58 protein-coding genes, 4 tRNA genes and 1 pseudogene (1 of these 63 running past the window's edge) are annotated in these 57671 nt (G+C 41.8%); 53 read left to right on the top strand and 10 right to left on the bottom strand.

Translation table 11 applies throughout. The features are described 5' to 3' along the window. The 12 genes from BM294_RS12440 to BM294_RS12385 form a co-directional block, all read left to right on the top strand. Positions 1–1002: the 3' portion of a M20/M25/M40 family metallo-hydrolase gene (locus BM294_RS12440; protein ID WP_034444456.1), read on the top strand. 141 nt of this gene lie to the left of the window's left edge; 1002 of the gene's 1143 nt are visible here — the last part of the coding sequence; its start codon lies off the left edge, out of view; it ends in the stop codon at positions 1000–1002. A 56-nt stretch (positions 1003–1058) separates the two neighbouring features. Then, entirely contained in the window at positions 1059–1613 is a 555-nt protein-coding gene (locus tag BM294_RS12435; protein ID WP_330389879.1) for a M13-type metalloendopeptidase, read from the top strand. A 33-nt stretch (positions 1614–1646) separates the two neighbouring features. Further along, positions 1647–2456 carry a PrsW family glutamic-type intramembrane protease gene (locus BM294_RS12430; protein WP_091208841.1) on the top strand — a complete coding sequence of 270 codons (810 nt, stop codon included), beginning with the start codon at positions 1647–1649 and terminating at the stop codon, positions 2454–2456. Positions 2457–2597: 141 nt separating this feature from the next. Continuing rightward, complete coding sequence (locus BM294_RS12420) at positions 2598–3281, top strand: CPBP family intramembrane glutamic endopeptidase (RefSeq protein WP_139225887.1); 684 nt, start codon at positions 2598–2600, stop codon at positions 3279–3281. A gap of 12 nt (positions 3282–3293) precedes the next feature. Beyond that, positions 3294–4103, top strand: coding sequence for a CPBP family intramembrane glutamic endopeptidase (locus BM294_RS12415; protein WP_091208832.1), 810 nt, complete (start codon positions 3294–3296; stop codon positions 4101–4103). A 60-nt stretch (positions 4104–4163) separates the two neighbouring features. Further along, positions 4164–4307 (top strand): hypothetical protein, encoded by a 144-nt coding sequence (locus tag BM294_RS16000; protein ID WP_175494674.1) that lies wholly within the window; start codon positions 4164–4166, stop codon positions 4305–4307. Continuing rightward, on the top strand, positions 4286–4639 hold the full coding sequence (locus tag BM294_RS12410; protein ID WP_091208830.1) for a cupin domain-containing protein: 354 nt from the start codon (positions 4286–4288) through the stop codon (positions 4637–4639). Before BM294_RS16000 ends, BM294_RS12410 begins: the two co-directional genes overlap by 22 nt. Positions 4640–5039: 400 nt before the next feature. Continuing rightward, positions 5040–5384, top strand: a complete 345-nt coding sequence (locus BM294_RS12405; RefSeq protein WP_091208827.1) for a phenylpyruvate tautomerase MIF-related protein — start codon at positions 5040–5042, stop codon at positions 5382–5384. 239 nt (positions 5385–5623) lie between these two features. Then, positions 5624–5905 (top strand): hypothetical protein, encoded by a 282-nt coding sequence (locus tag BM294_RS12400; RefSeq protein WP_091208824.1) that lies wholly within the window; start codon positions 5624–5626, stop codon positions 5903–5905. A gap of 166 nt (positions 5906–6071) precedes the next feature. Beyond that, complete coding sequence (locus BM294_RS12395) at positions 6072–7019, top strand: phosphatase PAP2 family protein (RefSeq protein ID WP_091208822.1); 948 nt, start codon at positions 6072–6074, stop codon at positions 7017–7019. Between the two features lie 41 nt (positions 7020–7060). Then, positions 7061–7381, top strand: a complete 321-nt coding sequence (locus tag BM294_RS12390; protein WP_242944529.1) for a carboxylesterase family protein — start codon at positions 7061–7063, stop codon at positions 7379–7381. Between the two features lie 226 nt (positions 7382–7607). Further along, a complete protein-coding gene (locus tag BM294_RS12385; protein WP_091208817.1) occupies positions 7608–8381 on the top strand; it encodes a response regulator in 774 nt (257 codons plus the stop codon). A gap of 137 nt (positions 8382–8518) precedes the next feature. On the opposite strand, the gene BM294_RS15995 is transcribed toward BM294_RS12385, so the two are convergent. Then, entirely contained in the window at positions 8519–9202 is a 684-nt protein-coding gene (locus BM294_RS15995; RefSeq protein WP_175494673.1) for a sensor histidine kinase, read from the bottom strand. A 34-nt stretch (positions 9203–9236) separates the two neighbouring features. Here BM294_RS15995 and BM294_RS15990 point away from each other — a divergent pair, with 34 nt between their 5' ends. From BM294_RS15990 to BM294_RS12330, 11 genes and pseudogenes are all read left to right on the top strand, one after another. Next, entirely contained in the window at positions 9237–9374 is a 138-nt protein-coding gene (locus BM294_RS15990; protein ID WP_175494672.1) for a hypothetical protein, read from the top strand. 789 nt (positions 9375–10163) lie between these two features. Then, positions 10164–11147, top strand: coding sequence for a DUF3089 domain-containing protein (locus BM294_RS12375; protein WP_091208810.1), 984 nt, complete (start codon positions 10164–10166; stop codon positions 11145–11147). A 2-nt stretch (positions 11148–11149) separates the two neighbouring features. After that, complete coding sequence (locus tag BM294_RS12370; protein ID WP_091208807.1) at positions 11150–12835, top strand: amidohydrolase; 1686 nt, start codon at positions 11150–11152, stop codon at positions 12833–12835. 136 nt (positions 12836–12971) lie between these two features. Continuing rightward, positions 12972–13553, top strand: coding sequence for a hypothetical protein (locus BM294_RS12365; RefSeq protein WP_139225886.1), 582 nt, complete (start codon positions 12972–12974; stop codon positions 13551–13553). Between the two features lie 54 nt (positions 13554–13607). After that, complete coding sequence (locus BM294_RS12360; protein ID WP_091208800.1) at positions 13608–15248, top strand: carboxylesterase/lipase family protein; 1641 nt, start codon at positions 13608–13610, stop codon at positions 15246–15248. 109 nt (positions 15249–15357) lie between these two features. Then, positions 15358–17013 (top strand): amidohydrolase, encoded by a 1656-nt coding sequence (locus tag BM294_RS12355; RefSeq protein ID WP_091208797.1) that lies wholly within the window; start codon positions 15358–15360, stop codon positions 17011–17013. Positions 17014–17148: 135 nt separating this feature from the next. After that, positions 17149–17607, top strand: a complete 459-nt coding sequence (locus BM294_RS12350; protein WP_091208794.1) for a hypothetical protein — start codon at positions 17149–17151, stop codon at positions 17605–17607. Next, positions 17591–18706: a carboxylesterase family protein gene (locus BM294_RS12345; RefSeq protein ID WP_091208791.1), complete on the top strand. Its 1116-nt coding sequence runs from the start codon at positions 17591–17593 to the stop codon at positions 18704–18706. Before BM294_RS12350 ends, BM294_RS12345 begins: the two co-directional genes overlap by 17 nt. Positions 18707–18826: 120 nt before the next feature. After that, the gene (locus BM294_RS12340) at positions 18827–19744 is read left to right on the top strand and encodes a phosphatase PAP2 family protein (protein ID WP_091208788.1); all 918 of its coding nucleotides are present in this window, start codon (positions 18827–18829) and stop codon (positions 19742–19744) included. Between the two features lie 262 nt (positions 19745–20006). Further along, on the top strand, positions 20007–20252 hold the full coding sequence (locus tag BM294_RS16475; RefSeq protein WP_207648059.1) for a carboxylesterase family protein: 246 nt from the start codon (positions 20007–20009) through the stop codon (positions 20250–20252). A 6-nt stretch (positions 20253–20258) separates the two neighbouring features. Further along, positions 20259–20519: pseudogene (locus tag BM294_RS12330) on the top strand (MATE family efflux transporter); the annotation flags it as partial. 198 nt (positions 20520–20717) lie between these two features. Here the strand turns inward: BM294_RS12330 and BM294_RS12325 are convergent. The 4 genes from BM294_RS12325 to BM294_RS12310 all read right to left on the bottom strand — a co-directional run bounded on the left by BM294_RS12325 (position 20718) and on the right by BM294_RS12310 (position 24173). After that, positions 20718–21461, bottom strand: coding sequence for a hypothetical protein (locus tag BM294_RS12325; protein ID WP_091208782.1), 744 nt, complete (start codon positions 21459–21461; stop codon positions 20718–20720). 93 nt (positions 21462–21554) lie between these two features. Next, positions 21555–21899 (bottom strand): hypothetical protein, encoded by a 345-nt coding sequence (locus BM294_RS12320; protein ID WP_091208780.1) that lies wholly within the window; start codon positions 21897–21899, stop codon positions 21555–21557. A 228-nt stretch (positions 21900–22127) separates the two neighbouring features. After that, entirely contained in the window at positions 22128–22472 is a 345-nt protein-coding gene (locus BM294_RS12315; protein WP_091208777.1) for a hypothetical protein, read from the bottom strand. A gap of 165 nt (positions 22473–22637) precedes the next feature. Next, a complete protein-coding gene (locus BM294_RS12310; RefSeq protein WP_091208775.1) occupies positions 22638–24173 on the bottom strand; it encodes a mannitol dehydrogenase family protein in 1536 nt (511 codons plus the stop codon). Between the two features lie 433 nt (positions 24174–24606). Here BM294_RS12310 and BM294_RS12305 point away from each other — a divergent pair, with 433 nt between their 5' ends. The 3 genes from BM294_RS12305 to BM294_RS12295 all read left to right on the top strand — a co-directional run bounded on the left by BM294_RS12305 (position 24607) and on the right by BM294_RS12295 (position 27438). Beyond that, positions 24607–26049 (top strand): sensor domain-containing diguanylate cyclase, encoded by a 1443-nt coding sequence (locus BM294_RS12305; protein ID WP_175494671.1) that lies wholly within the window; start codon positions 24607–24609, stop codon positions 26047–26049. Positions 26050–26179: 130 nt separating this feature from the next. Then, a complete protein-coding gene (locus BM294_RS12300; RefSeq protein WP_091208769.1) occupies positions 26180–26707 on the top strand; it encodes a DUF6465 family protein in 528 nt (175 codons plus the stop codon). Between the two features lie 5 nt (positions 26708–26712). Continuing rightward, a complete protein-coding gene (locus BM294_RS12295) occupies positions 26713–27438 on the top strand; it encodes an alpha/beta fold hydrolase (RefSeq protein WP_091208767.1) in 726 nt (241 codons plus the stop codon). Positions 27439–27566: 128 nt separating this feature from the next. Here the strand turns inward: BM294_RS12295 and BM294_RS12290 are convergent, their stop codons facing one another. Beyond that, on the bottom strand, positions 27567–28340 hold the full coding sequence (locus BM294_RS12290; RefSeq protein ID WP_091208764.1) for an HD domain-containing protein: 774 nt from the start codon (positions 28338–28340) through the stop codon (positions 27567–27569). Positions 28341–28645: 305 nt separating this feature from the next. Here BM294_RS12290 and BM294_RS12285 point away from each other — a divergent pair, with 305 nt between their 5' ends. The 16 genes from BM294_RS12285 (at position 28646) to BM294_RS12220 (ending at position 39397) form a co-directional block, all read left to right on the top strand. Beyond that, on the top strand, positions 28646–29230 hold the full coding sequence (locus BM294_RS12285; RefSeq protein WP_091208761.1) for a uracil-DNA glycosylase family protein: 585 nt from the start codon (positions 28646–28648) through the stop codon (positions 29228–29230). Between the two features lie 13 nt (positions 29231–29243). After that, entirely contained in the window at positions 29244–29366 is a 123-nt protein-coding gene (locus BM294_RS16470; protein WP_255407200.1) for a hypothetical protein, read from the top strand. A 64-nt stretch (positions 29367–29430) separates the two neighbouring features. Further along, positions 29431–29742, top strand: a complete 312-nt coding sequence (locus BM294_RS12280; RefSeq protein ID WP_139225885.1) for a hypothetical protein — start codon at positions 29431–29433, stop codon at positions 29740–29742. Positions 29743–29878: 136 nt separating this feature from the next. Then, a complete protein-coding gene (locus BM294_RS12275; protein ID WP_330389876.1) occupies positions 29879–30331 on the top strand; it encodes a metal ABC transporter substrate-binding protein in 453 nt (150 codons plus the stop codon). Next, complete coding sequence (locus tag BM294_RS12270) at positions 30321–30977, top strand: metal ABC transporter permease (RefSeq protein WP_242944528.1); 657 nt, start codon at positions 30321–30323, stop codon at positions 30975–30977. Before BM294_RS12275 ends, BM294_RS12270 begins: the two co-directional genes overlap by 11 nt. After that, positions 30974–31609: a hypothetical protein gene (locus BM294_RS12265; RefSeq protein ID WP_091208752.1), complete on the top strand. Its 636-nt coding sequence runs from the start codon at positions 30974–30976 to the stop codon at positions 31607–31609. The genes BM294_RS12270 and BM294_RS12265 overlap by 4 nt, the downstream gene beginning before the upstream one ends. A gap of 261 nt (positions 31610–31870) precedes the next feature. Then, complete coding sequence (locus tag BM294_RS12260) at positions 31871–32299, top strand: MarR family winged helix-turn-helix transcriptional regulator (RefSeq protein ID WP_091208748.1); 429 nt, start codon at positions 31871–31873, stop codon at positions 32297–32299. A gap of 9 nt (positions 32300–32308) precedes the next feature. Continuing rightward, positions 32309–32467: a hypothetical protein gene (locus BM294_RS15985; RefSeq protein WP_175494670.1), complete on the top strand. Its 159-nt coding sequence runs from the start codon at positions 32309–32311 to the stop codon at positions 32465–32467. Further along, entirely contained in the window at positions 32436–33779 is a 1344-nt protein-coding gene (locus BM294_RS12255; protein ID WP_091208745.1) for an MATE family efflux transporter, read from the top strand. Before BM294_RS15985 ends, BM294_RS12255 begins: the two co-directional genes overlap by 32 nt. Before the next feature lie 373 nt (positions 33780–34152). After that, entirely contained in the window at positions 34153–34893 is a 741-nt protein-coding gene (locus BM294_RS12250; protein ID WP_091208743.1) for a DeoR/GlpR family DNA-binding transcription regulator, read from the top strand. Positions 34894–34896: 3 nt separating this feature from the next. Then, the gene (gene pfkB / locus BM294_RS12245; protein ID WP_091208740.1) at positions 34897–35820 is read left to right on the top strand and encodes a 1-phosphofructokinase; all 924 of its coding nucleotides are present in this window, start codon (positions 34897–34899) and stop codon (positions 35818–35820) included. Positions 35821–35836: 16 nt separating this feature from the next. Further along, positions 35837–37873 (top strand): PTS fructose transporter subunit IIABC, encoded by a 2037-nt coding sequence (locus BM294_RS12240; protein ID WP_091208737.1) that lies wholly within the window; start codon positions 35837–35839, stop codon positions 37871–37873. 393 nt (positions 37874–38266) lie between these two features. After that, positions 38267–38920, top strand: a complete 654-nt coding sequence (locus tag BM294_RS12235) for a hypothetical protein (protein ID WP_091208734.1) — start codon at positions 38267–38269, stop codon at positions 38918–38920. Between the two features lie 153 nt (positions 38921–39073). Beyond that, positions 39074–39144: transfer RNA gene (locus BM294_RS12230), tRNA-Gly, on the top strand. 5 nt (positions 39145–39149) lie between these two features. Beyond that, a tRNA-Phe gene (locus BM294_RS12225) sits at positions 39150–39222 on the top strand. Positions 39223–39325: 103 nt separating this feature from the next. Then, positions 39326–39397, top strand: a tRNA-Gly gene (locus BM294_RS12220). Between the two features lie 255 nt (positions 39398–39652). Here the strand turns inward: BM294_RS12220 and BM294_RS12215 are convergent. Continuing rightward, positions 39653–39931, bottom strand: a complete 279-nt coding sequence (locus BM294_RS12215) for a DUF1292 domain-containing protein (protein WP_175494669.1) — start codon at positions 39929–39931, stop codon at positions 39653–39655. A gap of 383 nt (positions 39932–40314) precedes the next feature. On the opposite strand from BM294_RS12215, the gene BM294_RS12210 reads away from it, so the two are divergent. Beyond that, positions 40315–42189, top strand: coding sequence for an FAD-dependent oxidoreductase (locus tag BM294_RS12210; RefSeq protein ID WP_091208729.1), 1875 nt, complete (start codon positions 40315–40317; stop codon positions 42187–42189). Between the two features lie 331 nt (positions 42190–42520). Here BM294_RS12210 and BM294_RS12205 read toward each other — a convergent pair whose 3' ends face one another. Further along, positions 42521–43408, bottom strand: a complete 888-nt coding sequence (locus tag BM294_RS12205; RefSeq protein ID WP_091208727.1) for a LysR family transcriptional regulator — start codon at positions 43406–43408, stop codon at positions 42521–42523. A 160-nt stretch (positions 43409–43568) separates the two neighbouring features. Between BM294_RS12205 and BM294_RS12200 the strand changes: the two genes are divergently transcribed. The 6 genes from BM294_RS12200 (at position 43569) to BM294_RS12175 (ending at position 50616) form a co-directional block, all read left to right on the top strand. Continuing rightward, complete coding sequence (locus BM294_RS12200) at positions 43569–44816, top strand: SLC13 family permease (RefSeq protein WP_091208723.1); 1248 nt, start codon at positions 43569–43571, stop codon at positions 44814–44816. Between the two features lie 187 nt (positions 44817–45003). Continuing rightward, positions 45004–46197 carry a CaiB/BaiF CoA transferase family protein gene (locus tag BM294_RS12195; RefSeq protein ID WP_091208721.1) on the top strand — a complete coding sequence of 398 codons (1194 nt, stop codon included), beginning with the start codon at positions 45004–45006 and terminating at the stop codon, positions 46195–46197. Between the two features lie 160 nt (positions 46198–46357). Beyond that, complete coding sequence (locus BM294_RS12190; RefSeq protein ID WP_091208718.1) at positions 46358–47269, top strand: hydroxymethylglutaryl-CoA lyase; 912 nt, start codon at positions 46358–46360, stop codon at positions 47267–47269. A 291-nt stretch (positions 47270–47560) separates the two neighbouring features. After that, positions 47561–48730: an alanine racemase gene (gene alr, locus BM294_RS12185; protein ID WP_091208716.1), complete on the top strand. Its 1170-nt coding sequence runs from the start codon at positions 47561–47563 to the stop codon at positions 48728–48730. Between the two features lie 159 nt (positions 48731–48889). After that, the gene (locus BM294_RS12180) at positions 48890–50347 is read left to right on the top strand and encodes a nicotinate phosphoribosyltransferase (RefSeq protein ID WP_091208713.1); all 1458 of its coding nucleotides are present in this window, start codon (positions 48890–48892) and stop codon (positions 50345–50347) included. A gap of 197 nt (positions 50348–50544) precedes the next feature. Continuing rightward, positions 50545–50616, top strand: a tRNA-Gly gene (locus tag BM294_RS12175). Positions 50617–50776: 160 nt separating this feature from the next. Here BM294_RS12175 and BM294_RS12170 read toward each other — a convergent pair. Beyond that, complete coding sequence (locus tag BM294_RS12170) at positions 50777–51115, bottom strand: winged helix-turn-helix transcriptional regulator (RefSeq protein ID WP_091208710.1); 339 nt, start codon at positions 51113–51115, stop codon at positions 50777–50779. A gap of 471 nt (positions 51116–51586) precedes the next feature. Here BM294_RS12170 and BM294_RS12165 point away from each other — a divergent pair, with 471 nt between their 5' ends. The 3 genes from BM294_RS12165 (at position 51587) to BM294_RS12155 (ending at position 55410) form a co-directional block, all read left to right on the top strand. Further along, a complete protein-coding gene (locus BM294_RS12165) occupies positions 51587–53461 on the top strand; it encodes an FAD-dependent oxidoreductase (protein ID WP_091208707.1) in 1875 nt (624 codons plus the stop codon). 164 nt (positions 53462–53625) lie between these two features. Continuing rightward, entirely contained in the window at positions 53626–54825 is a 1200-nt protein-coding gene (locus tag BM294_RS12160) for a pyridoxal phosphate-dependent aminotransferase (RefSeq protein WP_091208704.1), read from the top strand. Between the two features lie 387 nt (positions 54826–55212). Continuing rightward, complete coding sequence (locus tag BM294_RS12155) at positions 55213–55410, top strand: hypothetical protein (RefSeq protein ID WP_091208702.1); 198 nt, start codon at positions 55213–55215, stop codon at positions 55408–55410. A gap of 256 nt (positions 55411–55666) precedes the next feature. Here BM294_RS12155 and BM294_RS12150 read toward each other — a convergent pair whose 3' ends face one another. Beyond that, complete coding sequence (locus tag BM294_RS12150; RefSeq protein ID WP_091208699.1) at positions 55667–56530, bottom strand: YitT family protein; 864 nt, start codon at positions 56528–56530, stop codon at positions 55667–55669. A gap of 428 nt (positions 56531–56958) precedes the next feature. On the opposite strand from BM294_RS12150, the gene BM294_RS12145 reads away from it, so the two are divergent. Continuing rightward, on the top strand, positions 56959–57333 hold the full coding sequence (locus BM294_RS12145; protein ID WP_091208696.1) for a C-GCAxxG-C-C family protein: 375 nt from the start codon (positions 56959–56961) through the stop codon (positions 57331–57333). Positions 57334–57671 lie beyond the last annotated feature (338 nt).

Genomic DNA, 57671 nt, shown 5'->3' with positions numbered 1-57671 from the left:
ACAGCCGGTAAGATTGGAGGTAACTGCGGAAATCTATATGGATTTGCGGAGGGGCGGGGAAAGTATGCAGATTCTGAGCCTATTCTGTTCTGTGCACATATGGACACCGTAGCTCCGGGTAATAATAAAAAGATCATACTAAATGATGATGGAACCATCACAAGCGACCATACTACTGTCCTGGGGGCAGATGACAGGGTTGGTATAGCAGGTATTATCGAGGCATACACTGAAGTCTTGGAGGAAGAGCTGGATCATCCGCCAATAGAGTTTCTGTTTACAGTGGCAGAAGAGGTTTACGGTCTTGGAAGTGCAGCTCTTGATTATTCAAAGATTCGTTCCAGGATAGCTTTTGCTCCTGACTGCAGCGGAGAATACGGAGTCTATTCATCCTGCGAACCGACCCTCATTTCATTCGAAGTACATATAAAGGGCAAGGCCTCTCACGCAGGTTATGAGCCCGAAAAGGGAATAAATGCGATCGCAGTAGCTGCAGCTGCAATCAGCAGAATAAAGCAGGGATGGGCGGATGATCACACAACGCTGAATATCGGTACTATTGAAGGTGGAAGTGTGACCAACGCTGTTCCGGAAAACTGCCTCATAAAAGGTGAGATAAGAAGCGGTGTCCATGAAGATGCATATCAGACAATGGAATATGTGGAAAGCGTTTTTTCTGAAGAGGCGAAGAGTGCAGGTGCAGAGCTTTGTATAGATAAAAAAGAAAGAATCACCGTATACAGGAAAGATCCCGAAGCCCGGGCGGGAAGTGCTTTGGATAGGTATAAAAGAGCTTTAGGGAAGCAGGGCAGGGAAACATTGGCGAAGAAGTCCTATGGCGGAAGTGATATAAATTCTCTGATAAAACACGGGATGGACGGTCTTAATATATACGGTCCTATGTATAACATACATACAACTGAGGAATATACAACTGTTCAGGAAATAGTCAGCTTCGCAGAACTGCTTAAGATTCTTATGGTTCTGGATTGGACAGAATGATTGGGATATAGTTATCTTTCTTCCTGCTCTTTCTTCTTAATAGCTTGTCTAATTAAATATACATTGCAAAGTACGGATCTGAAGAAGACAAAAAGAGAATGGAAGATTTGTGTCAGCAGGTTATCGATACTTATAGAGAGCTGCTTAATGAGAATAGCTGGGCTTCGGATGAAGTTAAGAAAAAAGCCATTGAAAAACTGGATAAGATAGCCATTCATGCCGCTTACCCGGATAAATTCAGAGACACTTCCGATATTGATATTTCTGATTGTTCACTTATTGAAGCTACCAGGCGCATCTGGATGGCTGAGACAAAGCATGATATGAGTTGTTTAGGCCAAAACCTTGATAAGGACATGTGGGCAGAAGGCTTTAATATTTTAACTTGCAATGCCGGGTATGATCCGTCTGCCAACACTATTAACATGATCATAGGAATGATGGGAGAAACTTTCTATTCAAGTGATATGGACGTGGAAGAGATGTACGCCTCAATTGGAGCATTCTGGGTGGGACATGAAGTGTCACATGCTTTTGATCTGGTGATCCATCAGCCGGAGCATTATTTTGGCAGAAAAGCTCTGACTGAGTATATCCATGATTTGTATTAAGTTATAGCAACCAACAAAGAAAGGGGGAAAATTATGATTTCAATTATCAGTTTTGTTCTGTGTTTAATCATTATTGGTATTCTTTACAGGAATATGATTGCCTGGGAAGGAGACTATCGGATTTCAAGAGGACAGGCTTTGCTGCCGGTGTTTCTTGGGCTTTTATCTGTGCCGATTTCATTTATTTTCGCTTTAATAATTGGGTTGTGCTTCAGGTCGGTAACCGGGTTTGCTCCTTCAGAGGGACCGGCATTACTTGCCAGTTTCAACCATGCGCTTTTCTCAGCGGCTATGAGTGAAGAGCTCGCAAAACTACTCATTACACTTATTGTATTATGCATTTTTAGAAAAAAAATGAGAAATATATATGAATATATGCTGATAGCAGGTGCTGTCGGATTCGGATTTACTCTTATAGAAGATTTTGTATATAGTCTCGGGGTTTCGGGTCTTGTGATGAGACTGCCGAATATAACATTGCATGTGATGCTTGGGCTTGCCATGGGAAGGCATCTTGGACTTGCCAGATATAACAAAGTAACAGGCAGTGGGTCTGTAATAAAAGAATATCTTCTTGCATATTTTATCCCTGTATTCTGTCATGCTGTTTTTGACTTTTTTGCTGCAAACAAGCTAATACATGCCGGGGATGATGTAGAGGTTGTGACAGCAGAAATACAGAGATCTGTACATATTGGGGTTGGTATGGTGTTAATTGCGGTAATTCCGGTATTTATATTTCAGATATACTTATTCAAACGCCTTAAGAAAAACGCATCAAATCTTGTTGCTCTTTCCTTTACAGATGCTGGAAGTACGGAACAGGAGAACACTAATGCTTAAAAAGTATATTGAATTTATGAAAAGATCACCGCTGATAACTGCTGCACTCTGTATAGTATACGTGGTTGTGTGTTTTAAGACGGTACATACAGAGACAAATTTCCATTTCTTTATAGTAAGGACCATGCTCTGCGGAGCGGTGTGCTTTTTCCTGACCAGATATCCGGAGATAAGGCACTGGCCTCCTGCTATGTTTCTACAGGATATGTCATCAAGAACGCCATTGGATTTTTATTGATGTCCCTTATCATGGGCTCTGTAGTGCTGATTTCGAATATAGAAGAAAAGGTACCCCTGAAGGAAAATCCGATATTGGGATTTATCATCATATTTCTTATGAATATTTCTGTGGGACTTTTTGAGGAACTGGCCTTTAGGGCAGTTATTAACGATGCAATCGTCTATAAGTTTAGGCAAAAGAAATATGTTTTTGTACTGAGTGCAGTGGTCTCATCACTGGTATTCGGAGCTGTACATGTTTTGGGATTTGATCCTACGTCCCCTATTGAATGGGGGCAGGCAATAGCCAAAACGCTGGAATCAGGCATTTTTGGGCTGGCTCTTCTTATACTGTATTGGAAGACAAGAAATATATGGGCCTGCGGCCTGGCTCACGGACTGTTTGATTTTTTTGCAGGTTATACAGAAGGCCTGTTTGTTCCGGTTGGAGATTCGGGTTCATCGTATATTAATACCGGTGAAGATGGCGCGAGGACTCTTATCGCATACTTCGTAATTGCTGCTATAAATGCGATCCTTACATTTATTGTGTGGAAGAAAGTCGGCAAGACTATTGATTTTGAAAAGATCAGACGAGAATGGTAAGGAGAATTGGTTATGGAAAACAAAAAAGTAAGGAAACATTCATTATGTGAAAAAAATGCTGTAATCGCAATGATACTGACAGTTCCTCTGGGTTTATTAACTCAATTGAGCGGTCCGACAAAGGGAGCAGTAAGCGCACTTATAGTTTCCGCACTGTCTTTAGTTCTTTTGATCATTTATAATATGTGGTTCTCGCCTGAATTTGATGGAGTGTTTAAGGCTCATGTTCCGGTAAAAGAGAGATTTATGGTATCCTCTGCGATGGCAATCCTTATTATCGGATGCATAATCATAAATGCTATATTTAGTGGACTTGCTTTCAAACCATCAGTTTCTTTCGTGTGTCTGGCACTAATGGCTGGCATTAGTGAGGAGACCATTTTCAGGGCTATGCTTATTCCTATAGGAATGAGATATCTGAAGGTGAAGAATAGGGCAGTGGCAGCAGTAATTATCTCATCTGTCATCTTCGGACCGCTCCATTTGACAAATATATTCGTAGGAGCAGATCCTGTCATGACTCTGATACAGGCATTCATGGCAACCTGTGGCGGTTTTGTTCTCGCCGGAATATATCTAAGGACAGGCTCAATAATTCCTGGAATGATCGCTCATGCTATATATGATTTTATCAATTTTGTAACAGATTCAACCATCAATGAAGAGGGGATTGTGGTTTCTAGTGGCGGGAATACTGGTATTTCGTACTATGTTCTTATAATAGCGGTTTCGGTGGCACTTTTTGTGGCAGGATGCTACCTGATCAGAAAGACTAAACAGGAAACAATAGAGAATATATGGCAGACCAAGTGGAGCAACTGAATTCAATCGGAGAAGGAAAAATGAGGGAAGGTATATAAAGCATCGGAGGAGATAAGACGAATGGATAACAAGAAAGTTATGGCTGTTCCAAGGATTTGTGCGTATCTTGTGATAGTAGTTTGTATTTTAGGGATTATAGTGGGCTCTATAAAACAAATAGCAAACAAATGGAGGAAAACAATATGTCAAATTTTAAAAAGGTAAATGTAACAGAGGACCCAAGAACAGAACTTCATGACGTGCTTGGATTAACAGGAGCAGAGATAAGTATTAACCATCTTCCTGCGGGAGCAAGTGTTCCTTTTGTACACTCACATAAGAAGAATGAAGAGATCTATATTATCCTTTCCGGAAACGGCAAGGCTTCGATAGATGGAGAAGATGTTGAAATCGCTAAAGGTGATGTAGTTAAGATTTCACCTGAAGGAAAGAGACAGTTTTTTGCAGCTGATGATTCAGAGCTGAGCTATGCTTGTATCCAGGTTAAGGCTGGTTCAATTGAAGGATACACAGCAGATGATGCAGTGGTATACTAAATCAAAAAAACAGAAAAAAATCAAGTTTCAGTTTCCTTTCAGCATCCGGTGATAATATATGACCATCAGATGAGGAACATCTGATACCCTATAAAAGTTTTTTTCATACTACTCTAAAGCCGGCAGCCCCCCCAAATCTGCCGGCAATCCTCTGAAAACCGATGATCAGATAATATGCACTCTATCATCTTTAAATAATAAATCAGCCGGCCGGATCAAAAAGTGATCTAGCCGGTTTTCTTTCGTTATTAATCAATTTACTTATGTCGAGAGTTAGCTAATGTTATGTTCCCCGAAAAGCATTATAATAGAACAATGAAGATAATTGTTACGTACATCCTCAAGGATATCTGCGGAGACTGTAGTTGGTATTATATTTACAGAGAAAAGGAGAAGGACCATGCCATTCATTTCAACAAAAACAAACGTTACGGTAACAAAGGAAAAAGAGAAACAGCTCAAGGAACGCCTTGGACAGGCTATTTCAATCATTCCTGGGAAGAGCGAGAACTGGCTTATGCTGGCAATCGAGGGAGATATTCCTATGTACTTTAGAGGTGATGATTCCAAGCCTACAGCATTCATCGAGGTTAAGATCTATGGCAATGCTTCTTCTGATGTTTACGGTAAGATGACGAAAGAACTGACAGGAATATATGGGGACATCCTTGGTGTGACTCCTGACCACATGTATATCCGTTACTTCGGATCAGATGATTGGGGATGGAATGGGAACAATTTCTGATAAAGTGCTCATTTGCAGCTCATTAAAAGAGGCTGTTTCATGACAACGAAAGGATTGTAGTTATGAATAAAATATCTAGTCACTGAAAAATACCCACAAACCATTGCCTTTTTGAAATGCTAATATGCGCCTAGCGTTTTCCGATATGTTAAAATAGGAGAGAAATCTTGAAGAAGATATTGTTTATGGCAGAAAGTCAAAACATTGAATAGAACTTTTCATGGGGGACGAGGGATTGGATGCATTATTTCATGGTTTCCTTTATTTCTGCCCTGGGTTATGGCTTTGGTGAAACCATAGCCAGGCTTTCAGGCTGGTCGATGTTTATGTGTACGGTGGCGAGCACGGTTCTTGGAATCGTGCTGGAGGAGTTCATCAGCAATATCGTTTTTAGCAAGGCTGTACAGAAAAGCAAGGAAAGAAGGATTGTGACATTTGCCGGCATTTTTCTTTTTTTTTCTAGGGGCTCAGTGGGTTTCTATCCGTTGGATGGGCTTGTCCATGATGGAGTATGTGCATGAGGAGTTTATATACGTCATTATTATTCCTGTTTTTGGCTTCATTTATATTCAATGGAAAAAGGGTCAAAGAACTGGAACTGTTCCCGGGGTCTTTGAGAGCGGGATATAAGCTTTTTATCAATGAAATACTGGTACGGTTGAATAAAGTAAATATAGAGGGGAATATATGGATATCAGTTATCTTTTGTTGTTACAGGATTTCAGAAACGGGGTAGGTTCTGTATTTGAAACCTTTTTTCTGAAGATGAGCTATTTGGGGGAGATGAATGTTGTACTGACGATCATGGCGGCTATATACTGGTGCGTCAGCAAAGAGTACGGTACCTATCTTCTTATGGGATGGAGCGGCAGCCGTGTGGCCAACGGTTTACTGAAGGTGGCGGCCTGTGTTTATCGTCCATGGATCAGGGATCCGCGTGTCGTGCCAAACAATACAGCTTTGTCTGAGGCTACAGGGTATTCCTTTCCAAGCGGACACAGCATGAACGGAGCGGCACTGTACGGCGGCGGAGCTATAAGAAAGGAGTTTAACTCTATACTGCGGGCAGCATTCTTTATCATGATCGTACTTATCGCATTCAGCCGGAACTATCTAGGAGTACATACTCCTCAGGATGTTATTGTAGGGGTATTGGCAGGGATGCTTGTGATGTTGGGGACTCTTAAACTGATGAAATGGTTGGAGACGCACCCCGAAAAGGATATACAGGTTATGTGCTTCGGGATTCTGATAGCCGTAATAGTGGCTGTATTTGCCGCTGTCAAAGAATATCCTGTTGATTATGATGCTGCCGGAAATCTCCTTGTAGATGGTGCAAAAATGGCCGGTGATACTTTTAAGGGCGCCGGCTGGTGCATGGGGTTCCTTGTTGGCTGGGTTCTGGAGAGGAGAATTATCGGCTTTTCCACGGACGTCACTATGATCACAAGGGTTACAAGGCTTATGCCCGGGCTTCTTTTGCATTATGCCATCAGTCTTATCCTCGTACCCATAATTAAACACGGCATTCCGGGGGCGGCAGGAATACTTATTTCCTGCTTTCTGCAGACGTTTTATGTTTCATTCGTTTTTCCGTTTTGCATGAAATATCTGGAAAAGAAGACTGCGCAGTAAAGACGAGAACCGGAATCTATGTCGGAGAAAAGCAAAAGAAAGTGATTCAATATCTGGGGATCCCATATGTGAAACTGCCGGTAGGTGAACTCAGATGGAAGGCTCCCGAACCGCTTCCTTCATCGGAGAATGTATTTGAGGCTGTAAATTTTGGAGCTTCGGCCATACAGGTCGAGCACAGTGGCGTAATCTTAAAACATCACAGGCAGGATGAGCTGGTCCGGCTTGATACGAGAGTCCTGAAGGAGGCGGCGCAAAAGCTTTGGAAGGACTTTTGCGGGCCGGTCTGCGACGGAACAGTGTTTCCCGCTGATCTATACCATGCCTATCGGGAAGGATGTACTTCAGACATTTTTACTTAAATTTATAAACGGAGAGTCCATGCAGCTGTATACTAACGAGATTGCAGGTGTTGATGCGCTTAAATGGAAGGTATTTCCCAGGGATCTTACTGTATCGGACGGAAAGATCATGTGTGATTAATCATACACCAACACCATTGTCGGATTAGAATGTATCTGGAAAAAGACGAATCCAGATATGCAATTTTAAAAATCAGATGCATTAAGTGGGATAGGAAATGCAAAAATGAAGGTACTTGCGGTAGAGGATGAGGTCATCCTGTTAAAACATTTGACTAATCGCATACATGATGCTCTGCCTGAAGCTGAAATTCTGGCTTTTGATAATACTGACGATGTGCTTGATATCTTACCTGAGACAGAAGCTGATATCGCATTTCTTGACATTGCTATCGGTGAAATGAACGGTGTTGACCTGGCTAAACGCATCAAAGCTGTTCATCCCTGCTGTGACATTGTTTTCTGCACGGGTTACAGTGACTATGCCACTCAGGCCTTTGAACTGGGAGCCAGTGATTATCTCATGAAGCCTATTACCAAAGAGAAGATTGAACACGCTCTGTCTCTGCTCCGTCAGACCAACCTTAGCAAGATCACTGAGCAGGGGCTGTATATCCGCTGCTTTGGTGAATTTGAGGTGTTCTATGATGGTGAACCCATCATTTCATTTACAAAACGTTCTAAAGAACTTCTGGCTTATCTTATTGATAAGGCAGGGGCAGTTTGTTCCTCCTCAGATATATGCGACAGCATTTTCCGCGGCAGTGCCGACTCTTATATCAGGGTTGTAAAAAAAGACCTTATCAAGGTTCTTTCAGATATCGGAGAAGAAGATATTCTTATCAAAGGATGGGGAAACCTTGGAATAAACAAATCAAAGGTCAGATGCGATTATTTTGATTATCTTGACGGAAAACCTATGGTTCTAAATCGATATAAAGGTGCATATATGCAACAGTACCCTTGGGCCGAAGCGACACGCTTACGACTTGAAACTTAGAAAACATATGTCAGAATAAAACAAGCCCGAGCCAGCGAACAATCATTGCAGGCTCGGGCTAATAATATTTCTGACTGAATGCGTTATAGGGACGGAGTTAAAGATCCATGAAACAGTAACTCTGTCTCCTGGTCCCATCAATTCTTCGGAATCTTAATCGTCACCTCGGTTCCTTTTCCTGGAACACTTTCTATATCCAGGCTGCCTCCTACCATGTCATGGAGGCGGGACTGGGTATTATTAATGCCCAGGTGAAGCTTTGTGTCGTCGATGGTTTTTTGTACATCAAACCCGGCTCCATCATCTGAAACTGTGATACAGTAAAATGTCTCTGTTTCATAAGAGCGTATCCTTACAGTTCCCCCAGACTTGGTCTTACAGATACCATGCTTAATTGCGTTTTCAACCATGGGCTGTACCGAAAGTGCAGGAACAGGAAAGGCATCACATTCTATATCGTATTCTACCCTTAATTTGTTTGGGAATCGCAGTTCCTCGAGCCAGACATAGGTCTTTATGTGATTCAGTTCTTCTGAGAACGAGATAGGTTTACTCTTATCTGCAAAATTCATATTTTCCCTGAGATACTTAGAGAAGGCATTGGTGGCCTCAGCGGCAAGCTTTGGATCCTCTTCACAAAGGGCCTCTATAACAGCAAGGGAATTATACAAAAAATGTGGCTGCATCTGAGACATCATGGCAGAAACCCTAAGCTGAGTCTGTTCTTTTTTATGTCGCAGAATGTCATTTTCAAGCTCATCATGGGCATTAAAGAAAATAAGATACAGCGGCAGTATTACTGTAAAGCTGACTAACCCCAAGATATAAATCCCCCACTTAAAAAGTTCATGATTTATGGCAATTGTTGAAAAAAGACAGGGGAAAAAAACACAGCAAAAAAATGAGAATTTTTGGTTTCTGCTGAGATTGGATGTAAAGGTGGCTACACATAAAAGCAAGAGGCAGAAACATGATGCAGCAACACTGAAATAATCCTTAATCATATACGAATAACCGCCCTGATCCGTTATGCTGAAAATAACAGGCTTAAACAGATTAATGACGAGTATAAATGTGTAAATGATAACTACTGAAGCTATCAAAACAGTAACGGCATGAGTCACAACAGATTCTCTGATAAATTGTTTCTGATAAAGCCACAGAGTCCAAAAGACCAGCATTACAAAAAAGTAACACAGGGTATAAAGTATTCTGATGGTTTGAGCATGTCTTGGAATTTGATATAAACAGGACACGAGTGTCAGGAAAAAGGTTCCGGCATAAAGATTCAGAAGAAACAGCATGAAATACATCCTGGGTTTTGTGGTTTCTTCTTTTTTTGATGTCAAAATTCCGGCCAACACCGTCATGAAAACAAGACTTATGATACAGATGCTATTGATAATCCATATATAGCTGTCCCGAAAAACATTATGTATTACCGACATTAGGATACAAAACAGTGTCAGGAAACACATGAGCCCGAAACAGATCTTCTGAAAAGTTCCGAATTTCCTACTGTATAAAGAAGTCTGAATATCCAACTATAATCCTCCTGAAATTTGGAAATATAAGCTTGATAAAAAATGATTTCATGTGGAATATATTTTCGCAAAATGAATTTTTACGGTTTTTTAACGTTATTTTCAATATAATAATTTTGTGTGTTAAGTTACATCTATTGTAGCCGACTCACTAAGAAAAATCAGAAAAAAACAACATATTCATAACCTAAAAATATATTTTAAGAAAAAGAGATTTCATTTTTAGAAAGGAGAAGAAATGAGCAACAACCTGTCATCAGAAACTGTAGGTGTGGCACCCGACTATTCCAAGAAAGAATGCTGGTGCAAGCTTCCGGAAATCTCCAAGGATGTTGATACCTTCTACATCTATGCAACTGAATACATCATGGGAAGCTTTGCGGAAGGTGCACCCGATTTTGCCAGCCTTGACAATACCGAGATGCTGCAGGGTGCGGAAGCAGAGTACAATTTACATGCGAGTGCTTACGTGGATTCCACCAACCTGTTCATGCCGTACTACCGCCAGTCCGGCTTAAAGTATGCCGGAGAGATGGCTAGGAAAACCGGAACTGCGGATACAGCTTTTGAAGGCATGCCCATTAACGATATAACTGCGGCCCTGGACTATTATTTTGAAAACTACAACGGTGGTCGTCCGTTCATCATTGCGGGTCACAGCCAGGGATCTGCCATGGTTCTGGTATTGCTTCGTACATACTTTAAGGATCATCCGGAATACTATTCACGCATGGTCGCAGCCTACCCCATCGGCTATTCCGTTACAGACGAATATCTGGCGGCCAACCCGCACCTTAAGTTTGCCTCCGGCGAAACCGACACGGGTGTCATAATCGCATGGAATACCGAGGGCCCAAAGAACCTTGAGACTAATGCTCATAACCTGGTGGTACTGCCTAACACGAGAAGCATTAACCCCCTCAATTGGAAGCTTGATGAAACCTATGCCCCGGCCAGCATGAATCTTGGTTCACTCATGGCAAATGAAGAAACCGGCGAGCCGGAGATCAAAGATGTCGGTGCGGATGCGCAGATCAACCTTGCCCGCGGCGTGGTCATAACAAACGCCAAAGGCGAACCAATGGACGAGGAAACTGCCAAAGCCGCCGCCGAGTTCTTTGGACCGGATGGACGTCATAACGAAGACTATCTGTTCTTCTACAACAACATCAAGGACAACGTGGCAAAACGTGTCGCAGCTTTTAAGGCAAGGAGAATGTAGTTATGAAAACTAACGATGGCTCACAAAAAAATGGAATAGCAACAGCAGCTGATCTCGTGGTTTGTGGAAAGATTTTCACTTCCGAAAACGACAGGATTGTTGAAGCATTTGCCGTAAAGGACGGAAAATATGTTTATGTAGGTGATCGAAAAGGTTCCGAAAAATTTATTAAAGAAGGGCAGACTCAGATTCTGGATCATACCGGAAAGGGTCTCGTTATGCCTTCCTGCGGAAACGGTCACGCACATTATTCCATGGGCTATGCCACACATTCAGTCGGAACTATAGTTGGTGGACATGATGATGTAGATAAGTTTCTCACGAAAATCGTCCCCAATGCAGTAAAAAAAGCAAGAAAAACCGGAGCGACATCCATATTCGGTTTCGGCTGGAGCGTTATGCTCTTCACTGAAAATATGCCAACCCGTCAGCAGCTGGATGACATATGTGATGATATCCCTATTTACTTTGCAGATGAGGAAGGTCACAAGGGTATAGTAAACACTATATGTCTTGTAAATGCCGGCATCATGGATAAAGACGGAAATGTGCTGAAAACCGAAGTCAGGGGAGGCGAGATTGTCATGGGAGACGACGGTACACCTACCGGTTTCTTGAAAGAACAGGCCGGAACCTATGTGCGTTCCTTCCTGGACAATAAGAAACTCTTCCCTGTTGACATTGCAAAAGAAAACATGGCTAAGATTCAGGAACAGATGCTGTCAGAAGGTTACACCATGTATATGGATGGCTGGTCTCCGTATTTCTATAATGATCATTTATATCAGGCCGCCAGGCAGGTGGATGAAGCCGGAGATATGCATATAATATTGGGCTTAAGCTATGAGATCGAGAGCTGGATGAATGTGGACGAGGCTCTTGCCAAGGCTGACGAAGCCCAAAAATACAGGACTACCCACGTACTTCCAAACTGGGTTAAGCTCTTCATGGACGGTACTGTAGAAGGCAGTACAGGCTTTGTGGATCCTTTATATCCTGATGGCCATCAGGGTCTTGCAAACTGGGAAGAAGATGAAGTCACAGACATTACCCGTAAGGCTAATGCAAAAGGCATGGCCATGCACATTCATACCATGGGCAACAAGGCTGTAAATCGTTGTATAAACGCTTTCGTTAATGGTGGAAAAGATGAACTGCGAAATACGATTGTTCACGTGCGTAATGTTAATGATCCGGATTGGCAGAGAATGGCTGACCACAACATTTACTCTACCTCAGGTATGATATGGCATCATTTCCCTACAGGGGCACCTGAAATTCTTAAAACTCTGGTTCCCGCAGGTATGGAGGACAAATCCTACCCCATGAAGTCATACTTTGATTACGGCATTAACGTATCTTTCCATTCTGACTATCCTGCACTTAGCGGGAGTCCTGATGACCCCTTCGGCATCATGGAAATATCAGTTACCGGAGTGATGGATCCGGAAAAAGAGTCCCCCTGGTGGACCGAAGAACTCATAACCCGTGAACAGGCCATAACAGCACTGACCATAAACTGTGCAAAGCAGATGTTTATAGAGGATGAAAGAGGCAGCATCAAGGAAGGTAAATATGCAGACTTCCTCCTCGTTGACAAGGATGTACTGTCATGTCCGGTAAACGAGATACATACTGCAAAGCCTGAAGCAACATACTTCGAAGGGAAAAAAGTTTTTTCAATATAAAAAATGAGCTAATGAGCGTATATGGAAGTCCCTAATGAAGAAGAGTTCACTAAACAAAGAAGGAAAGCAAACATACTCCTGACATATTTTCACGATCCTGCCGGGAGAAGTATTACACAGATGAAAGGATTACGTGTTGAACAGTCAAAAGCATAATAAACGAGAAGAGTTTTATTATAAAAAATCCTATCTGGAACACAGGCTGCAGAAAGATGTGATGGTGGATGGAATCGCCCATATACCCTGCAGGGTTGAGGGAGTTGACGACATCATAAGCAAATTCAGTATTAAAGGATGCGAGTCTCTGGATGGAGAGTTTAAGGATTATCTATTGGAATTTATCGACTGCATTCCGGACGAATATCCTGTTGTATTTGAGATACACGGACCGAAATTTACGGATGAGGAAAAAAACTTAATCATTGAGACCATAGATTCGGATGCAGACTACCTGCTCGGTAAAACAGAATCCGAGAACAGGCATCACAGAAAAGTATTCTGGTGGATGGCAGTGGGAACCATAGGATCGGGGATATTACTTGCCTTGATCAGAAAAATCATATCTGATGATATCCCGATCGAGTTTTTCTATGTGTTATTCTGGCTCTTTGCGGATGCCTTCGTCAGATATATTTTCATAGAAAACTCCGATTATCAAAACGAAAAAATCCGAGCTGGCAGGATTGCCAGTATGAAGGTGGAATTTGTGGAAGACTGATTACCGACAGCAAACAGCAGTAATTGGTATATCATTGAAAAGGAGACCAAAACAATGAGTGACAAGAAAAGGGTTTTTAAGGATCTGGCCATTTTCGAACCGTACGAGTACTTAAACAGCGAAATCACTGGAGACTACGACAAGTCCCATGCCGTGAAATGCGTCAACGGCACCTTCGTTGGAACCGAGAATCACGGAGTAACGTCGTGGCTGGGCATCCCCTATGCGAAGCCGCCCGTGGGCGAGCGACGCTTCAAGGCACCGGAATATGTGGAAGCGAGCGACCGGGTCTTTGAAGCAAGGTACTATGGTAAGGGTGCTTTCGGCTCACTCGGCTATGAGGATTGCATACAGAAGCTAATGTCCGAGGACTGCCTGTACCTTAACATCTGGGTCAACGCCGACGATAAGACCGAAAAGAAGCCTGTTATGGTCTGGATCCATGGCGGTGCGTACGTCGTTGGCTCGGGCTCGCAGATCTCCTACACCGGAGCCAACCTTGTACAGGCGCAAAGTGACATCATCATGGTGAACATCAACTATCGTCTTAATATGTACGGCTTCATGGACTTCTCGTCGGTACCAGGCGGCGAAAACTTCAAGACGGCGCCCTGCAACGGTTTGCTGGATCAGGCAATGGCACTCAGGTGGGTGCATGAGAATATAGCCGCTTTTGGTGGCGATCCCGACAACGTAACCATCTTCGGACAAAGCGCCGGCGGCGGTTCAGTATCCATTCTTCCAGTCATGAAGGAAGCGAACCAGTATTTCCAGAAGGTTATCGCACAGAGCGGCTCCACCGGCCTGGCCTTCCCGGTCAACTGCGAATCCGCCCAGGGCAAGACTAAGGCGCTGCTCGAGTACACCGGCTGCAAGACCATGGACGACATCATGGCGCTGACCGAAGAGGAGCTCCAAAAGGCGTATGTCGATGCGGTCGGAAAGTTCACGTCCTGTCCGTACTATGGAACCGAGGTGCTCCCTGAGGCACCCATCGAGCTGTACCGGAAGGGCTATGCAAAACACATTTCCATCATGGCAGGCAGTACGGCCGACGAGGCCAGGCTGTTCATGGGAGAGGGCGCAATGCTTAGCATGGAAGAGCAAAAGCTATTCGCCCAGCGCGCCGTGGGCGACGCAGTTCCCTACCTGAAGGAAGAGGACAAGAAGTATTACGAGGAGTTCCAGCGTGTCTGCAGGTTCCATGAACCGGGACTTATCGAGACGGAGTTCATAGATGAGCTCATGTTCAGGATTCCGATGCTCCAGCAGCTAGACGTGCAGAGCGCATTCAACAAGACGTTCTGCTACTATTGGTCGTACCCTGGCAGCAATCCAGATATAGGTGCAGCACATTCCGTGGAGCTCATATTCGTGTTCAATCTTCGTGACATCGGGACAAGCAGCGCCTTTAACGGCACAAACATCTCCGATGAGATCTACACGGCGGTTCTGCAGACGTGGACCAATTTCGCACGCTGTGGCAACCCGTCGACCGACCGGATTGAATGGAAGGCATACTCGGCGGATGATCAGAACGTCCTTGATATCGCCGGGCCGGGTGACATACGTATCAAGAAGGATCTTCTTGCCGACCAGTACAAGGCCGCGCTCCCTTTGCTCGGCTACTACCAGTTCATGGACAAGTACTTTACCCCCTGTTACCTTGCAGATATCATCGCCGCACGCAAGTAGAGTTTTTTGACATTTTGACAGCATGACCAAACGAGGAGATGCGTTTTTTATCGAATAGAAAGTAACTTGGTTTTATCATACAAAAGTTCAATAACGAAAGGAAATTGATATGAAAGCAGACAAGATCATCAAGAACGCGAAAATCTTCACATCGGACAAGGACAAGCCACAGGCAACAGCTCTTGTGGTAAAGGACGGCAAATTTGTCTATGTGGGCGATGAATCAGGACTTACGGATTATGAAGGAGATGTTACCGATCTCGGTGGAAAGTTCATCATGCCGGGAATCATTGACAGCCACATGCATATTACAATACCGGTCGGATTCGAGTATGCCGATATGGGAGAACGCATTGAGCCAGATGGCAAACAGGAAGCATTGGACATTATGGCCAAACGCATCAAAGAAAATCCCGGCCAGAAGCGCTACAGATTCCTTCTGGAGAAAAAATTCCTGAAAGGTGAGGATATAGTAAAGGAGGATCTTGATGCGATCTGTCCTGACGCCGAGCTTCAGATCCAGGAAGGAGAGGGACACAGTATCTGGGTGAATTCAAAGATCCTTGAGCGGCATGGTATTACAGATGATACGCCTGACCCCATACCGGGACTTGCTATTTATGTGCGTAAGGACGGACATGTAACCGGAAATTGTATTGAGGGTGCAGCGGAGGTACCGATCATCCTCGACAGCTCTATGGAACTTACCGATGAGCAGGTTGACGCAGCACTTCAACGCTGGATTGATTTTTCAGTCGAATATGGCGTGTGTGCAGTATTTGATGCCGGCCTTCCGGGAGATATGAAGTTCCATGAGAAGGTCTATAAGCGTCTGTGCGAACTGGATAAGCAGGGAAAACTGCCCGTTTATATTGACGGCAGCCTTGTGATTAATGCTGAGCGTGATGCCGAGGAGGGACTTCTGGAGGTGAAGCGCTTCCGGGATGAGTACAATACGGAGCATTTAAAGGTTCATACCATGAAGATCTTCATGGATGGTACCCAGAAGATCCATACCGCAGCTATGGTTACGCCTTATGTGGATGTCCATACGTTTGGAACTACTGCTTTTTCCGCAGAGGGAATCTGCAAGCTTTTGAAGAATCTCAATGAGGCAGGCCTGGATCTTCATCTTCACACGGTGGGAGAGCGTGCTTCACGTACGGTGCTGGATGGTGTGGAGATGGCCAGAAAAGAGATGGGAGACAGCTTAAAGGTGAGAGTAACCTGCGCTCACCTGGAGATTCAGGATGACGCAGATCTTGATCGTTTCGCGAAGCTTGGCGTAATCGCGAATTTCACACCGCACTGGCACGCCGGGGATACTGCTTTCAGTGCTACCTGGCTCGGTGAGGAACGCTCCAGAAAGCAGTTCCGCTGCAAGACAATATGGGACACCGGCGCTCTGGTAGCATGGTCAAGCGACAATATCACTTTCATGGACTTTACGACATGGAATCCATATCTTGGTATGGAAGTCGGCATGACACGTTTAATTACCGAAAAGACCAAGAATTATGAATTCACCAGATTCCCTAAGGTATTCCCTCCTGAAGATGAAAGAATGAACATCGAAGAAATGCTGCTGGGATTTACGATAAATGGAGCAAAACAGCTTGGTATTGAGGATAAAAAGGGTTCCATAACTGCGGGCAAGGATGCAGACTTCCTGGTATTCGACAAAGACCTTCTTACAGCTGAAAAAGAAGGATTCAGCTATAACAAGCCAAAGGAAGTGTATTTTGGCGGAAAGAAAGTAAACTGACGAAAGTAGCATAATTCTGATCTGCTGAATATAAAGAATCATGGGCAGTCTGGCAGGTTTTGGACTGCCCTTCATCATGTACGTAACAGTACTGCAGTAAAATGGCATCAAGGACATTTTATTTGGAGGAAAATAATGAATTCAATTGATTATTCTCAGAATGCCAGCTGGTGCAAGATTCCGGAAATCACAAAGGATATTGACACTTTCTATATCTACTCTACAGTGACCATGAGTGCGAATGAGGGCGACCCCGATTATGCGACACTCGACAATGCTGCAATGCTTCCAAACGGAGTCGCAATCAATCCGCTGAACTGGAAACGTGACGAAACATATGCTCCGGCAAGTGAGAACCTGGGATCTCTTGTGATGGATCCCAAGACAGGTGAGACAGAGATTCGTGACATCGGAGCTGATGCACAGTTGGACACTTCTCGTGGTACGGTTGTAACAAATGCCGCTGCAGTAGCCAACGAAATGGTAGAATTCTCAGGACCGGAGAGCTTCCATCAGGATGACTACTCGATCTTTTACAACAACATAAAGGACAACGTAGCTAAACGTATCAAGTCATATAAAGGTCTTTTATAAATTAACATCTCAAATATTCAAGGAGGCAGGTAACCTCGGTCTGCTTGACCAGCTCGAGGCCTTCAGATGGGTACAGAAAAATATCGCAGGGTTCGGCGGAGATCCTGATAACGTGACGATTTTCGGCGAATCTGCAGGATCGGCAAGCGTCACATTCTTCCCGCTCATCGATGGAAGCGAAGGACTTTTCAGGAGATGCATTGCACAGAGCGCCAACATCGCCTACTGCGACACCATGGAGCATGGCATCCACGTCACTCAGAACTTCCTGACCGCAACGGGCTGCCAGACCATGGACGAGCTGATGGAACTTACCACCGAGCAGCTTGTAGAAGCCTATCAGAAAGCAGCTGTCATTGACAAGAACTGCCTTCTCGGAACTGCCAACTTCCCGCTCCTGGACGGCATCACGCTGCCTGAGGATAGAGCCGTCATGTACGAGATGTGGGGAGACGAGAAGAGGGCAAAGCTCGACCTGGTGATCGGGTCTACCCTTGACGAAATCAGATACTTCGTTCCATCCGAGGGCGGTGAAGAAGACTTCGCGAATACGCTTAGGTGGATCGCAAAGAGGGATCGTGCGATGCTTAACAATCAGGAGAAGGTCATGTATGACGAGTTTATGGCCACGCTCGCAAACGAAAGTGAGTTGAAAAGATTGGAGCAATATTGCAATGATATCAATTTCCGCGCCGGTAACACCAATATGGCCATCAGGCACTCTGCCGACGGAGGAAACACCTACATGTATTTTATGAAGAGTCCGGTAACAACCAAGGAGCTTGGTGTGATACACGCGGCTGAGCTACCGTACCTGTTTGATACTCCCCTGGAGGACCCGATGGGAAGCGGAAAGATCGTCAGCAACGAGGATTGCGAGTTCCGTCACGTAATAAAGGAGATGTGGACCAACTTTGCCCGCACAGGAAACCCCTCAACTAACAAATACGAGTGGAATAAGTTCTCGGGGGATGACCGCCAGACAATGGTCTTCGACGATGCCATCGGCATGCAAAAAAATCTGTTTGGAAGACGTGAGGACCTGATGATGTCCTGGGCAGAGCGCCTTGGAAACGGTTCGTCCAAGAGGGTCTGCTAATCGCGGCTTATAGCCTGCAAGGCATAGTTTAGAGCATATTCTTGATCTGATGAACATAAAATGTGGATCATGTTTCTGTAATAATGAAAAATAGACTACAGATAATGAAAGGAGCAGAAAATGGAATGGGAAGCAAGCTTGATTAAATGGCTGCAGACAAGCTTAAGCAGTGCAGCGGACTTTGCGAAGTGTTTTGATTTTTTTGGAGCTGAGACAGGATTGCTGTTACTTATATTGATCGTGATGTTCTGTTGGAAAAAGGAAGCCGGACAGAAGCTGGCACTTATTGTATCCTGCGTGAATCTGTGGCTTCCTATGATTAAGTCTGTCGTCTTAAGACCTAGGCCTTATATGGAGTATCCTGACAGTGTGAAACCCTTGGCATTGTCAGATAAGGGTGCGGCAGCCATGGACGTGGCGGCGCAGGGATATTCTTTCCCCAGCATGCATAGCGCATCTGTACCGGCAGTGTACTTTTGGCTGGCAAATGAGGCTAAAAAGAACTGGCTTTGGATCGCAGCCGGAGTCTTGACTATACTGGTAGGCGTTTCAAGGGTTGTGGCAGGCATGCACTATCCGACAGATGTGCTTGTAGGATGGGTACTGGGGTTTGTGGTGATTGGAGTGTTTATGCTGCTTGATCGTTACGTACATAAGGAGTGGCTATATTATATGATACTTCTGATACCAGCGCTTCCGGGATTATTCTATGTGCGCACTACCGATTACTTTACTGCTCTTGGATGCCTGATCGGTGCCACCGCGGCATTCCCTTTTGAACGTAAATATGTAAATTTTGAGAATACACGGAAGATCCCTGCGATGCTCCTGCGCGTGTTCGGTGCCATATTAATATATGTTGTGGTAAATTCGCTTTTAAAACTTCCTTTTGACAAGCAATTTCTTGCAGGCATAAGCCTTGCTGCCTTTTTGATCAGGACCGCAAGGTATGCGGTCATCATGTTCCTGATCTTTGGCGTATACCCGATGGTGTTTCCCCGATTTGAGCATATAATGAAAACAAAGGAATCTACTTGATTAAAGGGTTAGGAATATTGGGGTATAAGACATGAAAAAAACACAGAGGTCTTCAAGATGAATGTATATGATTTTGACGGAACGATTTTCTATTCAGACTGTTCTATAGGTTTTGCAATCTGATGTATGATGAGGCATCCTAAGCTGTGGTTTACTATTTTACCCGGTATGATCGAAATTTAAGATATTAAATGCCTGAGTAAATGCAATTTCGAAAATCAGATGCATCAAGTGTATAATCACTCCGAAAGGAACTGCAAAAATGAAGGTACTTGCTGTAGAGGATGAGGTCATCCTGTTAAAACATTTGACTAATCGCATACATGATGCCCAGCTCGAGGCTCTCAGATGGGTACAGAAAAATATCGCAGGATTCGGCGGAGATCCTGATAACGTGACGATTTTTGGCAAATCCGCAGGATCGGCTAGCGTCACGTTCCTCCCACTTATCAGTATGTCTGACGCTATCAGTGTTTCTACTGCTTATATTGACATTTTTTATACCTAAAGGATCATGAGATCACGGATTCATTTATCAGAACATTTTACATACGATAAACTGCTGAGATTTACGTTGCCATCCATTGTGATGAATATATTTGCATCTTTGTACATCATTGCAGATGGATACTTTGTCGCCAATTTTGTAGGTAAAACAGAATTTGCTGCTGTCAACCTGATCATGCCGGTTTTGAATATCCTGGGTGAAACAGGTTATATGTTTGGTGTAGGAGGCAGTGCACTGATTGCAAAGACGCTGGGGGAAAAGAAGCAAGTATAAAGAACATACTTCATATCACAGACGAACAGGTTGAAGAAATCTATAAGGATTTCTTTTTCAGATTGCCTGAATATATGCAGGATGCTCTGACAAGTGATTACAAAGTGGCGTAATTGTATTTTTATAGTCTGGAATATAGAGTTTTCAAGGTACGATGCCCACTATTTATGTGGGAAGTTTAAGTGATTTAATTTATTCAACTCCGTATAATGTACAAGAGGTGATGTAACCGTCCTCATCAACAGAGTTCACGTACATGAAATTAAAGTAATGTCCGCTATCCAGGAATTCATCCATAGAGATTGATGAATTGCTGTTAGGATCAGGGTGAACCATGCAATCAGATGCAAACCTGGCTGTAGTCTTTACACTGCATTCAAAATCTGCGAATAATCCCGGATCACTTCCTTCGTGATATACAATCAAGGAAACATCTGAAGAATAGTCATCTCCGTTATCTTCTATAGAGTCTATCCAGGCGACGCAAATATCTTTGAAGTCATAGTGATCCACATCTGAGGAATAAACATATTTTCCGGTAGAATAATCCATTCTGACTGAATAGTTTGTTGGTAAAGAAACATTCTTAACAGCTGAATGACGTGTTGTAGTCTTACTTAATGCATATACATATGTGTGAGTGTAATCTGTTGCAGCACCGTTGCCGTTAATATTTACCTGCAGATGATCTCCAATATCATCCATTGTTATTGAGGTAGACTGTGACATGATTCCGCTGGCATCAAAATGGTATAATTCTGCATTGTTATCGTGGTTCTCGTCCAGCCAGAGCCAGGTATTCTTGGCAAAGTTTCCGTCATCTGTCATATAGAACCACTTTCCACCATAGGATATCCACTGTCCGGCAAGAGATGTCACTGCCATGGAACAGATCATACTTACTGTTGCGATTAGGATTTTTATTTTTCTCTTCATAAGCCCCCTCCAAAAAATCGTTTTCTTTTCTAAGGATACTACGGTAGTGCTTAAAGGGGCAGTTAAATATCGGTATATGTGATGTGTGATAGCTCAAACGCCCATTGAGACGTTAAACAACGAAATGGCTAGACATACTCCGGCTACATGAAAAAGCAGCTCAATTGCGCCGAGCACAATGAATTTACGGGATTTTGCAGAACCTTCCTTTGTTGCTATCACCGCAAAGATTGTTCCGGCAAGGGACATCATAAGACATGGCAATGGTGAGAGAAACATACCTGCCAGGCCTACAAGCGCAAAGAGGGAATAGAATACACCTTTATTTGTTGGTGTCTCCAGCATGAATGCGATCAACAGGCACAGTACTATAATGAAGAAAATAGCGATTGGTATAAGAAGCAGGATTTTTGCAATAGTATGGTTTTTGTTGTTCATAATAAGACTCCGGGAAAATGTTTTTTTCTTTACTTAATTATATAGGAAATGAAGATTCTGTGCAGAGAAAAGTAGGTGATCATTTTTATCTTGCTCCAAATCAATCGTGAGCGGCAAATACTTTTGATGTTCAAAGCTTATTAGGGACGCCAAAGATTATATATTCCTGCATATAAAAAAGGAAGTTGAGGTTTTCATCATCAACTTCCTTTAGATTATCATATATATTCAATTTAAATCCCCGTGAAGAGGTACAACACCTATGCTTTTAAGCGCTTTATGCAACAGGTTTTCCATTTCATCTTTTGAAAGTGGTTCGTTACAGGAGAGATCCATATCTTTAATGTAGAATCTTGTTTTCTTCTCGGATTTATCTTCACTGATCATCTTTATATCAGCTTCATAGTGCTCACACCAGCCGTATATTGAGTATAAGCCGTATTCTGAGTTCATGCTGCAACCGCAATAATTGCCTTTGTAATCATACATGTTGTAAATACACGTATCACATTTCCTTACATTATCCATAATATTGCCTACGTACTTCTCGATGCGTTTACCTTTCTTTCCCATAGGTGCTCAAATCTGAGGTATAGTAGCAAAGAGAAGTATCGTAAACCACTTAATTATTATGATATATATGTAAAAATACGTATAAATTACTCATAGGTTCAGTGTTTGAAAAATAATGCATTATAAATGACAGAGCTTTTCACACGCACATCATAAGATTCTGATTCAATACATCTCTGTATATTTATGAAGAGTAGCCCTTACAGCCCCTTTTCCGGCAGTAAGTTCAGTGAAATAGTTCATAACTCTTTCTGCAAGTCCTGCTTCAACCAGATCAACACCAAATACAGAAGTGTTTCTGAGAAGTCCCTCGAGTTTGGTGTAGTCAGGTTTTTCACCGGGCTTAATGTCTGAAACATATCTCTGTGCAGACTGAAGTAATGGATCCGGACTCGGATCAAATGCATTTCCCTCGTCATCAATGGCCATAAGGTAACGGAGCCATCCCGCCTGAACAAGAGGAATGAGGTGGAGATCGTTGACATCAAGTGTGGCAGATGACTGATATGCCTTTATGGTTTCACCGAAACGTATGGACAGCTTTTGCGATGTATCAGTTGCTATACGCTGTGGTGTGTCCGGCATGAACGGATTAGGAATACGTACATTCAGAACAGTATCTATGAAATCACGCGGCTTAATGATACCAGGATCGGTAACGACAGGAAGACCCTCTTTGTATCCGATGATTTCAACAAGCTTTCTGAGGTCATTATCCTGCATCTCCTTGTAGATTTTGTCAAAACCTAAAAGACATCCGAAAACCGCCAGACTGGTATGCAGTGGATTGAGGCAGGTGCAGACCTTCATGTGCTCCACTTTATCAACAGTTTCACGGGTGGTGAAATAAATTCCGGCGTTTTCAAGAGAAGGACGACCGTTTGGGAAGTCATCCTCTATAACCAGATACTCCCGTTCCTCTGCATTGACAAACGGCGTATCTTCATCCAGACCATCTTTCTTAAGCATTTCAGCCACAGATGCGTCAGGCCCGGGAGTGATTTTGTCAATCATTGACCATGGAAAGCTTACGGATTTTTCGAGCCATTCGTTGAAATCGGAATCATACCATTTGCTTGCGAAACACTGTATAACCTCTTTGAGTTTGTCACCATTGTGAGAGCAGTTATCCATGCTGACCATGGCGAGAGGAGTGCTGTTTGCTTTGTAACGTGCATAAAGCATGGATGTCAGCTTGCCCATATAGCTCTTTGCCTCATCCGGTGTTCCTGAAAGATCTGAAGCGATATCAGGAAGAAGACTTCCCTTGGGATCATAAAGTGCATAGCCTTTTTCGGTTATAGTAAAGGATACCATCTGAAGTGACGGCTTTGTAAATATCTCTGTCAGTCTTTCTTCATTACCGTAAAGATACAGTTTTTCGGCAATGGAGCCGATGACTGTTTTTTCCACGCTGCCATCAACTTTAAGTGTGACCTTGATGGTCAGATTATCGTTTTTCTCGGGATTTTTCTCGCGACGATCGGCTGTGATGATGCCGGTATCAGTGAGTCCTTCATCAAGAAGTTTCTGGCATGCAGCGGCCTGGAACGCCTTAAAGATATTACCTGCGCCGAAATGCAGCCATGTGGGATTAGCCAAGGTTTTTGTCACCATTCTGTCAATGTCATAGACCGGCAGAATGTACCCGTTTTTTTCAAATGTTTCTCTGTTTCTTATGGTATCCTTTGATAATTTCATGATTCTAATACTCCGTTTTTGAATTATCATTTAATCTTTCGAGAACACATAATAGCATACTGGTATACATTTATGTAAGCGTTTACGCGAAAATTCTATGTCTATGTTTTAACGTTTATTTATTATCAATTCCGGTATACATTTTAAATCTGAAATATTAAAGACGATTCTTAACTTTTGTCGTGGCATGATGCCTTATAATGCCTGGATTTTTATGCCATATTTTGTGAGTCATTCCTTTGAACCGTATGATAGAATGATGATTGACAGAGAACTGAGGAAACACGTTAATCAGAGTTTCCCTTATCACGATAGTGTTTGTGTTGGCTCTAATCAGTGAGTGGCAAATTATTTTCACACTCACGTCATAACTTGATACATGCACAATAAACATTATATATACGGCTTCGCTTATCTTAATCGGGTGACATACATGAAAAGAAAGAATCTATTTCTCATTGCCAATGTATTGATCATGTTTCTGATCTTCGTTGTATTTTACGGGATTCAGACTAACGAACTTTCCTATTACAGGGAGATGGCATTCAGGCAGGCACAAAATGATGTAACTCTTACAGCTATAGATATCAATTCACAAATCACCAATATGTCTACGGAACAGCGGGTTTCCGCCCAGATGATGGCTAATGATATTTTCCTGAAAAAATGGTGTGAAACCGAAACAGAAGATGCATCTTCCGGACATACAGACATTCTCTATAAGTATCTTTCCGAATATAAGGAAAAGTATGGTTATGATGTTGTATTTTTCGTATCAAATAAAACATACAATTACTACTATGATGGTGGCTTGAATAAGGTTATTTCTCCCAAAGATGATTTTGATTTATGGTATTTCAATTTTTTAAATCTGAATCAGGAATATGATATACAGATTGATCATGATGAGGTTAATGATTTTTCCGTGAGTCTCTTCGTTAACTGTCTTGTTAAGGATGATGATGGGAAGATACTTGGCGTTGTCGGGTCAGGCCGTCTCATTAATGGTTTCAGGGATTCGCTTGCTGATCTTACGAATACGTTTGATGTTGATATAGCTGTTGTAAATATTGGTAATGCTCATAATTCGTTTAAGAGCAGCAGCGGTTCCTATATGACTGTTGACGATGCTTCAAAGAGTCTTGGTTTAAGTAAAGATGAGATTGTACAGGATGTATCTGAAGACGGAATAACATGGAGTAAGGATAATAATTGTTATTCTTTGAGAAACAATGAAGATCTTAACTGGAATATTATCGTACGTAAAGATACTTCAACCATTATTCAGAAATTACTTGAACAGACTTATCAACGCACTGCATTTATCGTCGGAATTATGATCATATATATGATCGCAAGTTTTACATTTCTGTACAAACTGAGACAGATAAGTGAAATTAAAGAAAATACAGATGATGTAACGGGACTTATTAACAAGAAGTTATTCACAGAGGATTATGAGAAGCTGAGCAAATCATTTTTTACTAAAACTCCATCATCACTTTTTGTTTTGGACATCGATGATTTCAAGTTATTTAATGACTCTTACGGGCACTTGTATGGAAATACTGTTCTTCATCTTATGGCGGATGAATTGAGCGCAACTCTGGGAAAAGAAGGTAAGGTATGCAGATGGGGTGGTGATGAATTTATCGGAGTGGTATTCCATGATTCCGTCGAAGCGTATGAAATACTTAACAGAGCACAGGAGAGTCTCAAGAGTAAAGATGTAAAACATCAGGTGACATTCAGCTGCGGAATTGCTGATATTGGTTCCCGTGAAAGTCTGAAAAGTGTTTTTGACAGAGCGGATACAGCTCTTTATAAAGCGAAAGAAAATGGTAAAGCGCAAAGCGTAGTTTATGCACAAGTTTAAACATACACAAACATTTGGATGTTCTGATTTTTTTAGTTGATAATCTCGATAATGCTATGGAAAAGATTTTTATTTTGTTTATAATAAAAAAAGAAATATAAATCAGTCTTCGTATGAAAGGTTTGCAAGTATGGAAAATGAAGAAGTAAAGGTAGTTGATCAGACAAAGTCAGAAGAAAAACCTGTAGAAAAGAAGGACGAAGCAACTGCAACTGTAGCTCTCAAAAAAAGGGGCCCTAAGCCTAAAAAAGAGAACGTGAAGAAGGATGAAACAATTGCTAAAGCGACTTCCAAAAAGAGGGGGCCGAAACCTAAAAAGGATAGTGTAAAGACAACAGATCAAGATGCGGCAGAAAAGAAAGATCCTGCAAAACGCGGGACAAAGAAAACTGTAAAAGAGCCAAAGGTTACTGCTGCTGAACCAAAGACTTCGGCTAAAATTGCAGCAGCAAAAAAATTCAATTTTGCAAAAACTGTATTTGAATTTGAAAACAAACAGTACACTGAGGATACCATCAACAGCAAGGTTTTAGATTATCTTGTCAAGCATCCGTATATTCATGCTGATAAGATTGAGACCTTCGTCAATGTGGAAGAGAAGAGAGTTTATTTTACAGTTGACGGATTCGGTAACAATGATTTTACCATCGATCTATAAATTCTATGCAACAAAACAAAAACTATTATGGAGAACTGAAGAAAGTAACTGTTAACAACATTATTCTTCATTATGCTGTGGCAGGAGAAGGCAAGCCTGTAGTATTGGTGCATGGAAATGGCGAGGATCATCATTTATTTGATACGGAGATCAGGCAACTGGTGGATGCCGGCTATAAAGTTTATGCTCCTGATTCGAGAGGACATGGAGCTAATGCACCTCTTTCGGAATATCATTACAGTGATATGGCAGAAGATATATTCTGCTTCATAAAAACACTTGGTTTGGATAAGCCTGCTCTTTACGGACACAGTGATGGTGGAATCATCGGACTTATGTTGGAGATCAGTCATCCGGGGACACTTGGAGCATTAGCGATTAGCGGAACGAATATGTCACCAGAAGGACTTGATCCTTCATTCATAGAAGAGTTCACTGCAAAGAATCAGAAAGAGCCGGATCCATTGGTGACACTTATGCTTTCAGAACCTCACATTGATCCTGACAGCCTGAAAAATATAGCAATTCCTGTGTTGGTAACGGCCGGCGAAAACGATCTTATTCTTCGTTCAGAAACTGAACTCATCGCAGATAATCTGCCGGATTCTACCATGGTTATCCTTCAGGGACAGGATCATGGAAGCTACATTGCGGGCAGTGAGGTAATGGGAGAAATGCTGATAGATTTTTTTAACAAGGAATATAGTTATGCGAATGAAAATGATGGCTGATTGATTTGTTCTTTGAGTTGTTTTTTGAATTAAAAATCATCTAATCAAACTAAAGGGACGGGTATAGCATGCGAGTTTAATTAACCTGCAGTACCCGTCCTCTCTTTATGACAGTATAAATGCTGAACTTATCCTATATGTCTGTCGATATATTTGTTTATTGATTCTTTTATTTTCCTGAATTTCTCTTTTGTATCTAAAACATCACTCTGGAAATCGAGCATCTGATCAAGATAGCCCTGCTGACGAACTTCAATGAAGCTCTGTTTGTATACCAGTCCGTACACAAAGCCAATATGACCGATGATATAGTCAGCCGGAGTCTTTGAGTGGTTTCTGTCAACATTATGTTCTGAAATGATGTCTTCATAAACATTCTGAGAAATAGTTGATGCTCTGAACTCCGATTCCGGAATATCGTAAATCTCTGCTCTCGGTGTGATGCAGTTGACTTTTATAATGTCTACCTTATCCGCATCTCTGAGAATGTTCGTGAAAAGAAGTTCTCTTTCACTGAGATCATCCGGCAGTATGTAAACATTATGAAGACGAATAACCTTTTCCAAAAGTTCATCTTCCGAAGAATCATCTGTAAACATGCGAATATTTCCGTCCATAAACAGTATATCCGCGCTAAGAGCAGCATGATTGCAGGAGATTTTATCCTGAAATGTATGATATCTTCTTAACTGCTCAAAACGTCCTATGTCGTGAAGCATACCGGAAAGCCATGCTGTGTCACGATCTTCCTTTGACAGGTGAAGAGAATCTGATATCTTATCACATATTTCTGCAACTCTGTAGGTATGATCAATTTTTAGTTTTACCTTAATATCAGTAACATCATAGGCTGATGTGTAACGATCAAAAGCTGATATTACTTTTTCTCTGTTGATTAACATATGTTACCTCTGTGATGGATTTTTTATTTTAGTATGATGTAAGGGTCAAAAGTGTTTGCCACTTACTGATGATATCACAGTTTATTTCAAATTCTATATTAGTCAAGAGACAGTGGATGATAAATGATAATCTTTACTGCAGAAATGTTTCATAAAAGAATGAAAACAAACATTTGTTGCACAGGCTACAGTTTTCTTAAGACCGGTGATGTATGATTTAAGAGAACCGGGGATAGAGTTTTTTAGTAGAAACCCTGTATTCTGGTTTTGATTGTTAATAATATGTTTAGGATGCAGTGACAGCTATGACGGTAGAAGAATTAACAAAAGAACTTGAAAGAGATCCAAGAAATGCAGGATATACGGAACGGAATGTACCACCGGTATATCAGATTAATAAAAAGGCTAAAATACTGATCATCGGTCAGGCGCCCGGGAAAAAGGTTGAGGAAACTTTGATTCCATTTAATGACAAATCCGGAGAAAAACTCATGGAATGGATGGGAGTCAACAGGGAAATGTTTTACTCGGAGAAAATTGCCATAGTTCCGATGGATTTTTATTATCCGGGAAAAGGAAAAACCGGAGATCTGCCTCCGAGAAGATTTATTGCAGAAGAATATCATCAAAAGATTCTGGAAATGATGCCGGAGATAAAGATGACGATACTCATCGGGCAGTACGCCATGAAGTATTATCTCAAGGATCACATGAAACCAAACCTTACAGAAACAGTAAAAGCATATAAGGATTATCTTCCGAATTATTTTCCTGTTGTGCATCCAAGTCCGTTGAATTTTAGATGGCAAAAAACTAATCCATGGTTTCAGACTGAAGTTGTTCCGGTACTTAGAGAAACTGTAGCATCTGCAATTGATAAATATAGTTGACTGAGGAGCCTGATTGGAGTTATTTGAAGTATTGAGATGCAGTGTCATTACATCCCACAGGGAAGAGTGGGCTAAGCATCATCAAAAAGTAACAATGGATGGTTCTGCCGGGGTACAGATGCAATATTCATGGTGAGATGGCAGTACTTTCGATACAAGGTTATTCAATGATTCTTGAAACTGTCGGAAAGGAAAGATGGATGAATCTTTTAAAAAATTCACAATATAAAAAGTTCGTCTGTGGCATCATTGCAATGATGATGCTTGTTTTTGTACTTCTTTCCGCTGCGTTCATTGCTGCTGAGTCAGATCACAATTGTACAGGAGAAGACTGTCCGGTTTGTGAGTGCATTCAGCTTTGTGAGAATACACTTCGTAAACTTGGCGGCGGAACAGTACCCGTTGTATTTCTGTTCCTTCCTGTTGTTTTCTTTAGTTTTTCTTTTTATATTCCGGCTTTTACATGTGGACAGGATACTCCGGTGACACGGAAAGTCCGCCTTAACAATTAAACCTCCGGAAGAGTGAATTAAAACCCGATAAGTCTGTTTTAGTGTATGTAATGCGCTGAATCAGACTTATTACCTGCGCTTTTACAAATTTATCGGACATATCCGGTTAATGATTCCGGATAATCGGAGGTTTATCATGAAAAAGTTAATATCAGTATTTACAGCCGCCCTTATGATGGTCGGTTTTCTTTCAGCATGCAATTCTACAAGTGTTCCGAATTCAAAGGAAAAATCAAATGAGAATGTTACCACAGAATCTTCAACTGAGACATTGGATAATACTTCATCGTCGGAGACAGAAACAAATTCTGAATCATCCGATTCTTTAGATTCATCAGATAAGAAAAAGCTTCAGATAGTTACAACAATTTTCCCGGAGTATGACTGGGTTAAGAATGTTCTTGGCGGAAATCCTGCCGATGCGGAAGTTACTATGCTTCTTGATAACGGCGTTGACCTTCACAGTTTTCAGCCAACAGCTGAAGATATCATGAAGATTTCCTCCTGCGATATGTTTATCTATGTGGGTGGAGAATCCGATGAGTGGGTTACGGATGCCCTTCAGGAAGCCACAAATTATGACCAATAAAATGGTCATCATACTTCCCGTAACCATTTTGAGCGCTATACTTCTGCTTCGTACCGGTCAGAATTCAAAGATCAACGGAGATGCGGTTATAGCCATGATTTCTGTCGGAGCCCTGGCATTCGGATATTTGCTGATGAATATCTTTTCTACATCGTCAAATCTTTCGGGTGATGTGTGCAGCACGTTGTTTGGGTCGACTTCAATACTTACACTTACAAAAAAGGAAGTATGGCTGTGTATTATTCTGTCTGTTGTTGTACTGATTATTTTTATCATGTTTTACAACAGGATATTTGCAGTGACCTTTGATGAGAATTTTGCAAATGCATGCGGAACTGAAACAAAAAACTATAATCTTTTGATTGCTGTGGTTGTGGCTGTAATCATAGTTCTTGCCATGAACCTTGTGGGGTCACTTTTGATTTCCGCACTTGTAATATTTCCTGCATTGTCTGCCATGCGGGTATTCGGAAATTTCAAAAGCGTCACCATATGTTCAGCGGTGATTTCTGTGATTTGTGCTTTGTCAGGAATACTTATAGCCATTCTTGCGGGAACACCGGTGGGGTCAACCATAGTTGCGGCTGATGTGGTGACGTTTATAATGTTCTGTATCATGGAAAAATATTTAAAAATAAACATATGAGATTTACGGGATATTTAAAAACAGGAATAGGTTGTATTTCCGCATTTACACTTATTGCCTGTGGAGACTCATCCTGCAGAGGTACAGTGGTTTCAGGTAATATAAAGAGTGTAAATGATATTCTTCAGCAGGAAATGTCTAAAGAGGATAGTCAAAATGATGTTCAGTCGGAAACTGAAACATGGCAGAACATTGATGAAACATACCTTAGTGAAAGTGAATACTTTGTTCCTGATAGGAATCAGGAAGAGGACAGAACTGTAACCGGCAAAACTGAAGGTATAGACATAGATCTCACATCAATGAATGCAGATATGGTATATGCTGAGGTTTTCGACATGATGATGGAGCCTGAAGAGTATGTCGGGAAAATCATTAAGATGGAGGGACTGTTTACTACTTTTCGTGATGAAACCGATGGAAATGTTTACTTTGGCTGTATCATTCAGGACGCATTGGGATGCTGTGCCCAGGGAATGGAGTTTTTTGTTACGGACGAGTATCATTATCCTGATGATTTTCCGAAAGAAGGAAACAGTGTTTGTGTTGTAGGGAGATTTGACCGGTATCAGGAAGGTGAAGCTGAATATTACGCACTGGTGGATTCAAAGTTGGTAGAAGCTAAAGATTAAAAAAGTATAAAGTATTTGACAAAGTCCGAAATCGTACATTATTATAATGTCCGATTTCGGACTTTTCGGTTGCCTGGCATTTTCTGCTTTTACTTATGCTGTGTGTAAAAAGTATTTGCCACTCACCGATTAGCGCTAACGCGCACATTTGTGTTCAGGTCGGTCATAAAGTATCAAATCAACGCACAAGCACGTGATTTGATACTTTTGACCCTTACATTATGTTATGTATGATTAACTAACGGAGAAAGAGAGAATATCATGGTCGTAAAATTAAGAGAATTTAACAATATTATGGGGCAGATTGAAGGCGCATATCATTCGGCAATAGTTTCCGCCGGACTCTCAGACAGCGAATTTGATATTTTTTATACTATTAATTCCGAAGGTGACGGATGCAATCAAAGTCTTATCTACAAATTAAGCGGACAGAGTAAATCAACTATCAATTCCGCCATCAAAAAGATGGAACAGAAGGGGCTTCTTATACTTAAGCAGGGTGACGGAAGAAATACAAAAGTATTTCTAACTGAAACAGGCAAGGAGCTTTCGAAAAATACTGCTGAAAAGATCATTCAGATCGAGAATGAAGCTTTCAGTTCGTGGTCCGAGGAAGAGCAGATAGTATTTTTGGATCTTAACAGAAGATTTCTGGAACGTTTCATCGAAAAGAGCTCAGGTTTGAGATAAAAGGGCTTTATGGCAGTGGCTCTGAGACTTTTTATCCGGCCGTCCTCGGGAAATTATGTTTTCAGGGTAAATGGTGGCTGTAAATACTTTAAATTAATGGCACTTATAGAAATAAAAAACAGAGAAAAGGAGAAATATGACAACGAAAAAGCAGATCAGCATAGCTGACCACTTTGATTATAAAAAACTTATAGAATTTACGAGGCCATCCATCATGATGATGATCTTTACATCCATATATGGAATGGTTGACGGATATTTCGTTTCAAACTATGCGGGAGCTGTTCCGTTTGCGGCACTCAACATCATGTGGCCGTTTCTGATGGTCATTTCGGCAGTCGGATTTATGTTCGGTTCCGGCGGGATGGCACTTGTGGCTATGAAACTCGGTCAGCAGAAGACAAAGCAGGCCAATGAGATATTCTCACTTATCACATACGTTTTGATCATTATCGGAATCATTTTTTCGATATTGGGATATATATTTGCACCTCAGGCAGCTGTACTCCTTGGCGCTACAGATGAACTTCTGCCTTACAGTATCCTGTATGCCCGCATCAACATGGTGGGAATGACAGCATTTATGCTTCAGCACCTTTTCCAGAGCTTCCTCATCACCGCTGAACGTCCCAAAATGGGATTCTGGATCACAGTAATTGCCGGTGTCACCAATATGGTTCTTGATTACTGCCTTGTGGCCGTGCTTGGGATGGGGCTTTCGGGTGCCGCGTGGGCTACGGTTATCAGTCAGATAGTTGGCGGAATAATACCTTTTATATATTTCCTGATGCCAAACAAAACGATATTAAGACTTGGAAGGACTCATTGGAACGGCAATGCAATCTTCCGTACATGTACCAATGGATCCAGTGAGTTTATGTCTAATGCGGCTTCGTCCATCGTAGGTATGCTTTACAACCGACAGCTATTATACTTCATCGGAACAAACGGCGTTGCGGCATATGGTGTTATCATGTACGTGAATTTTATTTTCATTGGCATATATTTCGGTTACGCAATGGGTGTTTCACCTGTCATCGGATATCATTTCGGCGCAAACAACAAGGATGAATTGAAGAATCTCTTTAACAGAAGTATGCGTCTTATTATTACCACAGGAGTTGTCTTGACCATAATCGCGGAGTTAACAGCCGGAATTCTTGCAAAGGTTTTCGTGGGTTATGATCCTGAACTGTTGGATCTTACCAAGAGAGGTATGATGATATATGACCTTGCATTTCTTATGATGGGTGTTAATGTCTTCGGCTCGGCACTTTTTACCGCCCTTAACAATGGCAAAATTTCAGCACTTCTGTCTGTCGTACGTTCTGTTGTTCTTGAGGTTTCCATGATCCTGCTGCTGCCTCTTATATTCGGCGGTCAGTCACTTTGGGCGATAGTGGTTATTGTAGAACTTGGTTCATTACTGCTCACTATATGTATGATTGTTAAATACAGAAGGTTTTATAAGTACTATTGATATATATAAATTCGAATGAAAAAGCTACCTTGAATCTTATCTCATTCAAGGTAGCTTTTATCGTGTTTTAGCCTCCTATTCTATACTTCCGTTAATTATACTGCGACAGAAATACAAATAAGAGCGAACAGAGTTAAAACCGTTGAAATATGTTGGTATTTTTTATTTGTCGTATGGGATTTTTAATTGTGCTATTTGATAGAGAATCAGATGCGTGAAGTGCCGGCTTCGGCATATTGCACAAAAATTGATACAATTTTTCTGCGACGAAGTTGACCGAAAATGATTGAATCTGAATGCAAACATCATTTATTATAAACGTAAATGAACGATACTGACCGAAAATGATTGAACGATGAATGGAGGTGAAAAGATGCTGGCCGAGGAAAGATTTGCGAGAATACTTTCTTTAGTGGACTCAGCAGGTACAGCAACGATTGCAGAACTGATGGATGAATTGAATGTATCGGAATCTACTATAAAGAGAGATTTGTCGCTTCTTGACAAGGACGGACTTTTGAAACGTGTGCGTGGAGGTGCTACAAGTCTTAAGGGTTCGCTTTTTACCCATGATGACAGTGTTAGCAACAGAATGGCTCTTAATGTGGATGCAAAACAGAAGGTTGGAGAATTAGCCGCTTCCCTGATAGAAGATGATGACTTTGTATATATTGATGCCGGAACTACTACCGCAAGAATGTTGCCTTATCTGACGAATAGAAACAGCATGTATGTGACCAATTCACTTCCTCATGCCATGCAGCTTTCAGGGAAAGGATTCAGAGTCTCTATTTTAGGGGGAGAGTTCAAAAATCTGACTGAAGCGATCGTTGGCGAAGAGGCAATCGAGTCACTTCAAAAGTACAATTTCACAAAGGGCTTTTTCGGAACGAACGGTGTGAGCATTGACAAAGGTTTTACGACACCTGAGATAAAAGAGGCTATGGTCAAGCGTACTGCCATGCGTCAGTGCAGAACCTCATATGTACTTTGTGACAAGAGTAAATTTGATAATGTTGCATCCATCACCTTCGGTACCTTTGAAAGCGCAACGGTAATCACAGATTATGCAACAAAGAAATATAAAGATAAAAAGAATGTTATGGAGGTATGACAATTGATCTATACAGTTACTTTTAATCCTTCTCTGGACTATATCGTTTCGGTGGATGACTTCAAAGTAGGCATGACAAACCGCACAAACACCGAGCTTATGTTTCCGGGTGGTAAGGGTATTAATGTCTCAATGGTTCTCCAGAATCTCGGACTTGAAAGTATGGCTCTCGGTTTCATGGCGGGATTTACCGGACGTGAGATAGAGAGACTTTTGAAGGTGAGAAATGTCAAGTCTGATTTTATCGAGGTAGCAAGCGGTATTTCGAGAATAAACGTAAAGCTTCGCAGTAACAATGAGACAGAGATAAACGGAATGGGGCCGGCTATCGGAAAAGCTGAGATAGATAAGCTTTACAAGCAGCTGGATAAGCTTGCAGAAGGCGACATTCTTGTACTTGCGGGTAGTATTCCTTCAGTTATGCCTGAGTCTATGTACAGTGACATCATGGACTATTTAAAGGAAAAGAAATTGAGAATAGTTGTTGATGCAACAAGAGACCTTCTTGTTAATGTTTTGAAGTATCATCCGTTCCTGATCAAGCCAAACAATCATGAACTTGGAGAGATTTTCAATGTCACCTTGAGCAAAAAGGAAGAAGTCATTCCATATGCAAAGAAGATACAGGAAATGGGTGCAAGAAATGTTCTTATTTCCATGGCCGGTGAAGGTGCTGTTCTTGTAACAGAGACAGGAGAGGTTTTTGAAAGTAACCCTCCAAAGGGTAAGGTTAAAAATTCCGTTGGAGCCGGAGATTCAATGGTTGCCGGATTCCTTGCCGGATTCCTCCATGGTGAAAACTATGAAGAAGCTTTCTACATGGGTGTATGTACGGGAAGTGCATCGGCATTTTCCGACAATCTTGCAACAAAGGAAGAAGTAGTTGAACTGTTGAAGCAATTCGACAGAGAGCGATATATTAACTAAATGAAGGAGATTGAGAATGAGAGTAAAAGATTTATTATCCCCGTCAAGTATTGAGCTTCATGGTAAAGTTTCAAACAAGACAGAAACCATTGAGAAGATGGTTGATCTCATGGAAAAGCGCGGAAATCTCACGGACAAAGAGGCTTATAAGAAGGGCGTTTTTGCACGTGAAGAGGAGTCAACAACAGGTGTAGGTGAAGGAATTGCCATTCCTCACTGCAAGTCAGATACAGTAAAGGCTCCGGGTCTTGCTGCCATGGTCATTCCTGACGGAGTAGATTATGATGCTCTTGATGGAGAACCGGTTAATCTTGTTTTTCTTATAGCTGCGCCACATACAAAAGATAATGTTCATCTTGATGTTCTGTCCAGACTTTCGACATTGCTTATGGACGAAGATTTCGTAAATGGTCTTCGTGCTGCAAAGACACCGGAAGAGTTCCTTTCGGTTATTGAGAAGGCAGAGGATGCAAAGGATGCAGAGGAGGCTGCCAAAGAAAATGCAGCAGCATCTTCCGATGGATATGAGGTTCTTGCTGTTACGTCATGTCCTACAGGTATTGCTCATACTTATATGGCTGCTGAAGCACTTGAAAAAGCCGGCAAGGAAATGGGCGTGAGGATTAAGGTTGAGACAAGAGGAAGCGGCGGAGCCAAGAACATCCTTACTGATGATGAGATAAAGGATGCAAAGGGTATCATCGTTGCTGCAGATGCAAAAGTACCTATGGATCGTTTTTCAGGAAAGCCTGTTCTTGAGGTCCGGGTGGCTGAAGGAATCAATAAACCTAAGGAGCTCATTGAGAAGGCAGTCAGCGGTTCACTTCCGTTATATACAGGTTCCGGCATGACAGAGAGCAAAGCTGATGACAAGGCTCAGGGAAGTGTAGGTCATCAGGCATATACTCACCTTATGAGCGGTGTTTCACACATGCTTCCATTCGTTATCGGAGGCGGTATCCTTGTTGCCATTGCATTCCTTATTGATACTCTTGCAGGTTACGGCGCAAGTGCAGGAGGAAGCTTCGGTTCAGCCACACCTCTTGCAGCATTCCTAAAGTATGTCGGCGGACAGGCAATGGGTCTCATGATTCCTGTTCTTTCAGGATATATTGCATACTCCATAGCTGATCGTCCGGGTCTTGCAGTAGGTTTTACAGGCGGTATGCTTGCAGCATCCGGTAATGCAGCCCTTGCAGGCTATCTTGATACATGGACAAGTCTCGGCAGTAATGCAGGAGCTTTTGGACAGTTTATATCAAAGTTTGCATTTTCTGCTGACGGCGTAAATACCGTATCCGGTTTCCTTGGCGGTATTGTTATCGGTTTCCTTTCTGGATATGTTGTTAACTGGCTTAAGAAGTCTACAGAGAACCTTCCTGAGTCTCTTGCAGGTATCCGTCCGATACTTATCTATCCACTCTGCGGTATCTTTATCGTAGGCGTACTGATGTGCTTCATTTTTAACCCGATCATCGGCTTTATCAATACAGCACTTTCTTCAGCGCTTAATGCAATCTACGCAAGCGGACAAATTTGGCTTTTAGGTCTTCTCCTCGGTGCGATGATGGCTATCGATATGGGTGGTCCTATCAACAAGGCAGCGTATGTATTTGGTACAGGTATGCTTGCTCAGGCAGCTGTGGATCCTTCTCTTGAAAGTGCAGCTTTTATCTCTATGGCAGCAGTTATGGCCGGCGGTATGGTTCCTCCTGTAGGTATAGCACTTGCATGTAAGCTTTTCCCTAAGAAGTTTACTGTGGCAGAGAGATCTTCATGGATCACCAATATTATCATGGGTGCCTCATTCATTACCGAGGGCGCTATTCCGTTTGCAGCAGCCGATCCGGGACATGTTATTCCGGCTACTATGGCAGGCGCAGGTGTAGCAGGACTTCTTTCAGCACTATTTGGATGCACACTCAGAGCTCCTCACGGCGGAATATTCGTATTTGCAACAGTTGGTAACCCGTTCATGTATATTGTTGCATGGCTCATCGGTTCAGTTGTGACCTGTGCTCTTCTTGGAATTCTCAAGAAGGATGCAGAGTGATAGAGGGGACAGATTCATCTGTTGACGCCCTTATTAAGTCGTTACATTTTAGCTGCATATATGAATCTTTGTTTCTGAATCAGCCTGATTTGCAGTATTGCAATATCTGACACAGAAACATTTCTGCGCGGCTGAAATAAAGCACAGTTTTTTATAAACCTAAAATAAATATCCACATACAATGCAGGTCTGTCATTATGGCAGATCTGTTTTGTTTTATTGTGCAATTATGTTTGGCAGGCACTCGGGGTTCGGCGAATGTGAGTTTTGAATCATGATATTTTTTTACCCTTACATCATTTTATAAAAAAGCATATTTCTGACGATATAAATCGGGTAGCGTGGTTATCAGTTATTGTGATCTGAAACTTCGGAACAATATGAGGTATGCATATGTATGAAAATGTAGATGCAAGAGGAAGTTTGAAATTTGAAGATATAGAATGTATATATAAGCCTTTTTTGTATTGGGAAAGTCAGAGAGATAAGTTCTGGTATGAAAATATGTGGCATATTCTGGAGCATCAGGGCCTCAGCGCTTATGAAGACGAGGACAGCTATTACAGGGCTGTATTCAGGGCTGTAACGCTTCTCCTGATATATACGGACTATATAAAGATAAAATATCATAAAACAGATTTGTGTGAGGACATTTACGATAAAGTTTTGTCGGATTTTATTTCAGAAGAGACCCTGGCTGAAATGTATTTTCAGTATACTCAGGAGATGGAAGACGACAAAGAATACCTGGTTAAGTATCTTGCCAATGCTTTTCGCGATGAAGCTGTAGTGGCAATATACAACGAAATCGGCAAGGACAGACTTTTCTTCAGCTTTTATGCAGTGGAACACGTCTACAAGGATATGGTTCAGGATGGTAGCGGAGAATATGTAGAAGTGTCAATTGAACCCGGGAATGCCGATGAATTCTGGTCGCTTATGAATAAAAACCTTGATGATGTAATTGCAGGAGCGGAAAGCTTTTCGCTGGATCTTGGAACATATATTTATAATTGGGTGACAAATGGATGTACGGAGAATTTTTAGGTTGTCAGAAGCGCTGATATTTATAGTGCCGGACGGCGGAATTTTAATTCTAAAAATAAAATAAATAAAAAATGATATTTTATGTTGACATTAGAGCTTCGGTTGTGTAATATAACACTCGCGTCACCGATAAGCGGTTCGCAAAAAGCTCTTGCGGGTGTAGTTCAATGGTAGAATGTCAGCCTTCCAAGCTGAACATGTGGGTTCGATTCCCATCACCCGCTTAGTTGCCCAGATAGCTCAGTTGGTAGAGCAGAGGACTGAAAATCCTCGTGTCACTGGTTCGATTCCGGTTCTGGGCATCAAGATGACAGATTTAGCGATAACATTCACACTGAGTCTTCTCATCTTTTGTATAATGTTTTCGTTCTTCACAGAAATGAAAGTTGAACGGACATTAATAATGCGCGAGTAGTAGAGTGGTACTACGTCTCCTTGCCAAGGAGAAGATCGCGGGTTCGATCCCCGTCTCGCGCTTCTCAACAGTCCAGAGGTTTTCCTTTGGACTGTTTTTGCGTTCAGCAGGGTTTAGACTCGGGGGAACGTTTCTGCTCCGGTCGCGCTAAGCGGGCGCCTATGTATTCTGTTTTCTGAAGTCTTGAGGATAAGCATTGGGTTTAATGTACTCAGGTGATCAAACATTTGGTTTGTTTCCATCTGAATTTATTTTCTGAAAATATAACAGCGTCCTCTCCTGATTCGGAGAAGACGCTGATTTTTTTGGCAAGATCGTTATTTTAATGTATTCGAATAGTAATTCGCCACTTTTTCAAATTCCGCGTCATCCTCTATATAAACGACAACCGGATTCTTATCGGCATCTTCCTGGACTTCATACAAAGAAATATTCTTTGTATGATCCAGTTCTTTCTTTCCGATAAGCGGAAGCATGGCGAAGTACTCTTTTCCTTCAAATTTAAAATATTTATGAACGCCATAATCTGCGGTTGTTCCATCCATAAATGGAAGTGTAATAATGAGATCTTCTATTTTCTTTCCTCTGAATTCCATAAAGAACCTTTCCTTTTGTATAGTTTCAATCATCTTATCACATTTTTATGATATATGGTCAAATGACGTATAATTTGCATTTTCAGTTGCTTAAATGGTTTGTCTATGAATTAATGGTACACAACCACATGATGCTTCTGATGGTGCTGAACCATAGCCAATTTCTATCGATGGATACAAAACCCATATTTTTCATATAATTCGTTCTTTGTTATCATGAAAACACAGTTGTATTGGATATCCTGATTACGATTATAAGATTTCGGAAACTATCATGGAACCTGTTAGATAAGCATATGCATGTCAGACATAAGTGACCGGGAATATGCGATTACAGAGGCGCAGATGGTTTCAGATATCGAAGAAAAGGAGAATTGAATATTATGCGTAGAATTATGACGGCTTCTCTTGCGGTAATGATGCTTATGGGAAGCGTGACCGGATGTGGAGGCAGTTCAGAAGTCCCGATGGCAACCACACATGGAAGTGACGCTGCTGAATCTTTGACAAAAGAAATCCCAAATGAAACATCTTCTGCAGTCCAAACCATGACTTCAGGTACTTACAATGCATCAGCACAAGGTATGGATGGTGAGATTCAAATTGCTGTCACAGTGACAGATGATAAGATTGAGAACATTGAAATCATTGATGACAATGAGACTGCCGGTGTTGGGGATAAAGCACTTCAGCTGATATCTGAAGCGGTAATAAAAAACCAGTCATTGGCTGTTGACTCTGTATCCGGTGCAACAGTCTCTTCCGGTGCCATTAAGCTTGCAATAGCAAATGCATTAGAGCAGGCGGGAGCCGATGTTGCCGAATGGAAGCAGAGGACAATCGAAAAGGATATCATTGATGAAGACTACACATATGACGTTGTTGTAGTTGGTGCCGGCTTTTCCGGAATTCAGGCAGCTGCAAAAGCAAGCAGTGAAGGCGCGAATGTGGCTCTTATTGAAAAACTCGATATCGTAGGTGGCACATCTATTTTCTCGTCAGGAGCATTTGTTGCAGCTTTTACTGAAGAGGAAGTGCCTGAGAAAATGCAAATATGGGTTGACCGTAATACACAGTATGACAACAAGATTGATCTTGAGAAACTTAAAACGGCCATGGGTAATTCTCCGGAGATAATCAGCGACTTTACAGGAATGGGTGTAAACGGTAAACCTTTTATGGAAACAGGCTGGGGTGTGGATGCATCTGAGAAAGCTTTGAAAAATGCTTCCGCTATTGAGCTTGCTGACGCGGAAGTACATCCAAAGGGCGGAGAGTATCTTCTTGCCACACTTATGAACTATATTGAAAAGAATAATGTCGACGTATTTACTGATACTCCGGCAACCAGGCTTCTTTCTGAAAACGGCAACGTGACCGGTGTTGAATGCGATACAGATCATGGAGTAAAAAAATTCCATGCAAAAGCTGTAGTGCTTGCAACAGGCACATATGCCCGTAACAAGGAGCTTTGCAGGGAACTTGATCCGGGTGCAGAGTATAACTTTACAGCTGCATGCGTAGGAGATACAGGTGATGGAATAATCATGGCCAGAGAACTTGGCGCAGATGTCTACTCATACCAGCACAAAATGAGCGGTATATTTGCACCGGATCCTTATGATATGCCTGTGGTAGGTCAGCCATGGAACAGTTATCCCTATGACTGTCTGCTTATCAACAGCAAGGCAGAACGCCCTGTTTCTGAAACAGTAGGTACGCATTTCCAGATGGAATACTTTATCGAGAAGGAGGCACCTGACTATGGATGGGTCGTAATGGATCAGGGCACAGCAGATCGTTTTCTTAATCTTGATAAGTATCTTGAGGCAACAAAAAATGGCAGTGCTTATTTGGAAGCATACCAGGAAGACTCTCTCGAAAAGCTGGCAGAAGATATGGGAGTGGATGTTAATGCTTTCCTCGATACTGTTTCACACTATAATGAAATGTGCAAAGCCGGAGAGGATAAGGACTTCCGTAAAGATGCCAGGTTCCTGGATCCTATTGATGACGGAACATACTATGCTGTTAAGGAATATGACATGACAAGAGGCGAGTACGGCGGAATCGTTACCAATGATAAGGCGCAGGTGATGACTGCAGAAAACAAGCCAATCGAAGGGCTCTACGCTGCAGGACTCATTTCTTCCGGTGACCTCATAGGTGACTTCTATCCCGGCATGGAAGCCCTTGGCGTTGATGCCTATATGGGATACATAGCAGGCAGAGAAGCTGCTGAACACGCAAAAAAATAATCAGATCTAAATGTCATAAGCCTGCTCCCATGCGAATCATTACAAAAGTGGGAGATGGACTTCATGGCACTCATATCATGATAGACTCCAAAAGCTAAATCAAAACTATTCATTATATTTATCCCAAATTGTAAAGGACAAGGTATTTGAACTGCCTTGTCCTTTATAATTTGGGATTTCCTTATGTGAAAGTACATAAGAAGTTACGAAGAATTATAGCCGATTAGATTGACATCTGTGTGTCAGTAATAAATGGCTAAAAACAAGCATTTAGATGAGAGAAGCAATTCATAAGATTACATTTATGAGGATCCCGTTAATGACATGATTATTATTTTATATGCTTTGTTTCAAAGGTCTTTCTGCAGAAGGCAATAAAACTTTTGGCCTCTTTAGTGAGGTAGTCGTCTTTTCTCCAGATTACCGCCACGTTCATGCGGAGATCTTCTTCAACCGGGATAGGGATGATACCGTCCTCTTTGTTGATGATCTGAGGCATGATGAATCCGCTTGCTATATCATCTTTGATAAAGCTTTTTATGGTGGTTAGCTGATTTGAATGAAACAGAATATTGGGATTCAGATTCAGTGACCTGAAACGGCTGTCTATAAGCTGTTTCAGGTAGTAACCACCGGAAAACAAAATCATGGGATAATTGGCTGCCTCCTTTAAGGAGACAGTCTTTTTTGTGCAGAGAGGATGGTTTGGTCCTACGCAGTAGTTGAGATCAAAGCTCGTGAGCTTTATGTAGTCAAGTCTTGAAGCTACAGTAGCGCCCATAGTTATAACGGCAAAGTCAAGCTTCTCATTCATAACCTCTTCCTGAGCGAGCTGAGAACCTATCTCAACGGGATTAATCTGTATTTCAGGATGTTTGCTTCTGAACGAATTAAAAATCTCCGGAAATAAGATAGAGCCGATCATAGGTGGGATTCCTACATTGATTGTTTTGTGTTTGAGACCTATTTCTGCAAATTCCTGAACAAGTGCATCTGTCATAGCAAGTATCTCATCACAACGAAGAAGAAAACGTTCTCCATCCGGCGTTGGTGAAACCGCTCGCGCGCTTCTGTGGAGCAATGCCACTCCCAGTTCATCTTCAAGAGCTTTAATAGCTGTTGTGACGGATGGCTGCGATATATGCAGCTCATCGGCTGCTTTACTTATATTGCCTATATGGCATGATGCTGAAAAATAACGCATTTGTGAAAGTTTCATTAAGTAAACACTCCTAATGAATGTATCAATCGATAGGCAATAACTATCGATTGATACAAAACAGATATTTTATTTATATTAAACCTTCTGATATTGTAATGACAAGAGGAAAAACGTTTTTCATAACACTTTTTCAATTCAGGAGGTTGTAACATTTTTTATGAACAGCATTGCTCTCGTGTCCCTGATTGTACTGATAGCGGTTATCATGATCGGATTTTTCCGTAAGGTAAATGTCGGTCTTGTGGCAATTCTTGCCGTTACAGTATTTGCAACATTCATCGGGCAGTCGGATTCAACTACTATCAAAGGTTTCAGTGCCAGCCTGTTCATCATGCTTTTGGGAGTTTCATTTCTTTGCTCCATTGGTATATCAAACGGATCATTGGAACTTATCAGTAAAAAATTTCTTAGACTCTCTGGCGGACACGCCATCGTCGCACCATTTCTTATTTATCTCATCGGTTTTGGAATAGCTGCCATAGGCCCCGGATGCGTTCCGGCACTTGGAATAGCAGCAGCCCTTTCATTACCTCTTGGAAAGTCCACAGGCTATGACCCGATAATGCTTGCTTTAATCGGCGAGATTGGTTCTTTTGCCGGGCGTTTCTCCCCCATCACACCGGAATCGGTTCTTATCAGAAGTCTTGCGGAGCCACAGAATATCAATGGCTATCAGACATCACTTCTTATCTATGCAGTTCTCACTACAGTATTCATTTCCATAGTAGTATTTTTTGTTTTCAAAGGACATAAGGTAGAGACCAAAAAGATGGAGGCTGAAACATTGGAGAAATTCTCCTTCGGACAGGCCTGTACACTTATAGGATTTTTGATGGTTATAGTTTCGTGTGCACTTTTCAAAAGAAATGTGGGACTTATCTCTTTCGCAGTTGGAGTATTTCTCATCATTATCAAAGCAGCGGATGAAAAAAAGGTGTTCAAAACCATCTCATGGTCAACACTTCTTATGGTTACGGGTTTCGGAATGCTCATGGAAACAGTTATCGCCGTTGAGGGAGTAAATCTTCTTTCACAGGGACTTGCATCTATTATGAGTCCGAGAACAGCGGTTGCCATTCAGGGACTTACAGCAGGTATCATGTCATGGTTCAGTTCAGCCATAGGAGTAGTATGGCCTACCCTTGTTCCGACAGTGGGTGATATAGCCGGTAAGGTAGGTGTTCCTGCCAGCGGACTTATCAGCATAATGTGTCTGACCGCAGCATTTGCGGGACTCAGTCCTGCATCAACAGGCGGTGGGCTTATCATGGCAGCCAATGCCACAGACCCTGAATTCACTAAGGAAAAAGAAAACAAGCTTTTTATCAAGCTTTTCGGAGTGTCGGCGCTGGCTCTTGGAATCATCGTGACAGCAGCTCTTTTGGGGCTCTACAGCGTCCTTTGATATCAAACGAAGTACAGACTAAAAAAGAAAATACCACTAAATATGTGAATAAAAAGAAATAATAAACTGCAATTAAATTATGAGTAGCTCATTGGATACGAATGTGTGCGTTGGCGTTAATCAGTGGGTGGCAAATACTTTTGACACTCACGTCATTAAATGAATTAAGTATTGTGAGGAAATAACAATGGAAAAAGGACTTTTGGATGGAATAGTAGTACTGGATCTGACACGTGTTTTAGCAGGTCCTTATGCAGGAATGATAATGGCGGATATGGGTGCCACAGTTATAAAGGTTGAGAATCCAAACGGCGGTGATGATACACGTAAGATGGGACCTTTCATAAATGATAACAGTGTTTACTACACAAATTTCAATAGAAGCAAAGTTGGCTGCACTCTGAATCTTAAGGATCCTGAAGGTAAGGAAATTTTCAAGGGTCTTGTAAAAAAGGCGGATGTGGTTATAGAGAATTACCGCCCGGGAACCATGGAGAAGCTTGGACTTGGTTATGAGGAACTTAAGAAGATAAATCCTCAGATCATATATGGATCCGTTTCCGGTTTCGGACATACAGGCCCACTCAGCAAGCGTGCAGGTTATGACATTGTCGGACAGGCAATGGGTGGACTTATGAGTACAACAGGCTGGCCTGATGACCCTGCCACAAGAGTAGGTACACCTATGGGTGATGTTCTTGGCGGTCTTAACATGGTTATCGGTGTTTTGGCCTCACTTGTAAATCGTGAGAAAACCGGTCTCGGTGAAAAGGTTGATGTTGCTCTTGTAGACTCTGTTGTTTCTGCTATGGAAAACATCACCATGATTTATCAGTCAACAGGACGTATACCTCAGCGTATCGGAAATCGTTATGAGTCGATTTATCCTTACGACTCATTCCCTGCAAAGGATGGTGATGTAATCATCGCAGCAGGAAATAATAAGCTGTTTGCAATTCTCTGTGATGTCATGGGTACACCTGAACTGACAAAGGACGAGCGATTCCTTGAGGCTAAGGATCGCGTTGCAAACCACGCAGAACTAAGAAAGATCGTATCGGCATGGAGTAGCGCTCACACCATTCAGGAGGTTGATGAGATTCTTAACGGAGCAGGTTGCCCTGCAAGTGCCGTAAATACTATTGATCGTATGGTCAAGGATCCCCAGATTGCGGGAGCTCGAGAAATGTTTCCTGAGATCGATCAGCCGGGTATCGGAAAGCTTCATGTAACCGCGACTGCCCAGAAGCTCACACGCACAAAGTCATGTCCGCGTAAAGCTGCACCTCTTCTTGGAGAAGATAATGCTTCTATCTATGGTGAGTACCTTGGATTTGATCAGACTAAGCTTTCAGAGCTTAAGGCTAAGGGTGTCATCTGAATCAGCGTTTAAAAATAAATAAATCATTGAGAGAAGCATTGTTTCATGTACAGGATGTTGGATTCGACAAAATTCTGAAGGTTTATGTAAATGTCTGACAGTGACTGAAATAGAGGTTCGACACCAGTACATGGATTGATGCTGGTAGAAAGGATTTTTTATGTCAAAGAAAATTGAAGTTTACGAAGTCGGTCCCAGAGACGGATTTCAGAGTATAAAATGTTCCATGATCCCGACGGAAGAGAAGATTGCAATCATTGACAGTATTATTGAATCAGGTGTTAATCATATTGAGTTTACTTCATTTGTAAGTCCGAAGGCTATCCCTCAGCTTGCCGATGCAGCTGATGTTACAAAGGCGGTTTTGGAAAAACACCCCGAGGCAGACCTTTTCGCACTTGTTCCAAATTTAAGAGGAGCAACAAATGCTTATGAACTTGGACTCAGAAAGGTATGCTATGTAGTTTCTTTTAGCGTTAGTCATAATAAGGCCAACATTAACCGTACACATGAGCAGTCCATCGAAGCATTTAAGGAGATAAGAAACACTTACCCTGATCTTGATATCATCGTGGATCTGGCAACTGCATTCGGATGTCCTTTTGAAGGAAAGTTTGAGGATCCTGCAAGGCTTGTTACCTTTATGAAGGATTATGTTGATGCAGGAATGAAGGCATGCTGTCTTTGCGACACCATAGGCATAGCAGATCCTGTTCAGGTGAAAAATGTTATTCGCGCAATAAAGGAGGCTTATCCTGAACTTGAGCTTTCTGTACATTTCCATGATACGAGAGGATTAGGCATCGTAAATACTATGGCTGCGATTGAAGAAGGGGTGACGGAAGTACAGTCAACTCTTGGCGGTATCGGCGGATGCCCGTTTGCACCTGGAGCATCAGGAAATATGGCAACAGAAGATGTTGTATGGATGCTTAATGAGATGGGTTATGAGACCGGAATTGATTTTTCAAAGATAGTTACAGCTGCAAAGCATGAAAAGGAAGTAGTTCCGGGTAATTACAGCGGTCACAATATCAACATAGAAAATGTAACTGTCTGCAAAGCCGGTTGATAGAAAATCAGTATTTCAAACGTATTTGGTGGATTATATACTTGATGAATATGTATTTTCTGAGCACAATTACTCCATTCTATATAAATATAATTTTCAAAAACCGGAGCGCCTTATAGGGTTGCTCCGGTTTTTGAATGGGATTATTCGTTCGTTAAAATTTTTTAATGAACAAATTCGTCCAGGAAGTGATAGAATGAAACGTATGTGATTTTATGATGAAGAATAAAGCATTAGTCTTTTTAATTAGCTGCATCATAACTACCTTAAGATTGGAGAATTATATTACCAATGATATCTACATTAAGAAGAGCCTGGGCTGAGATAAATCTCGATAACCTGGCATTCAATTACAATAAAATAAGAGAATATATAGGAAAAGACGTAAAGTTTCTCGGAGTGGTAAAGGCTGATGCTTACGGCCATGGGTCTGTTCAGGTTGGACAGAAACTTCAGGAACTCGGGGCGGACTATCTGGCAGTGAGCAGTATTGATGAAGCCATGGAACTTAGATTCAATGGCATTACCATGCCGATACTGATACTTGGACATACACCCAGAGAACAGGTTGACCGTCTTATCTGTTTTAACATTACTCAGGCTGTTACCTGCGAGGCAAAGGCCATCGAGTACAGCGAGGAAGCGGTAAAGTATGGCGGAACATTGAAGATACATATTAAAGTTGATTCCGGTATGTCCAGACTCGGATATATCTGTGAGAATGATTATTTCCAGCACGGAGTTGATGGAATTGCGTACGCCTGCACACTTCCGGGACTTGAGCCTGAGGGCATATTTACCCACTTTGCGGTTTCGGACGAACCCGGTGAAGAGTGCGTTGATTATACGAAGCATCAGTTCAAACTTTTTACCGATGTGGTGGATGCGGTTGAAAAGAAACTTGACATGAAGTTTAAGCTGAGACATTGTGCCAATACCGGAGCTACAGTTGACTATCCGGAAACTTATCTTGATATGGTTCGACCGGGACTCCTGCTTTACGGATATGGAGAGTTTGCCAAGCGCCTTGGTCTTAAACCGATGATGTCTATGAAGACCACAGTCAGCACCATAAAGATTTATCCCGAAGGAACAAAGATAAGTTACGGCGGACTTTACACTACAGAACGTGATACTAGAATCGGAGTTATACCTTATGGATATGCAGACGGTTTCTGGAGATCCTTGTCCAACAGGTACAGCGTATGGACAGATGCAGGACTAGCACCGGTTCGCGGAAGAATCTGTATGGATATGTGCATGATTGATCTTACAGATAAAAAGGATGTGGTTGTCGGAAGTGAGATCGAGATCTTCGGTGACCATAATCCTATAGAAAAGATGGCTGAGATGGCAGACACCATTCCTTATGAACTGGTATGCGCCGTGAGCAAGAGAGTACACAGAGTGTATATTTCCGATGGCGAGATAGTATACAGAGAAGTGATGCTGAGAATGTGATGGCATAGTGCTGATCCAGGTCCGTTTAAAATCGGATTTTGATGATGTTTCGGGCGCATTATGTTTTGAGTGCCCCCCGGGATATAGGATTTACAGTATATCCTTATCCTGTGTTTTGACAGATGACAGAGGATGACAGATATCCGGATAGGAAAAATTATGAGTAGAATAAATGACAAGCGCAATGTTTCCATGATGATGGATCTTTATGAGTTGACCATGGCTAACGGCTATTTCCTTGAAGAAGATACCGATACAAAGGTTGCTTTTGATGTGTTCTTCAGAAGAAATCCTGATCAGGGAGGTTTTTCTGTTTTTGCAGGTCTTGAGCAGGTTCTTCAGTATCTTGAGGATATGCATTTCGACAAGGAAGACATCGATTATCTGAGAGGCCTCAATCATTTTGATGAGAAGTTTCTTCAGTGGCTTTCTGATTTTCATTTCAGTGGAGAAGTGTATGCATTTCCTGAGGGAAGTGTCATTTATCCAAATGAGCCTATAGTCACAGTTGTGGCAAATATCGTAGAGGCACAGCTTGTGGAGACAGAGCTTCTCACACAGATAAATCATCAGAGTCTTATTGCAACAAAGGCCCGCAGAGTGGTTCGTGCAGCAAACGGAAGAGCGGTGTCTGACTTTGGCGCACGCCGCGCCCACAACAATGATGCTGCTATTTATGGAGCAAGAGCTGCCGTTATCGGCGGTGTTAACAGTACGGCAACAGTTTCGGCAGGACAGTATTTCGATATTCCTGTAGGTGGAACGATGGCTCACAGCTGGGTAATGTATTATAAGGATGAACTTACGGCTTTCCGTAAGTTTGCGAAGATATATCCTGATAATTGTATCCTTCTTGTTGATACATATGACGTACTTAGTTCCGGTATTCCGAATGCCATCAAGGTATTCCGTGAGATGAAGGAAAACGGCATCAATTCAAAGAGCTTTGGTATCCGTATCGACAGCGGTGACCTTGCATATCTGACAAAGGAAACACGAAAGATGCTGGATGAGGCAGGATTCCCTGAAGCAAAGATCATTATCTCTAACTGTCTCGACGAGAACACCATAACATCTATTCTTGCCCAGGGTGGTCAGGTTAATGCTTTCGGCGTAGGTGAGAGACTTATCACTTCGCGTTCCGAGCCTGTTTTTGGTGCGGTCTACAAGCTTTGTGCTGTTGAGGAAAATGGTGAAATGCAGCCTCGTATCAAGGTATCAGAGAGCGTAGATAAGATAACCAATCCTGGAATCAAGGAAGTATATCGTATCTATAATGATGAAGGACGTGCGATTGCGGATCTAATAGCAAAGAAGGGCGAAGAGGTTGATCTGTCACAGCCTTTCAGATTTGTTGACCCTGCAAGACCATGGAAGGTTTATAATTTCGAAAACTGTACTGCAAAGAAGATGCAGAAGCTTGTGATGAAGGATGGAAAGAGAACAGAAAGAGAGTTTTCTGCCAGGGAGATTGCTGCCTATGTCAGAGATCAGCTTTCAAATGAAATCTGGGATGAGGAGCAGAGATTCGAGAATCCTCATTACCATTATATTGATATGACGCCTTCATACTATGAGATGAAGATGGATATTCTGGCTAGAGATGATAAGAATTAAAATCTGGTAATGGTTCAGTCGACCTTGATTTTTTGAAGATCAAGGTCGACGTTTTTGCCAATACATCTACGCTTTTATAAGCTTTTGATTATTGGCAGCCGGAGATGAAAAATATAAAATTTGTTGTTGACATTCTAATGTCATTTCTGTATACTCTTCAATGTTCGCAAGAGAGAAACGAAAGCGAACGACGAAGTGCGCGAGTAGTAGAGTGGTACTACGTCGCCTTGCCAAGGCGAAGATCGCGGGTTCGATCCCCGTCTCGCGCTTCTTAACAGCTCAGAGGTTTTCCTCCGGGCTTTTTTTGCGTTTGGCGTGGATTAACCTCAAGGGTTCGTCTCCGTTTCTGGCGGGGCCGAGTAGGCACCGCTGGTGTCCCCCGTCTCGCACTTCTTGAGAGCCCGGAGGAAAGAACTCAAGGCTTTTTTGTTACAAATTCTTTTCTCCCCAGGCTTTAAGCTCCAGCAGTATAGGAATCATACTCTTGGCTTTATCTGTTAAGGTGTATTCAACTCTTACAGGCATCTCCATGTACTGATGCCTGATGACAAGGCCGTCGCTTTCCATTTCTTTCAATGATTGAGCAAGCATTGTATTGGTTATGCCAAAGATCTTTTTACGCATTTCGTTGTATCTGACAGTTTCCTCGTCATCTATGAGACATAATATGAGAATCTTCCATTTACCACCGATTATATTAAGAACTTTCTTGAGTCCGCACCCATTGCCGGCAATGCTTTCGCATAATGATTCCCGCTTCTTCTCCATATATTTCAATCCTTTCTTTGATGGTGCATTTAATCATATATTTAGCGGTACATTTAATAATAAATATCTGATAAGAAAGACAAGTTTAAAAATCAGAAAAGTACTGCATTTAAAGATCTTCTGAAGCCACTTTACCGAATATAATACTAATCCTGTACAAGATATATATAGTATATCAGGTATGATATATATACTTATATAATAAGCCTGCTGCACAAATCAGACAATTAATTTTATATTTAAATGCATTATTATAAATAGGATTAAAAATGTAAATGCTTACTGTATAGATATAAATACAATATGCAATGTGCAAATATAATATAATTTCGTCGTGGCTGACTGAAAGTTTAGCCATAGTTATTATTGTGAGCGTTGGATTTGTAAAATAATCCGGCATATGTCATCAATTTTGTCCTATAGATAGATGGAATATTGAATGACATTTTCAAACTCAGGGGGAACAATAGAATGAAGAAAACACTTATCAAGTCGGTTTCTGTACTTGCTGCACTTTCTATGGCAGCGTGTGGAAGTACAGAGATACCAACAGCTGCTACGGCTGCCGCAACTGAGGCCGCAATCACAGAAGCTGCAACAACAGCTTCTGAAAACGGTGCGGAGACAGGCACACTTACTGACGGTACTTACACAGCTTCAGCCAAGGGAATGGATGGAGATATTACCGCAGAAGTAGTAGTTAAGGACGGAAAGATCGCAGAGATCAATTTCACAGAGCAGAATGAAACTGCGGGTGTTGGTGACAAGGCACTTCAGCTTATGTCACAGGACATCATCGAACACCAGTCGCTTGCTGTTGACGGTGTATCCGGAGCAACTATTACAAGCGGAGCATTACGTATGCTCATGGCTGATGCTATCGGGCAAGCCGGTGGCGATGCATCCGAGTGGAAGAATCGTGAAATCGTTGTTGAAAAGAATGACGAAATGCTTGATTGCGATGTAGTGGTCGTAGGAGCAGGAATCGCAGGACTTGCAGCGGCTGAAAAGGCAAGCCGTGATGGTGCCAGTGTTATCGTTGTAGAGAAGCTTTCCTTTGGCGGTGGCACTTCGATCTTTTCATCAGGTTCATTTATAGCAGCACAGACAGAAGAGGAAGTTCCTGAACTCGTTGATAAGTGGGTAAAGCGCAACAAGATCACAGAGAGAAATCCTCTTAACATGGACAAGATCAATACAGCCTGTGCTGTTTCACCTGACGTACTTGAGCTTCTTACAGCAGCCAATGTTGACTACAAGCTTAACGACGAAGGTACGATGGTTCCGGCGCCTTCAGAGCAGGCAAAGAAAAATGCTGAAACCATTCAGCTTGCAACTGCTCAGGTTAAGGTTAAGGGCGGTCAGGCTCTCGTAAATCAGCTTGAGGATGATCTTAAGGCAAATGGAGTGGACATTTACTTCAATACAACAGCTACAAAGCTCATCACAGATGATCAGAATAATGTTACGGGCGTTATCTGTGATTCCAGAACAGGAACAAAGACTATCAACGCTAAAGCGGTTATTCTTGCCTGCGGTGATTATGCATGGAATGACGACCTTACAGCGGAACTTGCACCTGACGCCCTTCACAACTATACTTCAACAGCTGTTTCTAATACCGGTGATGGTATCAATATGGCAGTAGAGGTTGGTGCAGTTAAGTCAGCTTTCGGCGAGTCCATGAGCGGCTGTTTTGCACCGGATCCTTATGACATGCCTGTTGTTGGTCAGCCTAACAACTCATATCCTTTTGAGTGTCTCCTTCTTGATAACAAGGGTGAGCGTCCTGTTGCCGAAGATCTTGGTGTTCATTCTCAGATGATCCACTTCATCAATGAAGGTGAACCTGACTATGGCTGGGTTGTTATGGATCAGGAAATTGCTGACAAGTTCTTTAAGCTTGACGAGTACCTTGAGAGAACTTCAGAGGGATCGGTTATTCAGGCTTATAAGGAAGACTCCATCGAGGCTCTTGCCAAGGATATGAATCTTGATCCTGCAACAGTGCAGGCTACCGTTGATGAGTACAACAAGATGTGTGATTCAGGTGAGGATACCGATAACGGCAAGGACGCACAGTACCTTTCATCTATCGATGAAGGTCCTTTCTATGCTGTTAAGGAGTATGACCTTACAAGAGGAAATTATGGCGGTATCGAGACAAATCTTAAGGGTGAAGTGACTGATAAGGATGGAAATGCTATTCCCGGTCTTTATGCAGCTGGAATCATCAGCTCTGCAGGATTCTTCGGAGATTATTATCCCGGCCGTGAGGCACTTGGAGTGGGCGCTTACATGGGATTCATCTCAGGCGAGAGCGCAGCAGCATATGCCGCTCAATAATTACGATCTGATGGTATAGTGCTTTAGGATAGAATGTTTAATGGTAATAACAGATATAAAATAAATATCTATAAAAAGACGGGGTTTTACGCCCCGTCTTTCTTTAGTTTTCATTATGCCGATGCTATAATCGAAAATAATATCTGAAAGTGAGGTTCTGAACCATGGTTATATCAAAGAATATGGAACGTTTGGTAGCAGGAAGCTCTACCATAAGAAAGCTTTTCGAGGAAGGCCTTCAGATGGCGGCAGAAGTGGGGGCTGAAAATGTCTACGATTTTAGTCTCGGTAATCCGGCATCTCCGGTGCCACAGGAAGTCAGAGATGCTATAGAGGACATTCTTGACAGCACTGATGGCAACATTGTCCATGGATACATGAAAAATGCAGGATATGATGATGTCAGAAAGGCAGTTTCCGAGAGCCTTAACAGGAAAAACGGAACAAACTATGATGCGGAAGATATAATCATGACATGCGGTGCTGCCGGTGGAATGAACTGTGTTTTCAGAAGTCTTTTAGGGCTTGATGATGAAGTTATTACATTTGCACCATTTTTTGGAGAGTACAGAAGCTACGTATGTAATTTCGGGGGCAAACTTGTGGTTGTTCCTGCGGATACCGGGACATTTCAGCTGAATCTTCCTGCTCTTCGTCCGCTGATCAATGAGAAGACCAGGTGCATTATTGTCAACAATCCCAACAATCCTTCTGGGGTTGTATACACCGAGGAAACTCTCAGAAAACTAAATGATATTATTGTTGAGGCTGAAAAAGAAATAGGGCATCCTATATATGTGGTGGCTGATGAACCATACCGTGAACTTGTGTATGGTGGTCAGAATGTTCCGTACATTCCTGACATCATCAAGAATTCCATATTCCTTTATTCCTTTAGCAAGACACTTTCGCTTCCGGGAGAGAGAATCGGATATATGGCGGTTTCAAAGAACGTTGATTATTATGAGGAGCTTATATCTGCTCTTGTTGTTGCCAATCGTTGTCTTGGCTATATCAATGCTCCGTCGCTGTTCCAGCTTGTTGTTGCAAGATGCCTTGATATTCCTGCAAACCTTGAGTTCTATGACAGGAATCGTACCCTTTTGTATGATGAACTGACAAAGATGGGCTTTGATATTGTAAGACCGGATGGAGCTTTTTATATGCTTATCAAGTCGCCTACTGAAGATGAAGATGATTTTGTTGCTATGGGAAAGAAGCATCATATCATTCTTGTTCCTGCCAAGTCATTCGGTTGCCCGGGATATGTACGTCTTGCCTACTGCGTATCTCATGACATGATAAAGAGGTCAATTCCTGCTTTCAAAAAGCTTGCTGACGAGTTGTTCCCAGGCAATACCTAATAACCTTTATTAGCCCAACTGATATTGACCTTATAACCTAAATCAGGTTATAGGGTCTTTTTTATGTGATTATGATTATTTTATAGCCTTTCAAGTAATCAAAATCCTGGTAGAAGGGGATGAAAGTGGCAAAAATCCTGTATACTTAATGCAGTATTGTACAAATTCGTATACTTTGGGTGAAAAATGTAGACATTTTGTTTTTTGATGTTATTATAGCGACTATTGTTTTGACTGTGTCAGGTTTTATTAAGGGTCTGACATGCATTGAAAAGGCATCGTTGGTCGCTTCCTGGAAAAAAGATACTTAATTGCGTATCAATTTTTGCCAACATTTGCAAAGCAATATTTCAATTGGATTATGTGTACGATTTTGGAGGTATCGATATGTTCAATATAACTATGGAAAAGCTTTATAAGCGTATAAATGATATGACATCCGGTATGAATGACACAAATTGTAAATACAGAGTATTTCTTGAAGAATCATGGAAGAATATGACTTCATCAGAAACTCCTGATTTTGAGAAGCTTGGAAACGGACATCTTGATGTCATGACCAGTTATCTTGCAGCGAGAGCATAAGACAGACTATTTTAAAGTTTGATTATCATATTTCATGTGTTCAAAGACTCAAAGAGCAATGCAAAAAAGTGTGCAGTATGAATGTGTGATAGTCTCCATATGAGCCCATCGTATACACTTGCGGATTTAAATCAGGAATCCTTTTGGCATCTATGAACTATATAAAGCCACATGACTTCCCGGATTATGAATCGATGACAGCATGGCTTATAGCATAAAAACCTCCGAACCCGAATTCAGGATCGGAGGTTTTTGATTAGTCGAATTTTCTTTCAGGCAGACTCTTTGGCCTGTACTGTATATTACTTACCTGATATACGGTTACAAACGCCTGAGGATCTACAGTATCTATAAATGTCATCAGTTTTTGGAATTCATGCTTATCTACGATGGTGATGATCTCTTCGTGTTCGTCAAGGTGATAAGCTCCGATTGCTTTGTACAGAGTGGCACCGCTGTGAAGATCGTTTAGAATATAGTTTCTGATGTCGTCAATCTTTGGAGAAACAATGCATACACGACGTTTCAGATTATGATCAAATATGAAGTGATCCAGCACGATTCCATTCAGGTAGGTTCCGAGCAGACTGAGTACCACAGTTTTTATATCGTAGGCAAGGTATGAGGACAATGCTATACATATTCCTGCAACTGATAATGCCTTTCCCATTTCTATACGGCAATATTTATTCAAAATCTTGGCCACTATATCAAGACCTCCGGAGGATGCGTTTCTGTTAAAGAGGATTGCAAGACCGATGCTTACAACGAAAGTGTAGCAAATGACATCGAGAAGAGAGTCCCCTGTTAGTGAAACAATATTGGGAAAAAGCTTCTCGAATATTCCCAAATATACAGGCAGCAAAATCGAAGTGTAAACTGTTTTGTATCCGAATTCACTTCCGCATGTAAAGAAACCAATAATGAGAAGTATGACATTTAAAAACATGGTTATCTGAGACATGGTGAATGGGACAAAATTTGCCAATACTATTGATAAACCTGAAATACTGCTTATGGATGTATGGGAAGGTAACAGGAAAAAGAATACAGCAGCTGCGATAATTAACGTAGCAAATGACAGGATAAAAAGTTCTTTTACTATAGAAATTAGTTTCATTGTTCCTCCAAAAGAAAGAGTTTCGATTGTTTGGCTATGCCCGGATTATTTATGGCATTTTTCCGGGTTTAATCGATAAGGTAATTGAATTGTTATCGGATAAACCATCACATATAGATAACTCATAATTATAGCTCGTATATTCTAGCACTAAAATATGATGATGGATATAACTATATTAGGTTGTTCGAAATTATATAACACATAATGTTTATGCATTATAACCATGTTAAGTTGGGACAAAATAATGTAGAATGTCACAGACTAAATATAATAGGTCTGCCAAATGAGACATAGCAATATATGAAGTGTTGTTCAGAAGTTATTGCATTAGTGTTTAACAATATAAGAAAAAGCTAATGGATTTATTGATATACCTTGGTATTTGATATGTGATTTGGCACCTATGAAAAATAAGGAGATTCTGTATGGATAAAGTAGAACAGGCAGTAGTATATAAGCACAGTGGATGCAATTGTTGCCAGGCGGTATTGAAGGTTTTTGAAGATGAACTTGACCTTAGCGGTGATCAGCTTAATGCGATTGGTTCCGGCTTTGGCGCTGGAATGGCTTGCATGGAAGCGACTTGCGGAGCACTTGTGGGAGCAAATATGGTTTTGGGTCTTAAGAACACTACGGGCAAACCAACAGCGCCACAGTCAAGACAGCTTCTTCAGAAGTTTGATGAAATGAGTGGTGCAACGATATGTAAGGAACTGAAGGGAATCGAAACAGGAAAAGTTATCTGTGAGTGTGATGATTGCGTACGTAATGCAGTAAAGATTCTTTTGTCGGAGAAGTGATGAAGATATATAACTGGTATAGCCGTTTTTGATAATGATACCAATGCCATTATAAAGTGCTGTAATATATCAAAACTTAAAAATGTATTGTGAAGTAAAAAACGCTATACCGGTTCATCAGATACTGTAATGTTTCTATAAATGCCCGAAGATGATAGTATTACAAAAATTTACAATAAAAAAGTTCTGAAATATTTTTATGAAATTTCTCAAAAAGTGTTTGACATATGTAATGTGAATTGATATATTAACTGAGCGCTCGAGAGAGCGGTAAACAAATAGCTTTAAACGAAGCGATTAGAACCTTGAAAATCAAAGATCGATTAATACACAGACCC

The organism is Oribacterium sp. WCC10, assembly GCF_900113415.1.
In the GTDB taxonomy this organism is placed as follows: Bacteria; Bacillota; Clostridia; order Lachnospirales; family Lachnospiraceae; genus Oribacterium.
The sequence above is the reverse complement of the archived record's forward strand: the minus strand, read 5'-3'. Positions and strand labels throughout refer to the sequence as shown.

Bases quoted from the DNA above. Each gene is read 5' to 3' on its own strand.
- BM294_RS12325 (WP_091208782.1), bottom strand. From the start codon at position 21,461: ATGAAGAGAAAAATAAAAATCCTAATCGCAACAGTAAGTATGATCTGT.
- BM294_RS12355 (WP_091208797.1), top strand. From the start codon at position 15,358: ATGAAAGCAGACAAGATCATCAAGAACGCGAAAATCTTCACATCGGAC.
- BM294_RS12260 (WP_091208748.1), top strand. From the start codon at position 31,871: ATGGTCGTAAAATTAAGAGAATTTAACAATATTATGGGGCAGATTGAA.
- BM294_RS12270 (WP_242944528.1), top strand. From the start codon at position 30,321: ATGACCAATAAAATGGTCATCATACTTCCCGTAACCATTTTGAGCGCT.
- BM294_RS12405 (WP_091208827.1), top strand. From the start codon at position 5,040: ATGCCATTCATTTCAACAAAAACAAACGTTACGGTAACAAAGGAAAAA.
- BM294_RS12385 (WP_091208817.1), top strand. From the start codon at position 7,608: ATGAAGGTACTTGCGGTAGAGGATGAGGTCATCCTGTTAAAACATTTG.
- BM294_RS12145 (WP_091208696.1), top strand. From the start codon at position 56,959: ATGGATAAAGTAGAACAGGCAGTAGTATATAAGCACAGTGGATGCAAT.
- BM294_RS12360 (WP_091208800.1), top strand. From the start codon at position 13,608: ATGAGTGACAAGAAAAGGGTTTTTAAGGATCTGGCCATTTTCGAACCG.
- BM294_RS12430 (WP_091208841.1), top strand. From the start codon at position 1,647: ATGATTTCAATTATCAGTTTTGTTCTGTGTTTAATCATTATTGGTATT.
- BM294_RS12315 (WP_091208777.1), bottom strand. From the start codon at position 22,472: ATGGGAAAGAAAGGTAAACGCATCGAGAAGTACGTAGGCAATATTATG.
- BM294_RS12165 (WP_091208707.1), top strand. From the start codon at position 51,587: ATGAAGAAAACACTTATCAAGTCGGTTTCTGTACTTGCTGCACTTTCT.
- BM294_RS12400 (WP_091208824.1), top strand. From the start codon at position 5,624: ATGCATTATTTCATGGTTTCCTTTATTTCTGCCCTGGGTTATGGCTTT.
- BM294_RS12240 (WP_091208737.1), top strand. From the start codon at position 35,837: ATGAGAGTAAAAGATTTATTATCCCCGTCAAGTATTGAGCTTCATGGT.
- BM294_RS16475 (WP_207648059.1), top strand. From the start codon at position 20,007: ATGAAGGTACTTGCTGTAGAGGATGAGGTCATCCTGTTAAAACATTTG.
- BM294_RS12160 (WP_091208704.1), top strand. From the start codon at position 53,626: ATGGTTATATCAAAGAATATGGAACGTTTGGTAGCAGGAAGCTCTACC.
- BM294_RS12285 (WP_091208761.1), top strand. From the start codon at position 28,646: ATGACGGTAGAAGAATTAACAAAAGAACTTGAAAGAGATCCAAGAAAT.
- BM294_RS12395 (WP_091208822.1), top strand. From the start codon at position 6,072: ATGGATATCAGTTATCTTTTGTTGTTACAGGATTTCAGAAACGGGGTA.
- BM294_RS12200 (WP_091208723.1), top strand. From the start codon at position 43,569: ATGAACAGCATTGCTCTCGTGTCCCTGATTGTACTGATAGCGGTTATC.
- BM294_RS12250 (WP_091208743.1), top strand. From the start codon at position 34,153: ATGCTGGCCGAGGAAAGATTTGCGAGAATACTTTCTTTAGTGGACTCA.
- BM294_RS12265 (WP_091208752.1), top strand. From the start codon at position 30,974: ATGAGATTTACGGGATATTTAAAAACAGGAATAGGTTGTATTTCCGCA.
- BM294_RS12370 (WP_091208807.1), top strand. From the start codon at position 11,150: ATGAAAACTAACGATGGCTCACAAAAAAATGGAATAGCAACAGCAGCT.
- BM294_RS12275 (WP_330389876.1), top strand. From the start codon at position 29,879: ATGAAAAAGTTAATATCAGTATTTACAGCCGCCCTTATGATGGTCGGT.
- BM294_RS15985 (WP_175494670.1), top strand. From the start codon at position 32,309: ATGGCAGTGGCTCTGAGACTTTTTATCCGGCCGTCCTCGGGAAATTAT.
- BM294_RS12155 (WP_091208702.1), top strand. From the start codon at position 55,213: ATGTTCAATATAACTATGGAAAAGCTTTATAAGCGTATAAATGATATG.
- BM294_RS12310 (WP_091208775.1), bottom strand. From the start codon at position 24,173: ATGAAATTATCAAAGGATACCATAAGAAACAGAGAAACATTTGAAAAA.
- BM294_RS12410 (WP_091208830.1), top strand. From the start codon at position 4,286: ATGTCAAATTTTAAAAAGGTAAATGTAACAGAGGACCCAAGAACAGAA.
- BM294_RS12295 (WP_091208767.1), top strand. From the start codon at position 26,713: ATGCAACAAAACAAAAACTATTATGGAGAACTGAAGAAAGTAACTGTT.
- alr (WP_091208716.1), top strand. From the start codon at position 47,561: ATGATATCTACATTAAGAAGAGCCTGGGCTGAGATAAATCTCGATAAC.
- BM294_RS12375 (WP_091208810.1), top strand. From the start codon at position 10,164: ATGAGCAACAACCTGTCATCAGAAACTGTAGGTGTGGCACCCGACTAT.
- BM294_RS12350 (WP_091208794.1), top strand. From the start codon at position 17,149: ATGAATTCAATTGATTATTCTCAGAATGCCAGCTGGTGCAAGATTCCG.
- BM294_RS12340 (WP_091208788.1), top strand. From the start codon at position 18,827: ATGGAATGGGAAGCAAGCTTGATTAAATGGCTGCAGACAAGCTTAAGC.
- BM294_RS12255 (WP_091208745.1), top strand. From the start codon at position 32,436: ATGACAACGAAAAAGCAGATCAGCATAGCTGACCACTTTGATTATAAA.
- BM294_RS12170 (WP_091208710.1), bottom strand. From the start codon at position 51,115: ATGGAGAAGAAGCGGGAATCATTATGCGAAAGCATTGCCGGCAATGGG.
- BM294_RS12320 (WP_091208780.1), bottom strand. From the start codon at position 21,899: ATGAACAACAAAAACCATACTATTGCAAAAATCCTGCTTCTTATACCA.
- BM294_RS15990 (WP_175494672.1), top strand. From the start codon at position 9,237: ATGGCAATTGTTGAAAAAAGACAGGGGAAAAAAACACAGCAAAAAAAT.
- BM294_RS12235 (WP_091208734.1), top strand. From the start codon at position 38,267: ATGTATGAAAATGTAGATGCAAGAGGAAGTTTGAAATTTGAAGATATA.
- BM294_RS12210 (WP_091208729.1), top strand. From the start codon at position 40,315: ATGCGTAGAATTATGACGGCTTCTCTTGCGGTAATGATGCTTATGGGA.
- BM294_RS12280 (WP_139225885.1), top strand. From the start codon at position 29,431: ATGAATCTTTTAAAAAATTCACAATATAAAAAGTTCGTCTGTGGCATC.
- BM294_RS12215 (WP_175494669.1), bottom strand. From the start codon at position 39,931: ATGGAATTCAGAGGAAAGAAAATAGAAGATCTCATTATTACACTTCCA.
- BM294_RS12415 (WP_091208832.1), top strand. From the start codon at position 3,294: ATGGAAAACAAAAAAGTAAGGAAACATTCATTATGTGAAAAAAATGCT.
- BM294_RS12190 (WP_091208718.1), top strand. From the start codon at position 46,358: ATGTCAAAGAAAATTGAAGTTTACGAAGTCGGTCCCAGAGACGGATTT.
- BM294_RS12305 (WP_175494671.1), top strand. From the start codon at position 24,607: ATGAAAAGAAAGAATCTATTTCTCATTGCCAATGTATTGATCATGTTT.
- BM294_RS12205 (WP_091208727.1), bottom strand. From the start codon at position 43,408: ATGAAACTTTCACAAATGCGTTATTTTTCAGCATCATGCCATATAGGC.
- BM294_RS12180 (WP_091208713.1), top strand. From the start codon at position 48,890: ATGAGTAGAATAAATGACAAGCGCAATGTTTCCATGATGATGGATCTT.
- BM294_RS16000 (WP_175494674.1), top strand. From the start codon at position 4,164: ATGGATAACAAGAAAGTTATGGCTGTTCCAAGGATTTGTGCGTATCTT.
- BM294_RS12290 (WP_091208764.1), bottom strand. From the start codon at position 28,340: ATGTTAATCAACAGAGAAAAAGTAATATCAGCTTTTGATCGTTACACA.
- BM294_RS12150 (WP_091208699.1), bottom strand. From the start codon at position 56,530: ATGAAACTAATTTCTATAGTAAAAGAACTTTTTATCCTGTCATTTGCT.
- BM294_RS12195 (WP_091208721.1), top strand. From the start codon at position 45,004: ATGGAAAAAGGACTTTTGGATGGAATAGTAGTACTGGATCTGACACGT.
- BM294_RS12300 (WP_091208769.1), top strand. From the start codon at position 26,180: ATGGAAAATGAAGAAGTAAAGGTAGTTGATCAGACAAAGTCAGAAGAA.